Here is a 55,897-nt window from a genome sequence, read left to right as displayed (position 1 = left end):
GCGACGATCACAGCGACTGCATCGCCGCGAAGTTTCATTTCGCGCAAGGTTTCGAGAGCCTGGTCGCCGGACTCCGCACGAATGATTCGGTACTTCTCGCCGTACCGCTTGCGGAGGTCTCGAACGACGGCACGCGAAACACCAGGATCGTCGTCGACGCTGAGGATCGCTGGTTTGGCCGGGGCTTTCGGTGCGCTCACTCGGTGCCTTCCCGAAGTTGTAGTCAACCTCTCCAGTATGCGACTGCTGAGCTGAGCGTCAATCGCTGAAGATGCGCTCTGAGTGAACCGGCGAACCTGAACTGGGAATTTCAAGATTGCGGGAACGGATCGAGCCTCCGGTGCATCCAATACAGTGGGTCCACATCAACAGGGGGTGTCATGCGGGGGTCGGTGGGGGTTGGGCGACTGCTCATGGCTGGGGTGTTGGTGTGGGCTGCGGCAGGATGCAGCTCAGTCGTGGAGGGGGCGGCTGAGCCTGCATCCGGCCAAGAGAGTTTGTTCGATCCGTGCAAGGACATTCCGGACTCGGTTCTGGAGGAAGTGGGGCTTGATCCGGCTACCGAGGAAGTTGATATCGCCGGCGTCGAGCAGCCGGGTTGGAAAATCTGTTCGTGGACTGAGTCCTGGTATTACTTGTCGATTTTTTCGACCGAAAGTTCCATCGAGACCACCAAACAGAATCCGAACTACGTGGGATTCAAGCCCGTGACGATCGGCCAGCGAGACGGCGTCGAGTTCCATCTTCAGGCGGACGCCGACCTTGTCAGATGTTTCGTCGCCTTGCCTGCTGCGCAGGGGGCGATTTGGCTCAGCGTCGATACCAAACTTGCTCTTAAGCCCGAAGGGTCGACATGCGAGCTCACGCAATATTACGCGAACCTGCTCGATCAACGTCTCCCCAGTTAAACACGTGTTCTATCGGCCGAATTGAGGATCTAATGTCTGAGACCCATACCTGGCGAACTCCAAGTGCCCACAGCATTGACCTCGACCCAAATGTTGCAGCACAGCTTGCCGTCGCGTGTGAGGGGTTTCTTGCCGAGTTGCAAGACATGGCAGGCAACTTGAACAGACTTACTGCCTTGGACTGCTTTGGGACACTTCAGTCGGGAAAAGACATGGCTGGCAAGTTTGCCCAAAAGGCCACCGGTGGTGCCGATTCACTCGAAAAGTCTCTTCTCAGTCATGCGCTTGTAATCACCGAGATGCGGGACTTCTTCCAGCAATGCGTCGACCGCTACGGCGAAGTCGACGACTCGAATGTCTCCGCACTGGCAAGCGTCGAGACCCCTCGATAGACACAAAAAATCTCGCTGAGTCGATGGCATTCGACTCAGCGAGACTTGGGTAACGACTAGCTGGTGGGCAGGGCCTTCAACGACTTGACGGTGGCGTCGACCGCGCGAGCAGCCTCGGCGCCCTTCTTCACGAAATGCGTGCTGAAGTAGTCGACGTGCTCGGCGTGCTCGTGGAAGTGATGCGGCGTCAAGACCACCGAGAAAACCGGAACGTCGGTGTCGAGCTGCACGCGCATCAGACCGTCGATGACAGCCGTCGCCACGAAGTCATGCCGGTAGATACCGCCGTCGACGACCAGACCTGCGGCAACGATCGCCTGGTAGCGGCCGCTCTTGGCCAACCGCCGAGCATGCAGCGGGATCTCGAAAGCTCCCGGTACCTCGAAGAAATCAACCGTGTCCTTGGGGTAGCCGAGCTCGACGATCGCGTCGGTGAATCCGTCGCGTGCACGGTCGACGATGTTGCGATGCCACGTCGCCTGAATGAACGCGATGCGCTGTCCCTGGATCTCACTCATAACCATGAAACTAGCGCACTGGGAAGCATCGACGCGACCACCCGTCCTAGTCCTGCTGACGGGGGAAGGCGGTCGAACGACCCCAGCCGGCGTCATTGGTGAGGTGCTCGAGGAGAGGCTGAATTCGATACGGAAGGGGATTGGTCAGAGCGATGGTCGTGGTCGAATGCGTGACGCCTGGAAGCGACACGATCTGCTCGGCCAACTTCTGCAGGGCCGCGTGCGTCGAGGTGGCGACGCGAACGAGCAAATCCTCGCGACCGGTCGTGGCGTGAATTTCGATCACCTCGGGCAACTCGGTCAGACTCCGAGCGACTGCGCTGATCTTGCCCTGCTCGAGTTCCAGACCGACAAATGCCTGAATCGGGATACCGACCTCGGGGAGATTGAGATTCGGCCGAAACCCGGTGAGAAGTCCGTTGGATTCCATGCGCTTCATTCGCGACTGGACGGTGTTGCGGGCGACGCCCAACGAGTTGGCCAACTCGGCCACACTCATCCTCGAGTCCTTGCTGAGCAGTCCGAGCAACTGGACGTCGAGCTTGTCGATGCTGAGCACTTTGTGAACCTCTCCTCAGTGATATGAGTCACTGGATGATCGAATTGACTAGTTCAAGAGATTTGCATTGACCAAATCGTAACTCAGGCAGAGCATTGGTTCCACGAATTGCTCAGCGGGATTCTCTTTGGGTTATTTGTCTCTAATAGTACCCAATGGCCAATTCGTCCCAATATTTCGACTGCGCCCCGTTTATCCTTCGGAAAGGTCTATCCCACAATGACTCTCACCGCCGAGCCCGTGAACTCCGTTGTTTCCCATGACGACACTGCGGGCGTGTTCGATCGCGCCGACTACCTGCGCGATTACCCCCACGAGCAGGTGAGCTTCTTCCAGGATCCCGCGAGCGGCCTCAAGGCCATCGTCGCCATCCACTCCACGACGCTCGGTCCCGCGCTCGGCGGAACGCGCTTCTACCCGTACTCCGACGAATCCGCCGCAGTCACAGACGTTTTGCGCCTCTCGCGCGGCATGACCTACAAGGCTGCGGTTGCCGGCGTCGACCTCGGCGGCGGCAAGGCTGTCATCATCGGCGACCCCGCAACGGCCAAGACCGACGAATTGCTCGGCGCCTACGCAAAATTCGTCCAGACCCTCGGCGGCCGCTACATCACCGCTGGTGACGTCGGAACCAACTCCAACGATCTCGACATCATCGGTCGTAACACCGACTACGTCGTCGGCCGCAACGCCACGGTCGGCGGTTCCGGCGACAGCGCTCCGATGACGGCCCTCGGCGTATTCCAGTCGATGCGCGCCGCGGCACAGTCGCATTGGGGCACTCCGTCGCTCGCAGGCAAGACTGTTGGTGTCGAAGGCACAGGCAAGGTCGGCTACGAGCTGATCAAGCTCCTCCTCGCAGACGGCGCAACCGTTCTCGCGACCGACGTCAACGCCGCAGCGCTCGACCGTGTCAAGGCTGACTTCCCGCAGGTGAGCATCGTCGACAGCATCATCGACGCCGATCTCGACGTTTACGCACCCTGCGCGATGGGCGCAACCCTCACAGACACGACCGCACGCTCGATCAAGGCCGAGGTTGTCTGCGGCGCTGCCAACAACCAGCTCACCGTCCCCGAGGTCGAGAACATCCTCCGCGACCGCGGCATCACCTGGACCCCTGACTACGTGGCGAACGGCGGCGGCCTCATCCAGGTCGCCGGCGAGCTGAAGGGCAACTCGGCCGAAGAGGTCAAGCTCAAGGTCGAGAAGATCTTCGACACGGTCACCGAGATCTTCGCGAAGTCGAAGAAGGACGGAATCCTCGCCGGCGAGGCTGCTGACGCGGTCGCCGAGGCTCGGATCGCCGAGGCAGCTCGCGTCGCCAAGGGCTGACATCCCTCTCGCAGTCATGTAGCGCGGCCGGTCCCGACTAGTGTGGACACCAGACGAGCAGATTTTGCAGATCTGGACCACATCAGCCGGTAGACCGGCCGCTATGCGTCGGACGCCGGAAGGGCTTACATGACTGAACAATTCGCTGTGTGGACCGAGAACGACGCCGAGCAATCGGCCCGTTGGGGTTCGACGAGCAACGCCCCGGCGCCCAAGCGCATCGTCGTCGCCGACGACACGATGAAGGCCGACGACGCCTATCGCTTGGCATGCGAAGGCACGGCGTTGTTGTGGCGCGGAGATTTTCAGAACGCTCGCCAACTGTCGAAGGCCGTCGCGTCGCGCATCGACCGCAAGCCGCGCCGAGCGTCCGACGACCCAGCCAAAGCCTTCCATCTCCACCGGCAGACCCAAGGACGCCGCGCGCAGATCCTCGGCATGCTGCTCATTCCCTTGGATGCAGATCTGTCGATTCCACTCCGGCGAGCCCCGGACGCGCAAGTCGCGTTGACCGAAGCTTTCGGGATTACCGGTGAGCCTTCGGTTCGCTCGTTGCGTGACATCCTCGGCGCGATCGGCGCTCACGAGTGGCACCGCAAAGGTGTTTTCATCGAGGCTCTCGACGCACGAGTGCATCCCGCCTTCGGAGTGTTCTCACCCGTCCGCGGGGAGTATGTCGATCTTGTCGCGTCTGCGCCACTGCCGTCGACGGAATCGGCTTTCGACATCGGCACCGGCACCGGCGTTCTTGCTGCCGTACTGGCGCAGCGCGGTGTCAAGGCAGTGACGGCCACCGACCAGGACCCCCGGGCACTGCAATGCGCTCGTAGCAACCTCTCGCGGCTTGGCTACGGCGATCAGGTGACCGTGGTGGAAGCAGACCTCTTTCCCGAAGGCACCGCTCCGTTGGTGGTCTGCAATCCTCCCTGGATTCCGGCCAAGGCCACCTCGCCCATCGAATACGCCGTCTACGACCCCGCTGGAGCGATGCTGAAGGGCTTCCTGACTGGTGTCGCAGCGCATCTGGACGACGGGGGAGAAGCGTGGCTGATCCTCTCGGACATTGCCGAACACCTCGGTCTCCGAACGCGATCCGAACTACACGACCTGATTGCGGCCGGTGGACTCACTGTTGTCGATCGCATGGACGTCAAACCGACGCACGCAAAGGTCAGTGACCGAACCGATGCGCTTCACGCCGCCCGGGCACGAGAGACGACCTCGCTCTGGCGGCTTCGCCGTCGCTGAATTCATTCTCAGTCAGCGGTATTTCCTTGCCATGAAATGGTAATGAACGAGTAACAAATCGGGTCTAGCTTTCTTCGCAGTCGCACATCGTCACGCACTCCGGAGGAATCTCGATGGAATACACTCTTGCCCGCAACGCAGCCGAAGACCTGACGAAAGGTCTTGGCCGACGCGGATTCATGAGGGCAGTCGCTGCCCTCGGTGCGGGCGTAGGAGTTGCCGGTGTGGCTTCGGGATGCGCGCACTCGAACGCGTCACCGGCTGGATCGTCCTCCTCTGCACTACCGTTCGCCGATGGCATTCCGATTCTGCAACCGGGCAGCGGAAACGTCAGTGGCGATCACTATCTGAGTTCGGATCCGTCGGACGTCATGTGGGGTTATGTGCCCAGCATCCACACCCGCGAGGTGATGCGGATGAAGTCGGGCCAGACCGTCACGATCGACGCCCTCTCGCACGAGGGAATTCTCGAGGATCAAGGGCGCAATCCTCTCGAATACTTCGGTAGCAAAGGCGTTTCCGAGAAGGACGTGCTCGAGGATGCGATTGCCGTTGCGGCCGAATACAACCGAACCGAACGAAACTTCGACAAGGACGGACCGCACGTCGTCACCGGCCCGGTCTTCGTCGAAGGCGCCCAGCCTGGAGACGTACTCAAGATCGAGACTCTCGAAGCCATTCCCCGCGTGCCGTACGGCGTTGTGTCGAGCAGACACGGCAAGGGCGCTCTCGCCGTCACAGCAGACGGAACCGCTCCAGCGGGAATCACTCTGGACGAAGTCATGCCGCCGGTCGCCACAGACGGGCGCGCAACAAAGGACCCGTTGAAGTACGGCGGTGTTTCCACTTTCACGGCGATCGAAGACGGCAAGGGCGTGATGCCTTTCGGACAGTCGAAGGTGCGGTTTCCCCTGCGGCCCTTCATGGGAATGATGGGAGTTGCCTATTCTGCGGATGCAGACCCGACATCCCCGTCGTCGAACTCCATTCCTCCGACCCTGGGCGGCGGAAACATCGACATCAGGCATCTCGGTGTCGGATCAACCTTCTATTTGCCGGTATTCGCTGAAGGCGCCCTCTTCTACGTCGGTGACCCCCACATGGCCATGGGTGACGGTGAGGCGGCGCTGACGGCGATGGAAGGATCGCTGCGCGGCACGTTCCGACTCAGCGTGTGCAAGAAGGATTCCGGTGACGCTCCATCGGTGGCTTTCGGATACCCGTTCGCCGAGACCGAGGAGGCGTGGATTCCGATCGGCCTGTCCGACCCCAACGGTTCGGTCGATGGGCAGAACAGTGACCTCAACGGTGCCATGCGACGTGCGGTGGTCAACGCACTCGACTTCCTCGAGCATGATCGCGGTATGGATCGAGCGACGGCCTACGCGTATCTTTCTGCCGCAGCCGATTTCACGGTCTCGCAGGTAGTCGATCGAACCGTGGGCGTCCACGGACAGATCTTCAAATCCCACTTCGAATAGCGGGAAAGCCGATCCGTGTTATCAGGACGGATCGTCGAAGAGGCTCTGTTGCAAGGGATCGGCAAACAAGCCCATCTGCTCAGGTTGCGGCTTTGCCGGCGTCTCGGTTCGAGAATTGGGCAGGACCACCAGTCGCAAAGCCCCGCGCAGACGGTCGACCATGAGTTCCCACCCGCCGATCTGATCCTCGTATCCCGCAGCCTCTTCGGCGTCTCCGCGACTGTGGGCGTCCACAGCCTGACTACGCAGCTGAATCTGCCATTCGTTGCTGATGTGGAGGAGCTGAAGAATCAGATCGCGATCACGACCACAGACATCGGCTACCGCGTCGAGATCCTCGGCCACGTCCAGATCGAGGTGCAGCAGGGTCTCGAGTTCGGGAGGCAGGTCCTCGGCCGTCAGATCGGGCTGCAGTGAGGAGGAGTCACCGCTCTTGTTCGCGAAGAAGAGGTCTCCGCCGACGCGTGCGGCGAACTCGTCGTCCACGGTACGCAGGAACGACGTCAGGGCGGCGCACGTATCGGTGAGTTGCTTGGGAACGAATGGCGAACCCGCCACCTCGAGGAACACCGACAGACGGTCGTCGATCAAGACGAACTTGATGCGCGACCACTTGCGGTTGAGATCGGCGATGACCTCGGCTGCACGGGTGCGGTTGCTGATGTCCTGAACGAGCGGCGAGAACAACTGCACGTCCATGGACTCGGAAAGTGGACCGACGAACATGACAGTCGAACCGACACGAATGGGTATGTCGCCGTCGCTGTCTCGCTCGGGAAGAGTGCCGAGCATGGGAAGCAAAGCGAGAGTGACCAACTCCTTGAGATGGTCGATGTCGTTGGGCATGTAGGCCGCGGTGGGGTCGAGGGTCGGAAGTTCTGTCGACTCGACGACCGACGGATCGAAATCCGGAGTCTGCTCGTTGCCGGTGAGATCGCTGGATAGAAAAGCCGGGTGGTGCACACCGAACACATCACGGAATGCAGCGACAGTCATCGCTGCGAGCTGATCGGCCCAGTTCTGCGCCTTGTCGACGCAGAAGGCGGGGGAGTTGTTCGGATCCTCCAGATTCTCGGAAGGCGGATTCCAGCCGAGTGCGATCAACTTTTGTTCGTCGGCATCTTCGAGTCGATAGCGCGGATGAAGGAAGTCGTTGGAAGGAACCTCGCAGCGGACTGTGTTCTCGTCCCACACGAGGAACTGAACGCATGGCGCTGCGCCGTCAGCTGGATCGAAGTCGCCGGTGGACGATTCCACGGCAAGCACGTCGCCGTCGACCATGATGGAAATGTGATCGCCGAGGCGACGTTGAAATTCTGCCCACGCCCGGTCGACACTGACATCGAGATCGAAGCCCATTGCGCTCATCAGCCACCTCCTTCCGCAAAAGCTCAGACCTATACGGTATCGCGAGGCTCCGACAATGCTGCTGTCCTTTTCCGGTCGACCGGATTGCAGCGGACCACGAACCGTGACGGCGAGGAAGGTAGTCGCAGGTAGATCGGTTATTCGAGAGCGGCGACTGAAGTGTGCCTGTAACCGCCGTCACGCCAGGCGGTGTGCGGGCGAAAGAGCGAGGGTTATCCGGCGAGAACGGGCGAGACCTCGACGACGGGCGGCGTGGACCCGGTCGTGACAACGGGGGTGGTGCTGGTCTTGGTGGTTGTGGCCGTCGCGGTCGGTGACGAGGTCGCGGTAGCCGACGCAGTTGTGGTGGATGAGACGGGTGTTGTCGTACTGGTGGCCGTCGTAGTCGAGGTGGCGGAGCTCGTGCTTGTCGCGGTCACCACAAGCGGCTGATTGCGAGGAGCGGTCGTCTCGTCGGCGATTCGCCAGGTCGGCGTCGGCGGGATGACAACCGTGGGGACTGCAACCGAGCTGTAGAACGCGGCCGGTTCGATCCCGGCGACGGACTCCACGGAAACCGACGAGACCAGAGTGGGAGGCTTCACCACAGGGCCGCCGGCACCGAATGCGCCGGCTGCTCCGCCGAAAACGAGGCCTGATGTCAGAGAAAGAGCGGCCACTGCGACAGCGCCGATCATGACTGTTCTGTCTTTCATGCACACCTGTCCTTCGGGAGCAGTACGGAAGTACTGTAGGCGAAAAGATGCCGCAATGGAGTATCAGGGCCTGCTGGGCGGGACGCGAATCTGTGTGGCGTAGAACACAAAAGGCCCTGGGTGTCGACGCGGACGTCGGCACCCAGGGCCAGGTCAAGCAGTGAATCAGGCGGGGATCGTCAGTACCTGACCGGCGTTGATGAGATCCGGGTTCGGGATGCCGTTTGCATCCGCGATGCGCTGGTACTGGTTGCCGTCACCGTAGAAACGCTCTGCGATCGCCCACAGGGTGTCGCCGCTTTCGACGGTGTAGCTCTGCGCTGCCGGAGCGGCGGGGGCAGGCTCGGGCTCGGGTGCCGGAGCGGGCTCCGGGGCAGCCTCGGCGGCCGGCGCTGCGATTGCAGTGTCCGAAGACCACAGAGCATTTCCGCCGGCGGACAGAACGACGTTGCGATCGTCCTGAACCGAGAGGGAGGCACCGTCGTTGCCTGCGGTCTGCGATGCCCACACGGCGTCGGAGTCCTTGTAGATGACGAAGTTTCCGTCAGCCTGCACCTCGGCGCGGTTGGCGCCGGATCCGTTGGTGCCTGCGGCCCAAACAGCCTGTCCGCCCTCGGACAGAACCAGGTTGCCGTCGTCCTGCAAGGTGAGGGTGTATGCGCCGTTGTCGGACTTGAGTTCCTGGCCGACTCCGAGGCTCTGACCTGACTGCAGTGTGCTCACGCTGTCCCTTTCCAAATCTGTTGCGATGACTGTGCCTCCACGATTCCGCTTTACCGTCCAGTTACCTTCTGGCCGTTGGTCTCGTAGGCGACCGAGTGTACGTTACCGAAGAGTACAGAGAATTGTGCAGCGTTGACGGATTGCGTGTCGAGCGTTCGGATCTTGCTGATATTAAGGCGTTTTGGGCGAACGCGCCGCGACATCCTACGCGAAGTTGCACCGTTGCGATGCACTTTCTCTTGAACGGCAGGTGAAATCGGCGCGCTCTCAGCGCATTGTCAGTAACCGCTAGGGGTGTAGCGACTTGCGCGTCTCGTCGTGGAGAACGGCAAGCAGTTCACGCTCGACGTCGGCGAACTCGGGCGAGGTGATCATGTCCAGTTCGCGTGGCCTCGGCAAGGGAACGTCGACGACGCACCTGACCGTTGCCGGCCTCGCCGACAGAACGACCACGCGATCGGACAGATAGATCGCTTCACGAATATCGTGGGTGATCATCAGCACGGTCCACCGGTACTGCTGCCACACGTCTTGCAGCCAGGCCTGCATCTCGGTGCGGGTCAACGAGTCCAGTGCGCCGAACGGCTCGTCGAGCAGCAGGACAGGTTTGCCCTGAACAACGGTGCGCAGCATCGCCGCTCGCTGGCGCATGCCGCCGGACAGCTGTGACGGCCGGGCGTCCTCGAATCCGGACAGTCCGAACGCCGGGAACAACTCGCGAGCGCGCTCGCGTGCTTCCTTCTTGCCGACTCCCTGCACTTCCAAACCGAGGGCCGTGTTGTCCAGTACCGAGCGCCAAGGGAACAGAAGATCCTTCTGCGGCATGTACGCGGTGTGCACCTCGGCGGCTGCTTCGGATTCCGTTGCGCGCGTGCCCACACGGACCGAACCCGCGGTCGGGGATTCGAGCCCGGCCAGGACGTTGAAGATCGTGCTCTTGCCGCAGCCGCTCGGCCCGATCACCGACACGAATTCGCCCGCGTCGGCGCCAAAGGACACCGAATCGAGCACGAGACGCGATTCTCCGGCCGTGTCGAACCTCTTGGTCAGGTCCTGGATTTCGACCATTGCATCCTCGACCATCGGGTCAGTCATGTCCGCGACCTTTCGTTCATCGCCCATGGTGCAACGATGCGCTCGATGGCGAACGTCAGCAAGTACAGCGTGACACTGATCAACGCGGTCACCAGTACGGCCGCCAACACCAGGTCGGTGCGGAAGGAGTTCTTCTGGGTGCTCATGTAGATACCCAAACCGGAAGTAGCGCCGACGTATTCGGAGAACACCGCACCCACGACCGCATACGTGATGCCGATGCGCAGGGCAGTGAAGAATCGCGGAATTGCCGAAGGAAGGCGAACGTATCGGAACTCCTGCCAGCGAGTGCTGCCCATACTGCGCAGGAGAGCGCCCGCTTCCCGATCGGCCGCGGCAAATCCCTCGATGAGTCCGATGGTCATGGGGAAGAACGTCGCAAGGGCGATCACCAACACCTTCGGCAACAGCCCGAAGCCGAACCAGATGATCATCAGCGGCGCGATGGCGATGATCGGCAGCGTCTGCGAGACGACAAAAAGTGGTACCAGCGCGCGTGACAACCACGGCGAAAAGTCCACGACCACAGCAAGAATCCAGGCCAATACCAATGAAACAGTGAAGCCGACCAACGTGACCTGCAATGTCGACCAGGCGTGGCCGGAGATGATCTCGCGGTTGTCCCACCCCTGGGACAGAACGCGCCCCGGAGACGGAAGTACTTGCGGCCGAATCCCACTGATCTCGACGTAGATCTGCCACGCCGCCACGAGGAGCACCACCACGGCGAGCGCGGGAAGCGCCCGCCGCATGGTCGAGACCAACCGTCCGCTCACGTCAGGACGCGTCGAGATACTCATTGGTGAAGTACTCCGACCAGTCCGGCTTCTGGGTCAACGGCTTCCCGTCGGGTCCGGCGAGCAATCCGTTCTCGAAGAGGAATCCCGAGTAGCCCGACCAGGTTTCGAGATTCTGGGCGCCCACAACACCGTTGGCGTCTTTCATGTAGTCGGCGGCGAGCATCCGCTGACTCTCACGCACGAGGTCTTCGTCGGTGAATGCTCCGGGGTTCGCGTCGATGAGATCCTGCGCGGCCTGGTCCGGGTTGTCGGCAGCAGTCTGATATCCGCGTTGAACGGCTTTGACGAACTTGCGTGCCTCGTCGGGATGGTCCTTCAACCACTGCTGGTTGCCGTTGATCACGATCGAATATGCATCGGGGAAGCCGTAATCGGTGTACTGGAAGTACCGCATCGGAGTTCCGTTTCGCTCCGCTTCGAGGCCTTCCCAAGCAAAGTAGGAGACGGTGAAGTCTGCCTGGCCCGAGTACACGGCTTCGTACGCGGAAGTTCCGAGCGTGACCGTCGTGAAGTTCCCGGTCCCGCCGTCGTTGCGGATGATCTGCTGCAGCGTTTCGACTTCGCCGGGATCGCCGAACCCGGCGTACGTCTTCCCGTCGAGATCACGTGGGCGCGTGATGTCCGCACGATCCGCCTTCACGCCGATGCCGGTGGCGCGGTGCTGAAGTGGCGCGATGACGGACGTCGTGGCGGCGCCGGCTGCACGGGCGAACGTGGCCTGACTCTGTGTGCTGATGCCGAACTCGGCATTGCCGGCATCGACCAGGGTGTCGGGCGAGGTGTTGTTGTACGGCAGGATCGAGACGTCCAGGCCGGCGTCCTCGAAGTAGCCCTCTTGGAGTGCTACGTACAAACCGGTGTGGTTCGTGTTCGGTGTCCAGTCGAGTGCGAACCGAATGGTCCCGTCGGAAGAGCCGGTGTCAGAGGCGCATCCGGTCAGAACTGTGAACGCGGCTGCGATCGCGGCAGACGTGGCAAGCGTGCGGCGCAGCGCCGCAAACGACATCACGACGCCGGCCAAGGCTGCTGGTGGAGTGCGGAATCCCAGAACATCAGCTCATAGCGGCTGGCGATGCGGAATGCTTCACTCATCGCCTCACGCTCTGTCTCGGTGGCAGCTTCGGCCGCAGCATCGACCAGTACGCGGGCCTGCGCCACCGACTCGTGGAATTCGGGTGCGTCGTAGGTCGTGACCCACTGTGCGTACGGATGCGACGGATCGGCGTCGAGTACCTCGCGCGCTGAAGCGGCAAGATCGCGGCCGACCTCGGCGTAGATCCAGAAGCAGGGGAGTACTGCCGCTGCGGAGACCGGGTAAGGCGCAGTTGCTGCAGTCGCCGTCAGATACGAGACGTATCCCAGGCAGGCCTGCGAATGCTCGAGCCTTCCCGATCCCGCTGGAAGAATTCCACCGGTGAGAAGTCCGTCGTGAAGCGCAGATTCCACTGTCGCTGCCGTGGACGCGGAATTCGACCAGAAGCCCGCGGACTGCGGATCCGGGGCATGGGCCGCGACCAGGGACAACGCTTTCGAATACCCCTCGAGATAAAGCTTGTCTTGCTCGATGTACGTGCGGAACGCGTCGAGAGGCAATGTTCCGTCGCCGAGGCGGCGGAGGAACTCCAGTGAGTCGATCGACTCGCGGAGGGCCTTCGTCTCGGCCCAGAGTCGATCTGTGAACCGATCCGTCGACGGCGCTGTGGCCACCGAGTTTTCGGCAGAATTGTATGCAGGCTGCGTAGTAGCCATGACATCCCTTCGTCAGCATTACCTGATCAGGTTCCCGGGTGTGTTCTCAGCCCCGCCCATGCGGAGCACCCCGTGTCAGAACTAGGCGACCTTAACACCGAGGGGTTGCGTACTCGGCGCACACCCGTCCGAGATTGGTAGGTTTGGTCTTGATTGCCACACGCGCGGGTCGGGAGGGGATTCAGACATGGAGACCGACGTTCGACCAAATCTCGGCGAGGACGGAACTCTGGTGATCCGGGCGCGAGGCGGAGAAGCCCGCGGGTATCCGGATGGCGGTGTATTCGCGTGGAAGGGCATGCCCTACGCAGCGGCGCCGGTGGGTGAGCGGAGGTTCCGAGCGCCACAACCCGCACAGCCGTGGGACGGGGTGCGCGACTGTCGTGAGTTCGGGCCGATCGCGCCGCAAGGCCAGAGTCCGGCGGTTCCGATCGATCGGGCCTTCAAAATCGACGAGGACTGCCTGTCGATCAACGTCTGGGCCCCGCGACCCGACGGCACGCCGCGACCGGTGATGGTGTGGATTCACGGCGGCGCCTACTGCCTCGGATCCGCCGCCCAAACGATCTACGACGGCCGTCATCTGGCTGAAACCGGCGACGTCGTTCTCGTCTCCTTCAACTATCGCGTCGGCGCACTCGGATTCCTGGACCTGTCTGCATTCTCCACCGCGGATACTGTTTTCGAATCGAACTGTGGTCTGCGAGACCAGATTGCGGCACTCGAATGGGTTCGAGACAACATCGACGCCTTCGGTGGTGACCCGAGTGCGGTGACCGTGTTCGGGGAGTCCTCCGGCGCAGGATCCATCACGACGCTCATGACCTGTCCGAGCGCCGAAGGTCTGTTCCATCGTGCGATTGCCCAGAGTCCGCCCGCGACCTCCGTCTACGGGGCCGAGCGCGCCAAGACCGTGGCGGAGCGGTTTCTCGAACTGCTCTCGATCGACCCCGAAGACGCAGGCGATCTGCTGACCACGGATCTGGAACTGCTCGTCAAGGCAAGCGATGATTTGGTCAACGAAATTCCGACCCGGATTCCGGGAACTTTGGCGATGGCACCCGTTGTCGATCGCGATCTGGTGCCGCACTACCCGGTTGCGGCTTTCCAGAAGGGTTACGCGCACCGAATCCCACTGATCATCGGTTCCAACAAGGACGAGGCGTCGATCTTCAAGTTCATGAAGTCTCCGCTGATGCCGGTGAGTGCGCAGTCCGTCGAGGCAATGCTCCAATTACTGGCCGACGATCACCCCGACATCTCCGCGACCAAACTTGCCGAGATCATGTCGGCTTACCCTGACCATGCGAAACCGAGTGGCGCGCTGGCACTGTCACGGGACGCTGCGTTTCGCATGCCGACCCTCTGGATCGCAGACGCGCACTGCAGGCATTCCCCTACATGGGTCTACCGCTTCGATCACGCGACGCCGATGCTCAAGGCGGCGCGGATCGGCGCGGGCCACGCGACCGAATTACCTTATGTATTCGGCAATTTCGGAACCCTGAACGTCGACCCCACGTTCTGGCTCGGCGGTCGGAAGGCCGCGATGGAGGTGGCCGGCCGTATCCAACGGCGATGGTTGGCCTTCGCCAGGCATGCAGTGCCGGCGGCCCTCGACGGCTCGAAGCACTGGGCGCCGTACGAGGAAGAGAAGCGGTCGACGCTGTTGATCGACTCCGCCGACACCCTCGTCAGCGACCCCGATCACGGATTGCGCGTCGCCTGGGGCAACGACGTGATGGGGTTCAACTGACGTCGGTCGAGTGCCGCGGACGATCCAGTTCGCGAAGCACCGGCAGAGAGGCACAGACTGCGGCGATCAGGATGATCGGAATCGACAGGGCCACAAAGGTCGACGCGATTCCGAGTTGATCGAGCAGCGGGCCGACCGCGAGGTAGCCGAGCGGGCCTGCGGCGTAGGCCGTCGACGTCATGACACCGACGACGCGTCCACGCATGTGCTCCGGGCTGTGCGTCTGCATGGCGTAGTTGGCGATCGGGCCGACTGGTCCGTAGACGAGGCCCTGCAGTCCGGCAAGTACGAGGATCACCCACAGTGGAGGTAGGAGCGCCATGGCCAGCATCGCTATGCCGAGAACGGCGACGGCAAAAATCATGATCAGCCGCCGGGACATGATCGGCGCCAGTGGGGCGTAGGCGAGAGAGCCGATGATGCCGCCGATCGCCAAGGCCATCAACACCGATCCGAGTTGGGCCGGTTGATCCAACTCTGTGAAGTACACCGGGAACACGACACTCTCCACAGGCATGTAGAGCGCGACGACTGCCATGTCGATCAGCGCCAGGGTGCGCAGCAGTTTGTTGTTCCAGACGAACCGAAGACCGTCGAGTGTGCCGTGCCAGATCGATTTCGGACGGTGTTCGTGTTCGGGCACTCCGGCGCCGGGAAGCCGGATGAAGGCGACCACGACTATCGAGAACACAAAACCTGCCGCCGTGACCCAGAGCGTGTTCACCGCTCCGATCGTTGCGATGAGGACACCGCCGATGCCAGGGCCGATCAGATACGCGACGTTGAAGTTGGCCTCGTACACACTGTTGGTTCGATCGAGCTTCCACTTGGCGGTCCGAGTCGCTGCAGGCAGCATGGACTCCCTCGCCGCCATTCCGGCGGGGTCGAACACGGCGCCGAGTGCGGCCAACGCCGCGATCACCGGGATCGTCAAGCCCGCGGTGGCCGCGATGATCGGAATCGCTGCAACGGACATCGCGGAGAGAGCGTCGGAAATCATCGACGTTCGACGGCGTCCGAACTTGTCGACGAATGTCCCCGAGAACAGGCTCGACACGAGTAGCGGAATGGCTGCTGCGCCGGCAACTATCGCCGCGTCGGTAGCCTTACCGGTTCGTTCGAGAACCAGCCAGGGGAGCACGACGATGGCGATACCGTTGCCGATCGCCGAGAACAGCGTCGCGAGATTGACCAGTACGAGAGGGCGATAGCTGGGGATAGCTACGTCCGTGGACGCAGGTGGACGCCGATCTGCTGAGGCGACCACGTTCTTTCCTTCCCCGAGATGGTGCCGCCCAGGATTTCGACGACGGCACCATCGACGCTAGCAGCGGGGTCTGCAGGTTCGCGACTGGTTTTTCGCTTACCGTTCTCGTTCGGTTATGCCTGGTAGACGGGGTTCTCCGCAACAAACTTCTCGACGTACGAGCACGTCGGAAGGATCTTCAATCCCTCGTTCCGGGTCTGATCGAGCGCTTCACGCACCACGATGGCGGCAAGCCCGCGCCCACGAAACTGCGGATAGGTCACCGTGTGGTGGAAATCGCGGATGCCGGAATGGTCCGAGTACTCGGCAAAACCGGCGAGTTCGCCGTCGACTCGGATCTCGAAACGCGTTTCCGCGGGATTGTGCGCCACTGTCTCGGTCATCTTCGGGCTCCGTTTCGAAAGGGCGGCCGGTTGCGCCGCGCCGCGTCTACGTTCTCTGGAGCACGCTACCTGGCAGGCCGTCCGCAATATCGGTTGCCGACGTGGGATCCGTTACTTAGCGCAACTACAACTGGACGACCGTTCAAGGGACCTTCGTCGCCATGGAGAACGAACAAAACTGGTCTGTACGTGCCGATTTGCCCGTACTTTTGTGCCCACAACGGGTGATACATATGCATCACGATCGTAAACATCCCAATATGTGGGACCGGTCACAAAGTTTTTTGTCGTCTGTTCGGATGGATTAAGTGTAGGGCCTGAAACGGGCAAATTGCAGGTCAGCGGCGCGCTGGCTGCGTGTCGATGATGGGTGCGAGCGGGCGGAAACCCCAGGGGTATTGCGTTGGTCATCAGATCGTTTCTCGGACGTGATCCCAAAGACCCGCTCGGGGGGTTAGCGTTTGAATCGTCGGGGATAGAAGAAGCGTTACAACTTCGCCAAAAAAACTTTGGCGTCGCTGCTCAACGGTTCGATTTCGAGTCTTCGTCGGACAACTTCGAGGAAGGAACGCACATGATTTTCGGGCAGCGTGAGTCGAACAGTTACTTTGCCGCAATTTTTTCGTACGACTTCCTTGACGAAGGTCTGGGATACGAGACCATCGCACGGATTCACCGAGGCGAGATCTGCGAATGGATTCGTGATCTCGAGGCTTCCGGGTTGTTCTCGGCTGCGGAAGTCCATGCCGCTGAACTGGCATGGCGCGAAAATCCACGCCTGCTCCTCGACGCCCTTCTCGAGGACGCTGACGAGGTCTCTGTCAAGCGCTGGGAGATCGCGTGGACGAGGCTCGAGCGTCAGTCGCCGGCAGCCGGAACCGCGGTGGCAGAGCACGGCTGATCCGGTCGGGCCGAGTCGACTGCTCAGTCTGCGTCAAGATCAACCGTCTGCGTTACATCAACGGTCGACGAGTATCACCTCGTGATCTGTAAGCACGGTGAATTGCGCGCCCGCCGTGGTCAGGGTCGCAACCGTCCGCGCAGTCACCTGTGGATCTTCGAGTAGCGAATCGCCGCCGTGCGGCACTATCGCGAAGTCGATCAGCGCGAGCCCGGACCAGATCGGGTCGATACCGCACGTTGGCATGACTTCAGCGGGGTCGTCCGACGCGTCCAGCCCGATCAGAGTCGGAGTCGCCAGGCACGCTCCGGCGCTGTATCCCGCATAGGCCACGACGCCTGAACGAACCAGCATCTCGATGACCCTGTCAGCGCCACTTCGAGCTAGCTGAGCTCGCAGGACGAACGTGTTTCCGCCGCGAACCCACAGGCAGTCGAATTCGCGGAGCCGGAGTTCCAGTGCTTCCGATGCACCCAGGAAGTCTCGGACATCCACTTCCTCTGCGGTGAAGCCCGCTGCCCGTAGCGGAGTCAATTCGCTGGTGACTGCTGAACTGCGGGCATTGGCGGGCCACGAATCTGCAGCCGCGGCGATGACCGCGATGCGAGCGCCGCGGCCTACGAGATCGACAAAGGCCTCGCGGTGGTCGCCGAATCGGTAGGACGAGAGAAACAGTTTCACTTCTCAGTACCTTCGCGACCTACCCACCCAGCCCTCAAATCGTGAACGCCAGATTGTCGACGACGCGTGTGCCCACCGTGGTGTCACCGCGAAGCGAGATGTCGGTTCGGTGATCCGACGCGTGGACGCGGCCACCGGCAATTCGGGTGAAGAGTGGTGAGCTCATCGAGATGGTTGTGGTCGCCGGACCGTCCAGCTCCGGGACGAGTGTTGCTCGCGCGTCGACCGAGACGTGAAGTGAACGGGCAAGTGGCCCTTCGAGTTCGAAAGTGATCCGTGCTCCCTCTGGCGCCTTTCCTCGTTTTCCGACGACGAATCCGAGCGCGCTGGTGATTTCGCCGAATGCAGTCTCCGCGCGCAATCCGCCTTCCTCACCCGCAATGCCAACTGCATCTCTGATGTCGAGTTCGTGCATCCAACAGTCGAAGGTCCGAATACGCATGAACCGGCCATAGGGCGCAAGACCGACCGGTGTTTGTGTCTCGGCGTCCCAGTCCGCGCTGGTCATCGAGCGCAGCGCTTCGGTTCGTTCGGCGGTGATCTCGCGATATCGGGTCAGCAGGTCCGAGTGCGGTGTCCGCCGCAGGCCTTCGACCCAGCGCTCGTTGAACGCCGCAATCTCGTTGTGGACGTGGGGCAATGCGTGCACGTCCAGATTGATCGACGGCGGATTGATGCCCGAGAGCAGTGATTCCGTACCGATCAGATGGGACACGATGTCGTGAACCGTCCACCCCGGAAGGTTCGACGGTGCCAACCACTGATCGCCGTCGAGTTCGGCCAGCAGTGCGTCGATGACTCTCCATTCCTCGGTCAATGCGTCGACTACTGAGTCCTGGGGCCAACCACTCATGTGGACATCTCCTGTTTCGGACGGTGCGGTTCTCCTCACTGTATGTCCCGGCGGATAAGTGAGCGGGCATTCCCATGCTTCGAGTCGGTGTCGTCAAACCTCCGAGGGAGGCAGAGTTCCTGTGGTAGACCAGGATTGTCGACGCCGAAGCAGGCTCACGCGGCGTTGTCGTCACCGACAGAGGAGTCTTCGTGTTTCCAGGAAATTTTGTCCAGTCCACGCCGGACAAGCCCGCCGTCATTCGCCCTGCGACGGGTGAGTCCATCACCTATCGGGAACTCGACGAACGGTCGACGCAGTTGGCGCGATACTTCCGAAGTGTCGGTGCCAAGCCTGGGGACCACGTCGCTCTCATCTCGAACAACGATCTCCGGGCGTTCGAGGTGTACTGGGCAGCGTTGAGATCCGGCCTCTACATCACCGCGGTGAACTGGCATCTCACGGCTTCGGAGGCTGCCTACATCGTCGACGACTGCGAGGCGACAATTCTGGTGGCGTCGGGGCAGGCGTCCGCAGCAGTTCCGTTGGACGAGAAGCTGATTCCACGCGTGCGGCACCGATTGGTGTACGGCGGCGCCCTCGAGGGCTTCGACGACTACGAAGAAGCGGTCGATGCGCAGTCCACTGCTCCACTCGACTCGCAGCCGCGTGGGGCTGACATGCTGTATTCGTCGGGAACCACCGGCAGGCCGAAGGGGATCAAAGGAGATCTCCCGGAGGGTGAGGTGAACACCACCATGGATCCGTACACCGCGGTGTTCGCACCGATGTACGGGTTCGATTCCGACACAGTCTATTTGTGCCCGGCTCCGGTCTATCACGCGGCGCCCCTGCGTTTTTGCGGCGTGATCAATTCGGTCGGCGGAACCGTGATCTTGATGGATGCATTCGAAGCCGAAACCGCGCTGGAGTTGATCGGTAAATACGCTGTGACGCACAGTCAGTGGGTACCGACGATGTTCGTTCGAATGTTGAAACTTCCGAAGGAGACCCGTGATCGTTACGACGTCTCGACGGTGAAGGTCGCCATTCACGCTGCTGCTCCCTGCCCGCCCGAAGTGAAGACGGCAATGATCGACTGGTGGGGGCCGGTGATCTACGAGTACTACGCCTCGACCGAGGGTTCGGGCGCTACCTTCATCAACAGTGAGCAGGCCTTGTCGCATCCGGGTTCCGTCGGGCGTGACGGAGTGATGGGGATCGTGCACATCTGTGACGACGCCGGGCGCGATCTTCCGGTCGGCGAGATCGGTACCGTGTTCTGGGAGCGGGAGACTTTGCCGTTCCGGTATCACAATGATCCCGAGAAAACGGCTGCCGCGCAGCATCCGGATCATCCGACGTGGACGACGAGTGGAGATATCGGCTATATCGACTCCGAGCGTTTCCTTTATCTGACCGACCGCGCCGCGTTCACGATTATCTCCGGTGGTGTGAATATCTACCCACAGGAGTCCGAGAACATCCTTACTTTGCACCCGAAGGTGTTCGACGTGGCGGTCATCGGTGTTCCCGACGAGGAAATGGGTGAGCAGGTCAAGGCGGTTGTCCAACTAGCGGAGGGAATCGAGCCTGGTGCCCATGTCGCCGAGGAATTGCTGGAATACGTTCGCAGTCAGGTCGCACATTTCAAAGCTCCGAGAAGCATTGACTTTGCCGACGAATTGCCTAGGACCGCTACAGGAAAGCTCGTCAAGCACAAGTTGCGGTCTCAATATGTGAGCAATTGATGCTCTAGTGAAATACTAGGACATCAGAGTAATTCTGCGAGATAGTCGGCAAGGACCTGCGCGTGACCGTACGGCAGGTCCTTGCTTGCTGTCAGTAGAACAACGGGTCGAGCATCCGAGGACGGTGCGAGGCGTACTGCAGGTTTTCGCGTTTGAGGCCGCGTGGCCGGAGTCGGTCTACGCGGAGTCGGACGGCGTTACATTCGGAAGCCGGTTCGTAAACTCGCTCGACGGTGATTATTCGGCGCGTCATTCTGATGCCTTTACGTCTTTCGGCCGTTTCAAATAGTGGAATAGTCCGCCATTCCGGTGTGATCGGCCTCACAGTAGGCTTCTTCAGGTATGTCCAAACATACTGTTCGGACTCGATTCAGATGGAGAAAGTGCGTCGTCGGTTTCCCTACGCCGCGTTAACTCTGGCTACTATCAGTCACCATTCACCCAAAAGCGGGTCATCTTCCGCTCATCACATGCTGGTTGCCGCTCGTCGCAGCAGGCGAACCACCAACCGCAGAAGGTAATGGAAAATGGAAACATCGAAGAGCGCACAAGTGCGTCCGTCGGTCGGCGTCCCTCGAGAATCGAGTGATGGTGAGCGTCGGGTCGCATTGGTGCCGAAAATTGTGTCCGCTTTGATCGGCAAGGGTGTCGACGTGGTCGTCGAGTCCGGGGCCGGTCTCGGGGCGTTGATTCCCGACGAGTTGTACACCGCTGCCGGCGCGAAGATCGGCGATCCGTGGACTGCTGACGTGGTCGTCAAGGTTGCGCCTCCGTCGACAGAAGAGATCGCCCGGATCAGTACCGGCGCGAAGCTCATCGGTTTCCTGAATCCGCGTAATGCGGACAACCGCATCGCCGAGTTGAAGGCCGCCGGCATCGAGGGATACGCCGTGGAGGCGATTCCTCGTATCTCCCGCGCGCAGGTGATGGACGCGTTGTCCTCGCAGGCGAACGTGTCCGGGTACAAGGCTGTTCTGTTGGCAGCATCGGAGTCGACGCGGTTCTTCCCGATGCTCACCACCGCTGCGGGCACGGTGAAGCCTGCGACGGTTCTGGTCCTCGGAGTGGGTGTGGCAGGTCTGCAGGCGCTGGCGACAGCCAAGCGTCTCGGTGGCCGCGCTACCGGGTACGACGTGCGTCCTGAGGTCGCCGACCAGGTGCGTTCGGTGGGTGCACAGTGGCTCGACCTCGGAATCGATGCGGCGGGCGAGGGTGGATACGCCCGCGAGTTGACCGACGACGAGCGAGCGAAGCAGCAGCAGGCACTCGAAGATGCGATCAAGGGCTTCGACGTTGTGATCACCACAGCTCTGGTTCCGGGTCGTCCCGCGCCGCGCCTGGTGACCGCTGCCGCGGTCGAAGGCATGAAGCCGGGCAGTGTCGTGGTCGACCTCGCGGGTGAAACCGGTGGTAACTGCGAGCTGACCGAGCCGGGTCAAACCGTCGTCAAGCACGGCGTGACCATTTGCTCTCCGCTGAATTTGCCGGCGTCCATGCCGGAGCATGCGTCCGAGTTGTACTCGAAGAACATTTCCGCGCTGATCGAACTCATGTTGGTGGAAGGTGCCTTGGCGCCTGATTTCTCCGACGAGGTTCTGGCCGGTGCGTGCGTCACCCGTGAAGAGAAGGGCGCCTGATGTACACATCACTACTGGCGAACATCGCGATCCTGGTGTTGTCCGGGTTCGTCGGTTTCGCTGTGATCTCCAAAGTTCCGAACACCCTGCACACCCCGTTGATGTCCGGTACGAACGCCATCCACGGCATCGTCGTCCTGGGCGCGTTGGTCGTCCTGGGCAAGGTGCACGATCCCTCGATCGGGCTGCAGATCATCTTGTTCGTCGCGCTCGTCTTCGGAACCGTGAACGTTGTCGGTGGTTTTGTCGTCACGGACCGCATGTTGGCGATGTTCAAGGCCAAGCCGGCCGCCAAGTCTGTGTCGAAGGATGGTGACCAGTAATGGAATACCTGGTCAATGCGCTCTACATTGTCGCGTTCTCGATGTTCATCTACGGCCTCATGGGTCTTACCGGCCCGAAGACCGCAGTCCGCGGCAACCAGATCGCCGCGGTCGGCATGCTCATCGCCGTCGTTGCAACTCTGATCTCCATTCGTGATGCGGAGATGGGGAACTGGATCCTCATCGCTGCCGGCCTTGTCATCGGTGTCGTGCTCGGCGTTCCGCCGGCGCTCCGGACGAAGATGACGGCCATGCCGCAGTTGGTGGCACTGTTCAACGGTGTCGGCGGCGGCACGGTCGCGTTGATCGCGTACGCGGAGTTCCTGGACTCGGACGGTTTCACCGCATTCCAGCACGGCGAGTCGCCGACGGTACACATCGTCATCGCGTCGCTCTTTGCCGCGGTGATCGGATCGATCTCCTTCTGGGGCAGCGTGATCGCGTTTCTGAAGCTGCAGGAAACTCTGCCTGGTCGTCCGATCGGAATCGGCAAGCTCCAGCAGCCGCTCAATGCTCTGCTGCTCATTGCCGCCGTCGCGTTCTCGGTGATCATCGGTATCAAGGCGATCTCACCGGACGGCCCGACCAGCTCACTGTGGATCGTCGGCGTGCTCGTGCTCTCGGGCATCCTCGGACTGATGGTCGTGCTGCCCATCGGCGGCGCGGACATGCCCGTCGTCATCTCGCTGCTCAACGCTCTGACCGGTTTGTCAGCTGCTGCTGCAGGTTTGGCGCTCAACAACCAGGCGATGATCGTCGCCGGCATGATCGTCGGTGCTTCGGGCACCATCTTGACCAACCTCATGGCCAAGGCCATGAACCGGTCCATCCCGGCCATCGTTGCCGGCGGCTTCGGTGGTGGTGGCGGTGAAGCCGCATCCTCCGACGGTGTCGTGCGCACGGCAAAGGCGACCTCGGCCGCCGACGCGGCCATCCAGATGGCCTACGCCAACCAGGTCATCGTCGTACCCGGATACGGACTTGCCGTCGCGCAGGCTCAGCATGCCGTCAAGGACATGGCGAAACTGCTCGAGTCGAAGGGCGTCGAAGTCAAGTACGCCATTCACCCGGTCGCCGGCCGTATGCCCGGTCACATGAACGTTCTTCTCGCAGAGGCGGATGTCTCGTACGACGCGATGAAGGAAATGGACGACATCAACGACGAGTTCTCTCGTACCGATGTCACCTTGGTGATCGGTGCGAACGACGTCACCAACCCGGCGGCGCGCAACGATCCGAGCTCACCGATTCACGGAATGCCGATCCTCAACGTCGACCAGTCGAAGTCCGTCATCGTGCTCAAGCGCTCGATGAACTCCGGTTTCGCCGGTATCGAGAACCCGCTCTTCTTCGCCGAGGGCACCTCGATGCTCTTCGGTGACGCCAAGAAGTCGGTCTCCGAAGTAACCGAGGAACTCAAGGCGCTCTAGCGCTGGTACTCGGAAGGGGCGTCCACTCGCAGCTGCGAGTGGACGCCTTTTTTCGTGGCCGTGTGTTGCAAAGATGTCGTGTGTTGCAACGACTTCTTGTGCTGAAACGACTTCTTGAAACGACAAAGGCGCCTGGTCCGAGACGAAACTCGGAACAGGCGCCTCTGGCGACGTTTTACGGAACCTCGGGGGTTTCGGGGTCGGAAGAGAAGCCGGAAAGTAGTTCGATCAACTTCTGGATCAGTTCGAGCGGGTTCAGATCTTCGAGGCTCACGGTAAAGACTCCTTCGCTGTGGAACTACTTGATTCGGACATTTCAGAACATACGTCATGCCCAACCGTGGCGGGAGGGCTATCGGCGAAAATCTCTGAATCCCAAAGATTTAGGACTAAAGTCGGATGCTCCGGTGCCTGGAGAACGCGATGGCTGCCGTATCCGGGCGTAGCTCTTCACGTTTCGCGGCGATGGGCGATCGTGCCATCAAAATGGCTGCGGCACAGGCCCATACCAGGGTGATCAGAATGCCAGCTATCACTCCGAAAAGGCCGCTCAGCTCGGCGGCGAGCGCGCTGGCACCGATCGCAGCAACTCCGACGAATCCGAGTCCGGCGACCACCGGACGCCACTGCGGGGCGGAGATCAAGATCGCCGAGCAGTACAGCGCGGTCGCCGCTGCGACGTGACCGCTGGGCAGTAGGTCCTGGGGCACATCGGGGAGCCAGGAACCGAATGCCGCGTTGGTGAGATTGGCGCCCATTCCGAGGAGCAGGATCGCGCCGATGCCGTATGGCAGTCCGCGGACCATCGAGACGACCGCCAGAGCGGTAGTGGCTGCGAGTACGGCGGTGACGTCGAATCGGCCTACCGTCCACTCGGCAAGTGCGCGCACCTGTTCCGGGACGCTCAAACCGGGCGAGGTGGGTCGCACGAAATACAAGACGCCCAGCGCTACGACGGCAATCGCGGCAAGGACGAGGAAGCGAGTGGTTGTGGAGGGCGCGGGGTGCTGGGTGGAGGTCGAGACGGTCACGAGTACCAGCATCCCTGTTGAGTCTGTGCCGATCGTGAGGATCAGCTGTGAGGTCTGTAGGCGGTCGGAGAATCGCGCCGAACGACACCCGCACAACCCGCTGCGACCAGGACGCATGCAAACGGGATCAACATTGCTGTGGTGAGAGGCACAAGCTTGGTGACCCACCCGATGGTTGCCGGCCCGGCGAGGAATCCGATGTATCCCATGCCGACGACGCGAGACATGTTGGTGCCGGCCGAACCTGAGCCCAGATTTCCGGCCGTGGTGAAGATCTGCGGAATGCATCCCGACAGGCCGGCGCCGAACAGGGCCCAACCGAGCAACGTCAGTGGTAGCCAGCCGGATACCACGACGGTCAGCATTCCGATGGACGACAGCAACGCACCGTAGCGAACCACTGCCACCGGGCCTACCGCCGCGCTGATCCGATCCGCGGTGAACCGGCCGACGGTCATCATGGCGGAGAATGCGCCGAACGACAGTGCGGCAACGGCATTCGAAACACCGAGATCCTCCTTGACCTGCAGCGCGCTCCAGTCGTTTGCCACTCCCTCGGCCAGCATCAGAACAAAGGCGAGGGTTCCGAGGGCAAGTACGCGAGCCGAGAATCTGCCGTGTGTCTTTCCGGTAGTCGACGCGGTTTCGGCATGCACGTCGACGTGAGGGAGAAGGGGTCGCGAGCACAACCAGACTGCCAGCAAGCCGATTGCCGACGCGATGCTGAGCGTGACATACGGCGGAAGATCCAGTGCGAGAGTGCCGAATCCGATGACAGAGCCCAATACGCCACCGACCGAGAACATGCCGTGAAAGGCCGCCATGATCGGGCGCCGGTACAACTGTTCGGCCTCGACGGCCTGCGAGTTCATCGACACGTCCAACGCGCCGTTCGCAAAGCCGAACACGACAAGTGCAGCGCCCAGTTGCCAGGTGTTCGTGGCAAACCCCGGGCCGAGAGTGGCGAATGCCAGCCCGCTACCCGCCAGGACGACCATGCGTCTGCTGCCGTATCGATCTGCGAGCGGGCCGCTCAACTGCATGCCGGCAATGGCTCCGACTGCAAGAAGGAGAAGAAGTGAGCCGAGCGTCGAGTGACTGATCCCCACTCGGTGTTCGATGGACGGGATGTGGACGACCACATCGCGAGGAGAAATCCGTTGATGCCGAAAATGCCGAAGATGCCGGCGCGGGCGCGCACCAGGGCGGAGGTGGGGACTGCGCGGTCGGTGGGGTTGACGCTCACTCGTTCCTTTCTACAGGTGAGTCAGCAACAGGTCCGGGTTCGCGAGCATCTCTGCGACAAATGAGAGGAATCTCGCGGCCCGCTCACCGGTCAGCACGCGGTGGTCGAACGTCAACGTCAGTGTCACGACGCTCCGCACTTCGATCTTGCGCTCGATCACCCACGGACGCTCGCTCACCGAGCCCAGACAGAGAATGACGGCTTCTCCCGGATTGAGAAGCGGAATGCCGCCGTCGACGCCGAAGACTCCGACATTGGTGATCGTGACGGTGCCACCCGTCAGGTGACGGACGTCCGTCTTTCCCTCACGGGCAGCAACGGTCAGTTCGGTCACCGCGCGTGCGAGTTGGACCAGGCTCAGTGTCTCGGCGCTCTTGATGTTGGGCACGGACAGTCCACGTTCGGAGGCGACGGCGATGCCGAGATTCACGTCATCGTCGACGGCGGCGTCGCCGCGGGCCTCGTCCCAATGCGCGTTCACCATCGGGTGCGAGGCGATGGCGGCCACCATTGCCTTGGCAGCGAGTGTCAGCGGAGTGAGAGACAGTCCGGTGAACGCCTCCGAGGAACGGAGCCTGCCGAGCAGTTCCATCGAAGGCGTGACATCGGCGGTGAGGAAGACGCTGGCCTGCGGAGCGCGGGTGCTGGCAACCATCGCCGACGCCATCTGTTTTCGTATGCCGGACGAGGCCAGGCGTGTCGCGTTATCCGAAGGCGACTGCACGGTAAGCGCGTCTGCGACGTCAGCCGCGGTGACGGCACCGTCGAATCCGCTGCCGGTGATTTCGCTCAAATCGATGCCGGCTTCGCGGGCCGCGCGCCGCGCCGCGGGGGTTGCGGGCCGACGCTCGGTACTCGCCGCGGATTGCGAGTACGGCGTGATCTTGCTCCGTCGGCGGCTCGGTCTCTCGGTCGCGGGTCCGTATCCGACCAGCACGCTCGGAGACTGAGAATTACTTGGAGACGGTGAATTTGAAGACTCCTCGATACGGATGATCGGGGTACCCACCGGAACGGTAGTGCCAGGTTCGACGAGGAGTTCTCTGACAACACCGACGTAGGGCGACGGCAGTTCGACAAGAGCTTTGGCTGTCTCTACCTGGGCGAGAACTTGATTGAGTGCCACAGTGTCGCCGACGCCGACCGCCCACTCGACCAGATCGGCGGAAGTCAGGCCCTCGCCGAGATCCGGTAACCGGAATTCGTGCGCCGTGCTCATGCTGCCAGCGTTCGGTCGAGCGCCGCGAGGATCCGGTCGGCGTCCGGAAGGTGAAAACGCTCGAGCTTGGCGGGCGGGTAGGGGATGTCGAATCCGGTGACCCGCAGGATCGGTGACTCCAACTGATAGAAGCAGTGTTCCGCGACGTGTGCTGCGATTTCGGCGCCGACGCCGAGAAACTTCTGCGCCTCATGGACGACGACAAGCCGGCCTGTCTTGTTCACCGACGCCTCGACCGTGTCGAAGTCGATGGGGGAGAGTGAACGCAGATCCACGACCTCCAGATCGTGGCCTTCTTCTTCGGCAATCCGCGCGGCCTCGAGTGCGGTGGCGACCATGGATCCGTACGCAACCACCGTCGCGTCGTCTCCAGGGCGAGCGACGCGGGCACGGTGGAGCGGAAGCTCGGGCGCGGCATCGGTATCCACGTCGGCGGTGTCCCAGTAGCGCCGTTTGGGTTCGAGGAATATCACCGGGTCGTCGCCGGCAATGGATTGGCGGATCATGTGAAAACCGTCGATCGGATTGCTCGGGTACACCACCCGCAGTCCCGCGGTGTGAGCGAAGTACGCTTCCGGCGACTCCGAATGATGTTCCACCGCACCGATTCCGCCGCCACTGGGAATCCGAATCGTCAGTGGCGCAGAGGCAGCGCCTCGGGTGCGGTACTGGATCTTGGCCACCTGCGAGACGATCTGATCGAAAGCCGGGTAGACAAACCCGTCGAATTGAATTTCGCAGACAGGCCGATATCCGCGCAAGGCAAGACCGAAAGCTGTTCCCACGATCCCTGATTCGGCGAGGGGCATGTCGATCACCCGGGTGTCGCCGAAGTCCTTCTGCAGGGCGTCGGTAACCCGGAATACGCCGCCGAGACGGCCGACGTCCTCGCCCATGATGACAACGCGACGATCGTCTTCGAGTGCGCGTCGAAGGCCGGTGTTGAGCGCGGTCACCAGATTCATGACGGTCATGACGAAGCCCCTTCCAGGCTACGGAGATGCGCGCGATGCTCTTCGCGTTCAGCGTCGATCAGTGGGTGTGCCTCGGCGTAGACGTGATCGAAGAGCGCTGACGGGGGCGGATCGGCGAGCGCGATGGTTGCGCGTCGCAGTCCAGCGGCGACGTCGTCGGCGGCTGCCGCGATGGTGCTGAGTTCGTTTTCTCCGAGAAGATCGCGACGACCGAGGAGCAGACGCATTCGCTCGAGCGGATCGCGGCTTCTCCACTCCGACATATCCGTATCGGTGCGGTACCTGCTCGGATCGTCGGAGGTCGTGTGCGGGCCCATTCTGCAGGTGATCGCCTCGATGAACGTCGGGCCGCTGCCTTCGCGTGCGCGATTGAGCGCCGAGCGCGTCACGGCGAGCACGGCAAGGACGTCGTTACCGTCGACGCGGATCGCCGGAATACCGTAACCGATCGCCCGATGCGAGATGGGTGTACGGGACTGCAGGGATACCGGTTCACTGATGGCCCACTGGTTGTTCTGGCAGAAGAAGACAACGCCGACACGGAAACTGGCGGCAAATCCCATCGCCTCGGCGATGTCACCCTGACTTGTTGCGCCGTCACCGAAGTAGGCGATCGTTGCGATCTCGGCGCCGTCCAGGTGGGCGCCGAGCGCATATCCGGTGGCGTGCAGACCTTGGGAGCCGACGACGATCGCCGGGTTGGTGACGCTGAATTGTTCTGGATCCCAACCGGAATGGGAGATTCCGCGCCACATGGTGGTCAGCAATTCGGGGGGAACTCCGCGGCAGTACGCGACGGCATGTTCGCGATAGCTGGTGAAGGCGAAGTCGCCCGGGGCGAGCGCTCTCGCGGAACCGACCTGCGCGGCTTCCTGACCGAGCATCGGAGCCCACAACCCGATTTCACCTTGACGCTGCAGGGCAACAGCTTCGGTGTCGATGCGGCGACTCACGACGAGATCGCGATACAACGACAGCAGTTCGTCAGGCCCGATGTCCGTTATCAGGCGGTCGAATTCGGGACGGCACACCCGTGCGCCGTTCGGTTGGATGAGTTGGACCGGATAATCGAGGTTGTCGACCATCTTCGCTCACCTCGGTTTCTGCTCATGCCCGGCGCGCCTCGTGAGTACGCCGCACAATCCCGATGTGTCGTATGCAGTTGTCGCTCTACCATCAGGATCCCCCTGATTGGGAAATCCGCAAGTATTTTCACTGCCGTATCAAGACCTGAGCTGCGAACTGACGAGTAACAAACGTGTCGGTACGGCCAACCGATCGGACTTCAACCGCTAGCATCGGTGCGGTGACTGCAGTCGGTTTGAACGAAGAAGCTGTTTCCGCGTGGATCGCCGAACTGGGGGTCGGCGCCACGACACCACTGACTTTCGAGAGGATCGGTAACGGGCAATCGAACCTGACCTACTCCGTGACGGATGCGGGCGGAGGACGGTGGGTACTGCGCAGACCTCCACTCGGCACGTTGTTGGCGTCCGCGCACGACGTCGTTCGCGAGCACCGCATCCTGTCCTCGCTCCAGGGAACCAAAGTGCCGGTTCCGAAGATCCTCGGCATCACGGAAGATCCGGAGATCACGGACGCTCCGCTGGTCCTCATGAGCTACATCGACGGCGTTGTGATCGACGGCGTCCCGGTGGCTCAGAAGTTGACCGAGGACGAGCGTCGCGCGGTCGGCTTGGCGATGCCCAAAACCCTCGCCAGCATCCACGGAGTTGACCTGGAAGAGACCGGGCTGGACGACCTGGCCAGCCGCAAGCCCTTTGCCGAGCGTCAGCTCAAGCGGTGGTCGGCGCAGTGGGAGAAGTCGAAGACCCGCGATGTTCCGGATGTCGACCGATTGGCCGAGATTCTGCACCGAAACATTCCGGAACAGAACGAAGTGACGTTGGTTCACGGCGACTTCCACCTCAACAACGTCATCACCGATCCGGCCGAGGGGCGCATCGTTGCCGTCGTCGACTGGGAGCTGTGCACGTTGGGGGAGCCGCTCGCGGACCTCGGTGCGCTACTCGCGTACTGGCCGGAAGCCGGTGACAAGGTTGCCGGTCCGTTCATGGCGTCCACGCTGGAAGGCTTCCCGAACCGTGACGAGCTGGTCGCTGCCTACGTCGAGGCGACTGGCCGCGACGTGTCAGCGGTCGGATACTGGCACGTACTCGCTCTGTGGAAGCTCTCGATCATCGCGGAGGGCGTGCTGCGACGCATCCTCGACGATCCGCGCAACAAGGCCGAGCACGGCGGCCCGACCGTCGCGCTGATCGACGGAATCGTTGCACGCGCCGTCTTGACGGCAGATCAGCTCGGCCTGAGCTAGTTTTCGGTCAAGGTCCCGGCTGCCGATCTGATGGCCGCCGGGATCTCCACCGGCTTACGGGTGTCGGCGTCGACGTAGACGTGCACGAAGCGCCCGGTCGCGGCAGGTTCCCAATGGCCGCTTTCGACCTCGTGGAATATCGCCAGCGCGTAGACGATGCTCTTGGTGCCGAGCTTCTCGACGGAGATACCCACCTGCAACTGCTCGGGGAACGACAGCTCGCTCAGGTACCGGCACGACGTCTCGGCGACGACGCCGATGGCAGGCAGGGTGCGGATGTCGGTTCCAGTGGAAGACATCAGCCAGGCGTTGACCGCGGTGTCGAAGTACGAGTAGTAGGTCACGTTGTTGACGTGGCCGTAGTGATCGTTGTCGTCCCACCGCGTCGGGACGGGCCAGAGAACGGGAAACTCGCTGATCGACGGGGGCGTCTGCGCTGTGCTCACGGCTTCGACTGTAGTGAGGACTTTCGCGAGAGTGAGGGCAGGGTGGTGCCCTGTAGGACTGCACGCACGATCAGCCCCACCAACAGTGCCCAGAATGCCGAACCGATTCCCAGGATACTGACCCCGGATGCGGCGATCAGAAACGTGACCACGGCGCCTTCACGTTCACTCGCCTCGCTCAGCGCCGACGTGAGGGCGCCGGCAAGCGTTGCCAGGAGCGCCAGTCCGGCAACAGTTTCCACGACTCCGGCCGGTGCGGCGGCTACCAGAGCGGCCACCGCGGCCGCGCCGGCAGCGAGAACGAGATACGCCCAGCCTGCGGTGAAGGCAGCGATCCATCGACGTTTGGGATCCGGATGTGCGGTGGGGGCGGCGGCCAGGGCTGCGCTGATCGCCGCGAGGTTGATCGCATGGCCACCGGCCGGTGCGCCGACGATGGTGCCGATACCCGTCACGATCATCGACGGTCGCCAGGGAACGGTGTATCCGAACGAATTCATCACGGCCACACCGGGAATGTTCTGCGAAGCCATCGTGACGATGTAGAGGGGAATCGCAATGCCGATCATTGCCTGCCAGGTCCACGACGGCGCGGTGAGATCGATGCGGGGAATCATGGCGCCGGCGTCGAGCACTCGATCCGACGTGACGAGGCTGATCCCGATCACGACCGCTGCTGTGAGAAACGCGAGCGGAACCGCCCATCGCTTGGAGAAGCGCTGCGCGGCAAGCCAAACCAGGATGACGGGCGCGACCGCTGCCGGTGCGTCCCGGACGGCGATGATCGGCGCCAGGCACAACGGCATCAGAACCCCGGCGAGCATCGCTTGCGCGAGGGGCGTCGGGATTGCCGAGATGATCCTTCCGAGCGTCGGCCACAGTCCGGTCAGCACGATCGCGATTCCGACGACGATGAATGCTCCGACCGCGGCCGGCCACCCACCCTCGACCGCTCCGGCGCCGGCGAGCAGAGCGGCACCGGGCGTCGACCAGGCCAGGGTGATCGGCATCCGATACCGGCGTGAGAGCCAGAGCATTCCCAACGCTTGGGTCACACACAGAACCAGCAGTCCGGACGCCGCCTCGGTCGCATCCGCACCGACAGCGGCGAGGCCGGTGAGCACCACCGCGAACGAACTGGTGAAGCCGACGAGGGCCGTGACGATGCCTGCGCTCATCGGTTGCGAGTTGCTGCGAACGGCTTCCGGTTCGGTGGTATCTGTGGAGTCCGACATGGTCAGTGATTCTGCCCGACCCGCCCCAGACCCGATTTACCTGTCCGGTCGGATGGGTGAGGTGACCGCTTTGCCGTAGATGAGGTGCGTTTGGGCGTGCCAGACCTCGGGATGTGCGGCGAGGTGGTCGATCAATACCCGTTGTAGATGAGCGCTGTCACGGACCGCGACGTGTAGGAAGAAGTCCTCGGGCCCCGAGACGTTGAAGAGCGCAAGCGTTTCCGGCAGCGCTAGCGCGTCGGCGGTGAACCGGTCGACGAGGTCGCGGCGGTGTGGTCGCAATTGAACGGCGATGATCGCCTGCATCGACCGGCCAACGGCTGCCGGATCGACAACCGCATGGATGCCGCTGATCGTGCCGTTGGCGCGTAGGCGTCGTACGCGCTCGTGGCACGAGGACGTCGCCAAACCGACTCGATCGGCCAACACCTTGTTGGTGATCGACGCGTCGTTCTGCAATTCGGCCAAAATCTTCCAGTCCACCGGATCCAGAGGCTCATTCTTCGTCATCTGCCGAACTATATCCGGAGTCGTTTTGAACTTCCCGGATCCAGTTGCACACTCCTGGCATGAACATGTGTCTCGAATCAGCTCGGGTGTGAGGTATTTCGGATGAGTGTCGGTCAATGGCTCGCTTTCGGCTCCCTGCTATCCATCGTCCTGTTCACGCCGGGACCGGATTTTGTCCTGATCCTGCGTCATTCTCTAGCAGATCGTCGGACCGGCGCGGTGGTGGCCGCCGGTGTGATTTCCGGGCTCTTCGTTCACACCGCTGCCGCGTCACTGGGTCTCTCCGCACTTGTGGCGACACGGCCACAGTTGCTCTCCGCGCTCACCTACGCCGGGGCGGCATATCTGACCTGGCTCGGCATCTCCGCGATTCGAAGTGCTTTCAAAGCCCGCGCCTCGGACGAGGGAATTCCGGCAGCGAAAGAACCGATCGCGGTCACCACGGCATTTCGCTACGGCTTCCTCTCGAACCTGCTGAACCCGAAGGCGTTGTTGTTCTTTCTCGGGCTACTCCCGCAATTCATCGAGCCGGGTGAAGGCGCAGGGCTGCGGACGTTGATGTTGGCGGGCGCGACGGTGGTCGCCGCGGCACTGTGGTGGGCGATCGTGGTGGTGTTGGCGGCCGGAGCCGGCAAGAAGCTGCGTCGCCCTGGCGTCGGGAAGCGAATCGACGTGGTGACGGGAGTGTTGTTGGTGGGCCTCGGTGCCTTCTTCGGGGTTGCATGAGTGGTCGTGTCAGGATGGGCTCATGACACTTCCCGTGCTGATCGACGTCGAAGAACTGTCCGCTCTCATCGAGGCCGGCGCTGCGCCGCGATTGCTCGATGTCCGATGGGCGCTGGGTGATTCGAACGGCGAGCAGCATTTTCGCGACGGCCATATTCCCGGTGCGGTATTCGTGAACCTCGACGAGGAACTTGCCTCGCCGCCGTCGCCGGACGAGGGGAGGCATCCGCTGCCGAGTCTCGAAGACCTGCAGGCCGCTGCGCGTCGTTGGGGAATCGACGACGGTGATTCGGTGGTGCTCTACGACGCCACCGGCAACACGGCCGCGGCCCGTGGTTGGTGGCTGCTGCGGTGGGCCGGGCTCTCGGACGTCCGACTGCTCGACGGCGGGCTGCAGGCCTGGGAGTCCGCAGGACTGCCGTTGGCGGCCGGTATCGGCGAGTCCGTCAGCCCGGGCAACGTGACTTTCACCGGCGGCAACATGCCGACTGTCGACATCGACGGTGTCGGCAACTGGACGAGCGAGGGCGGTGTCCTTCTCGACGCCCGAGCCGGGGAGCGGTACCGCGGCGAGGTCGAGCCGATGGATCCCGTCGCAGGGCACATCCCCGGTGCGGTGAACGCGCCGACCGCCGAGAACATCACCGGCGACGGGCGATTCCTGGATACGACCCACCTGCGTGAGCGATTCGCCGGACTGGGCGTCGGAGACAAGGTGGCGGTGTACTGCGGATCCGGAGTGACTGCAGCGCACGAGATCGCGGCGCTCGCGATCGCCGGCTACGACGCGACGCTGTTCCCGGGCTCGTGGTCACAGTGGTCCAACGACAGCACTCGCGCCGTCGACACCGGAGCCTGAGTCAGCTCTTGGTGCGATCGATGAATGACGGCACGAGAAACCACAGCGCCGTGAACATGATCGCGGCGCACGCTGCCAAAACCTTTGCGGCAACTCCGCCGACGGCGACCTCGGCGATCAACAGGACCGTGCCGGCCATGGAGGCGGCCAGAAAGGCTATGCCGCACAGGGCGAATCGGTTGGCCACGGGCAATATGTTCTCGCGGTGCCCACGGCGGAAAAGCATGCGATGCCAGACCGCGGGTGCCATCAGGAACCCGAACGAGATGGCAACAAGGATCACTGTCACCAAGTGGATGCCGCGGATGTACGCCGACGCTTCCTCGTAGCGTTCGGTGAATGCCACGGCCAGCAGGAAGGCAAACAGGATCTGCACACCAGAGAGCGCGACGCGCAGCTCTTGCAACAACTCGTTGAAGTTCCGCGCGAGTTGTTGAGGTGGAGTCTCCCCGGTCTCGTTCACGGCGACGTGGTTCCTACGCCCGTGAGTATTCCGACGCTCGCTGGATCTGCTCCGCGCTCGGGCGCACACCGGTGTAGAGAACGAACTGCTCGGCGGCCTGAAGGGCAATGACCGACGCTCCTGTGATCGCCGTTTTGCCGAGTTCGGTCGCCAACGCGATCAGTGGCGTCTTCGAAGGCATCGCGACGACGTCGAAGACGACATCGGCTGCGCGCACTGCGTGCTCGGGGAACGACAGTGCATCTGCTTCTGCGCCGCCGGACATACCGATCGGGGTGGCGTTGATCAGCACACCGGGACGAAGCTCACCGAGTTCGGCCTGCCAGTCGAAGCCGTACTGCTTCGCAAGCGATGACCCCACTTGCTGGTTGCGGGCGATCACGGTGACGTCGGTGAATCCGGTGTCGCGCACCGCGGCGACGACTGCTTTTGCCATGCCACCGCTGCCGGCGACAGCGACGGACAGGCTCGTGTCGACGTTGTTGTCACGCAGTAGATCGGCCACCGCCTGATAGTCGGTGTTGTAGGCGTGCAGCACTCCGGACTCGTTGACGATCGTGTTGACGGAGTCGATGGCGCTGGCCGAATCATGCATGACGTCGATGTGCTCGATGACCTGTTCCTTGAACGGCATCGACACCCCGCAGCCTCGAATCCCGAGTGCTCGGATGCCGCCGATCGCGGCTGGCACGTCTTCGGTGGTGAAGGCTTTGTAGACGAAGTTCAGGCCCAATTCCTCGTAGAGGTAATTGTGAAATCTGGTGCCGATGTTGCTCGGTCGCCCGGAGAGCGACATGCACAGGAGCGTGTCCTTGTTGAGGTCGACGGTCATCGTTCCCACTCTAATCGCGAGTTCGGAGTAGTTCTTGATGGAGGAGTGCACCCATCCGGATGGCCCGCAGCGCCGAATGTCGGGTATCCGATCGAAGCACCACTCGCACCGACAGAGCCGAGACGACATGGTCACACAGAACATCGACGAGCACCCGAGCACCGAATCTCGTCCACCGCGTCGTAGATGGGCTGCTCACGCGATCTCCGGGGTCTTGGCCGCGGCTGTCGTCCTGGGCGTCGGTGAACTGGTGGCGCTGCCGATCAACCCGGACGCGTCGCCCTTCTACGCGGTAGGTGCGACTACCGTCGACCGAACGCCGGCGTGGGCTCGCGAGTTCGCGATCGACACTTTCGGTACCAATGACAAGCCGGCGCTGTTCATCGGAATGTCGATCTTGATCGTTCTGCTCGGTGCGGTGGCCGGGCTCCTGGAACGGCGACGCCGCCCGATCGGCAGTGTCATCCTTGTTCTTCTGGGCGCGGTTGGTGTGTATGCGGCGATGCAGCGCCCGACTGCCGACGCGATGTACGTGTTCCCGACACTGGTCGGTGTGGTGGCGGGCGTCGCAACCTTGCGGTTGCTGATCACACAACTCGAAGTGCCGCTCTCGCCGGGCGTCGCCGACTCGTGGTTGCCTCGTCGTCAGTTCCTCCTGCTTGCGGGTGCGGCGTTGGCAGTGGCTGCGGCAGCGGGTGCGGCCGGGAAGTTCGTGGGGCAGAGAATCGCCGGAGCAGTAGCGAATCGTGAAGATTTTGTCGTGCCCACCGCCGCTGACCCGGCGCCGCCGATTCCGGCGGGTGCGGACATCGCGATTGCGGGTGCGTCGACGTACATCACGCCCAACGACGACTTCTACCGAATCGACACTGCACTCCTCGTTCCGCAATTGACAACGGATTCGTGGGAACTGCGGATTCACGGAATGGTGGACCGCGAGATGACGTTGTCGTTCGACGATCTGGTGGCGCGAACGCCCATCGAGCGAGTCATCACGCTGACGTGTGTCTCGAACGAGGTGGGCGGCGTTCTGGCCGGGAACGCGAAGTGGATCGGTTATCCCATGAAGGACCTGCTCGACGAAGTCGGTGTCCATCCCGACGCCGACATGCTCCTCTCGACCAGCGTCGACGGCTTCACAGTCGGCACCCCGGTCGAGATAGTCACCGACGGCCGTGACGCGATTCTCGCCGTGGCGATGAACGGTGAGCCGTTGCCGTTCGAGCACGGCTATCCCGTTCGGCAGGTCGTTCCCGGTCTGTACGGTTTCGTCTCCGCCACCAAGTGGGTGACGGAGTGGGAACTCACGCGTTTCGACAAGGTCGAGGCCTATTGGACCCAGCGCGGTTGGGGTGCGCAGGCACCGATCAAGACGTCCTCGCGTATCGAGGTGCCGGCAGCTCTGGCTCCCATCGAGCCGGGCCAGGTGCTGGTGGCGGGAACGGCCTGGGCGCAGCATCGCGGGATCGAGAAGGTCGAGGTTCGCGTCGACAACGGTGAATGGCAACCGGCGACACTGGCGCAGGAGTACTCGATCGACACCTGGCGTCAATGGTCGTGGATGTGGGATGCAGGCTCGGGTTTGCACACGGTGCAGGTCAGAGCGACGGATCTGGACGGGAACGTTCAGGTGGAAGAGCGCACTCCGCCGATTCCCGGTGGCGCCACGGGATGGCACACCAGGTCGTTCACCGTGAAGTGACGTCGGAATCCGAATGAGGTTCGGTATACAGACGAACAACGCGCTGAGCCATCCATCCGGCGATCAGGGTTCGCAGGCCGAAGTCGAACGTGTCGTCGGTTCGCAGTGGGGTCGTAGCCTCGCGCGTGATCTCGCTCGGGTTGGAGGATTGGGTCCATGCGACATCCGGCGTCGAGAGTTTCACGACTGATCCGAGAACCAGACTGTCCAGCGTGGAGATTGCGTGACGAGTGTCGGCCGAATCGAAACCTCCGTCCGAAAATGCCTGAACCAGTGCAGTATCGATATCAAAAGTTACCTCGGTGCGGACGCTGCGGGTCATGAGTAGCGGGATGAGGCGCCAGTGCTCGACCGCAGCTCGGCGATAGGCCCACCCCCACGCGCTGATCCGTTCGCTCCACCCTGCCGGTGGGTGGGGGACAGAGATCGACGACATCACGCGGATGCGCATGAGTTCGACGATCTCGGATCGACCCGAAATATGTGTGTAGAGCGAAGACGGAGTCACGTTCAATTGCTTGGCGATCCCGGGCATGGTGAAGTCGCCGGTCGCGTCGACAGCATCCAGAGCCGCGTCGGTGATGTTTCGCGTGGACAGTATCGGCTGGGTGGGACGCGGCATCGATTCTCCTGGTGAGGGATTCGTCAGCAATCTCGGACTTCATCGAGTGATGACAACTCCTTGATTTCGGGAGCCGGTATGCATCATACTAACCGAACCCTATTCGGTATGTCGGCGGAATCTTCCGGCGATCGGTACACGTCGGAGGAACATTCAATATGTCTGTCGTATGGCTGACCGGTGCAACGATCATCGATGGGACGGGCGCCGACCCGATCGAGAACTGCGCTGTTGCTGTGGAAAACGGGCGCATCAGTGCACTCGGTGGCACGCCACCCACGGGGGCGGAGGTGCTGGACTGCGCTGGGCTGACAATCACGCCCGGCCTCATCGACGCACACGTTCATCTCGGTGGATCGAGCGATCTCGCACCGAGCCTGCGGCGTCAGATCTCGGTAGCCGAGCTCGCTGCAGACATGTTCGCGACCTGCGCATCGACCCTCGACGGGGGATTCACCACTGTTCGTGACTGCGGCGGAATCGACGGTGGACTCGCCGGAGTTGTCGCCTCGGGCAAGATTCCGGGTCCGCGGATCATTCAGTGCGGCCCGATCCAGTGCCAGACCGGTGGACACGGACACCTGGCGGCCGAATGGGAGCCGACTTCGGACTGGTCCGATCATGACATCCCCGGATTACGGTGTATGTCTCTGCTTTCCGACGGTCCGCACGAAATGCGAAAGAACGTTCGCGAGACGTTCCGCAGGGGTGCGGACTTCCTCAAACTGTGTGTCACAGGGGGAGTGGTATCCACTCATGACAAGCTCACCGATACCCAGTTCACGGTCGACGAGATCGAAGTTGCCGTCGAGGAAGCCAATGCGCGCGGTACCTATGTCACGGTGCATGCCCACAACAACGAGGGAATCCGAAACGCTGTCACTGCCGGCGCGAAATGCGTCGAGCACGGCTCAGGTATCGACGACGAGACTGCCAAGTTGATGGCCGAGCACGACGTCGCGTTGGTGCCGACGTTGGCTGTGGTGCAGGCACTCTCGGACAGCGCGGCGTCAGCAGGTCTACCCGAATCGATTTCGGCTCGGATCGGCCAGATGATGCAGGGTCAGATCGACGGGCTTCTTGCTGCTCGAAATGCCGGCGTCAGAGTGGGATTGGGATCGGACCTCATCGGTACCGATCAAACGGGCCGGGGAATGGAGCTAGTCCTGCGCGCCAAGGTCGAAACCCCGATGGACGCATTGGTTTCCGCTACCCGGATCAACGCCGACATTCTCGGTATCGCCGACGAGGTCGGCACCATCGAAGTCGGCAAGTTCGCCGACCTCGTTGCCTTCCGCGGCAATCCGTTGACGGATCCCTCGATCTTTGCCGATCGTGAGCGGATCGCACTCGTCATCCAGAGTGGGCGAGTGGTGAAGGACGGCCGGTAGCTCAACAGCGAGTGGCGAGGTCCGTCAGGGCCGAATGATCAGCTCGGCTGACTGGTAAGCCATAGGAAATCGCGACGGTCAAGTACTTGCCGGCGTAAAAGCATCGGTACGCAGGATCGGGCGGCAACCACTCACTGGGCGTGCTGTCGCCTTTCGACTGGTTGTCGGGGCCGTTGACGGCCAACAGGTTCAGAGACATGTCGTTCGCGAACCTCATCCGAAGCGCGGGCGTCCAGGAGTTCGCGCCGAAGTCCCAGGCGGCGGCGAGTGGGAAGACGTGGTCGATCTGGACGGACTTGGCCTGGCTGCGTTCGAATTCGATGCGATCACCGGAGTACGGGTCGGTCATCGCGCCCGACAGTACGACGCAGTCACGTGTTCCCGGTTTGAACACCACGTCCGAGAGATCTTGGGCCAGAACGTTGTTGCGGGTATCGCACCCGTCGTGGCCACCTGGAGCGTCCTGGTCGTCGGACCAAGCGGGGCCGAAGACGCAAGCCTCGCCGTTACCGCAGCCGCGCTCGTATCCACCCGGATGTGGGCGGTTGTCGACAATCGCGGTCCGGGACAGCAGCGATTCGAGCTCCGATCGTGTCGGGCTGCCCGGGGCCGACTCGAGACGCTCGTCCCCGAACCGTCCGCAGGACGCGACGAGACATACGAGCACGAGCGTCGACAGGATCGCAGATAACCGTGCAACCACCTGTGCCCCCGCCCGTCGTAGACGGTGATTCAACGCCGTCCGTCGTAGACGGTGATTGAACCATCGGGGGCCGACAGGAATCAGCCGAACTCGATCACTACTTTGCCGGCGGCATGGCCGTCTTCGACTGCAGCGAGCGCTTCCCCAGCGCGGGAGAATGGGTACCGCCCGGACACGGACGGGTCGAGGATCCCGTCGGCCACGAGCGCCGCGACCTCCGTGAATACTGCTGTAGTTCTTCGGCGTTCGACACCACCGCCGCCGAGTCGGCTCGCAGCCAGAGGATCGGCGATGCTCAGGATCGGTGCGTCCGGTCGGGCGAGCTCAGCGCCGCGAGTGAGAGTGTCCCCGCCGACCAGGTCGAAAACCGCGTCCACTCCGACTGGGGACAACGCGGACACGTCGTCTGCGTAGCCGTCCCCCGACGCAACCCAACGTGCTCCCGCTTCCTCGATCGCGGTTCTCTTGGACTCGCTCGCGACACCGATCACGTTGATACTCCGCGCCAGTGCAAGCGCGATCGTGCTGCGACCAACGCCGCCGCCGGCGCCGAGCAGCAGGAGTGTCGCCCCGGGTTTCAGACCGAGATCGTGGAGTGCGTCGTAGGCCGTTCCTGCCGCAACCGTCAGCACTGCGGCATCGGCCCAGGACACGGTAGGCGGCTTGTGTGCTGTCGAGGAGACGTTGAGCAATGTCGACGCGGCGTAGCCGCCGAAGCCGGTCGCGGTAGCGCCGAACACTTCGTCGCCGACCTCGAACTCGGTGACCCGCGGACCTACTCCGATGACAACACCGGACACTTCGCGGCCCAGAACCGCAGGCAGCGTCACCGGGACAGTATCTTTTCGAGTACCCGCGCGAACTTTCCAGTCAGCGGGGTTGACGCCCGCCGCTCGGACCGACACCAGCAGTTGGCCGGCACCCGGTGGGGGCAAGGTTACGTCGAAGTAGGACTGTGTGTCGGGTCCGCCGTACTCGGTGAAGCCGTATGCCGTCGTCATGCCTGCCAGCCTATTGCCCGGTAGGCGGGAAGTGGTGTCGGTGGCACCTGATTGGATGGTCGGATGCTGCATGGACTCTGGTCACCGGGATCGGGGCTCAAACTGTGGGTCGACGGGCACGACGGTGCCGGGACCGACGATCCCCGTGATCCGGTCAGTGCTGTCCTGCATCGCAAGTTCCGTCATCGTGTGAATGTCGCTATGCCGCCCGTACCTGGCGGGCCTTTGCAGAGTGAGTACGCAGCTGTTGCGTTAGCGCCGCCGGACGCAGTCGATCTCCTGCTGCGGTTCAAGGCCGACGATCAGCGAATTGCGGGAGACCTGCACTTTCTCGTACATGTGGCGCGAGGAATAGACCGGTGGGTGCGCGCCGGACGGGTGGTCCCCGCACTGACGCGGGCTGAAGGAAGTTGGTGGCCACGCTGGCAGTTGTCGGTGGGGGAACGCCAGCGCGCCTGGATCGGCGAACTGGTAGTGGCGATGCCGCCGGTGCAGCGGGCGGTCGGTTCGCCGAGGGCGACGATCGAAGACATCACGAACGAACTCACGGACCCGATCGTCCGTCGTGCTCTCGGGGACTCGCATCCGGTGGTGCAGACCCCGCTGTGGCAGGCCGTGTTGTCCGGGGATGCTTTCGACGACGTGTCGGTACGAGCGGCCGAGGGACTCGCCGAATGGGGGTCGACGTTCACCGCCGGAGAGCCGGACCTGGTTCTGCGGCTGATCGAGCCTGAACTCGACGACAATTCCGATCCCGACGACGATGCGCTGTGGCGTCTGCAAGTGTGTTTGCGTCCTGAAGGTGAAGCGCCCGAACGTGTTCGACTGCACCGGGCCGATCCCAAACGTATCCAGCTCGGCAGCCGCAAACTCGAAGAGGCAATCAAGGCTTACCCACGTTTTCGCGACGTGCCGCGCGACGAGGACAGTCTCGACCTGTTGCTGCCCACTCCTGTAGTGATGGACCTGGTCGGACACGGCGCGATAGTCCTGCGAGAGCGAGGGATCACGCTGCTGCTTCCGCGTGCCTGGAACGTGGTGTCTCCATCCCTGCGTGTGCGGGTGACCTCGGCGGCGTCTCCGATCGTTGCGGAGAATCGTACGGTCGGTATGGACCAATTGCTGGAATACGATTGGGAATTGGCGCTCGGAGACAAGGTACTCACCGCCGAGGAAATGACCCGACTGGTCGATGCGAAGTCCGATCTGGTCCAGTTGCGCGGCGAGTGGGTTCAGGCGGACAAAGACGTCCTGGCCCGCGCGGCTCGTTTTGTCAGTCAGCGGCATTCGAGCGGGGACCGAGCGATCGTCGATCTGATCAAGGACTTGATCGCCGACGACCTCAAAGACCTGCCGGTCGAGGAAGTGAAGGCAACCGGATGGGCCTCTGCACTGCTCGACCAGTCGGTGGCTCCGCGGGAGGTCGCGGTACCGTCGACGGTCAACGCGACTTTGCGTCCGTATCAACGACGCGGTCTCGACTGGTTGGCGTACATGAGTGCTCTCGGGCTCGGCGCTGTTCTGGCCGACGACATGGGTCTGGGTAAGACGCTGCAACTGTTGGCGTTACTTGCGCACGAGAAGTCCAAGACAGCAACCCTTTTGGTGTGCCCGATGTCGGTTGTGGGTAACTGGCAGCGTGAATCGGCGCGATTCGTGCCGAGCTTGCGCGTCTACGTTCATCACGGTTCGGATCGCGCTACCGGGGCGGAGTTGGAACAGGCAGTTCGTGAGAGTGACCTCGTGATCACCACCTACGCGCTCATGACCCGCGACGTCGCGGCCCTCAAGGATCTCGACTGGCGGCGCGTGGTGCTCGACGAGGCTCAACACATCAAGAACGCCAAGACATCTCAGGCCCGCGCTGCTCGCAGCATCCCCGCGGATCATCGCGTTGCTCTGACCGGAACGCCGGTGGAGAACCGACTGGACGAGCTGCGGTCAATCCTCGATTTTGCCAATCGCGGTGTACTCGGCTCGGAGCAGATGTTCCGCAAAAGGTTTGTCGTACCGATCGAGCGGGAAAAAGATCAGCTTGCCGTCTCGCGACTGCGAGCCGTCACGTCCCCCTTTGTGCTGCGGCGCGTGAAGACCGATCCCGCCGTGATCGCGGATCTCCCGGAGAAGTTGGAGATGACGGTTCGAGCGAATCTCAGCGAAGAGCAGGCCGCGTTGTACCGCGCCGTGGTGGACGAGATGATGGCGCAGATCAAGGGGACGGAAGGGATGAAGCGCAAGGGCGCCGTCCTGTCTGCGCTGACCAAACTCAAACAGGTGTGCAATCATCCCGCGCACTTCCTGCGCGACGGTTCGCCGGTGATGCGCCGCGGGCAACACCGTTCGGGAAAGCTCGGACTGGTCGAGGACATCGTCGAGTCGGTCATCGGCGACGACGAGAAGGTTCTGTTGTTCACACAGTTTCGTGAGTTCGGCGAATTGGTGGTGCCGTACCTGGCCGACCGGTTCACCACCGAAGTTCCGTTTCTCCACGGCGGAGTGTCGAAAGCCGGGCGCGACGCCATGGTCGAGGCATTCCAAGGTGAAGGCGGCCCGCCCATCATGGTGCTCTCGCTCAAGGCCGGCGGCACGGGTCTGAATCTCACGGCGGCCAACCATGTGGTTCACCTCGACAGATGGTGGAACCCGGCGGTAGAGAACCAGGCGACGGACCGTGTCTTCCGCATCGGTCAGAGAAAGAACGTTCAGGTACGCAAGATGGTGTGCGTCGGAACCTTGGAAGAGCGAATCGACTCGATGATCGCGAGTAAAAGTGAACTCGCCGAACTTGCAGTCGGGACCGGTGAGAACTGGGTGACGGAGATGAGCGTCGAGCAATTGGACGAGTTGTTGCGACTCGGCGACGACGCGGTGGGCGAATGAGTCCGCGCGGCAAGGGCCCCGATTTCAGCGAGTACACCGGGTCCCGACGGCGAGCACCCGCGCCGGTCAAACCTCGTCCAGCGTTCGGGAGAACATTCTGGGGCAAGGCTTTTGTCCGCGTCGTCGAAGAGATCGGCGACAAACCTCGTGTCACGCGTGGGCGAACGTATGCGCGTTCGGGTCAGGTTTTGGCGCTCGACATCGAACCGGGAGTGGTGACGGCCGAGGTTCAGGGCAGCCAACTTCAACCTTTCGTTTCCACGCTGTCGATCGACACTCTTGATCAATCGGATATCGACGACATCATCACCAAGATCCGCCGAGTGCCGGGAAGCCTTGCCGCGCTGGTGTCCGGCACTGTCCCGGACATGCTTGCTGCCCAACTGATACCGGACGGCCCGTCGGCTTTCCTATTCGACTGCACCTGCCCCGATGTCGGCTGGCCGTGCAAACACGCTGCGGCCGTGGCGTTCTTGACCGCGGAGCGAATCGACACCGATCCGCTCAGGTTGCTGAGACTTCGCGGGGTCGACCTGGAGCAGTTGATCGGGGGAGTAGAAGACGAGTTGACTGTTTCGGTGGACGTCGAGAATTGGTTCGGAATCGCGGCTGCCCTCCCTGCGCTACCGAAGGTGCCTTTTCGCGCGGCGATCGACGATCTGGATATCAGGCGGTTGCGCGAGGCGGTTGCGGCATTGGGATTGGACATGGCTCAGCAGAACGTCGCCTTGGACGAAATACGGTCCATCTACCGACGGTTGGACGGTTGAAATCGGACAACTCCGGACTGGTGCTAGTTTCCTGTCGTAAATTCCAGTATCGTTAATTGGACCGGTCCGGTCGGGACCTGCCTGCGATTTCAGGTCGTTGTCGTCGGCGAATAGACGACTATTCATTTCTCGGAGGGACAGTCGCTGTGATGCCCGTTCATTTGCGCGACAGCGCAATACCCAAACACGAACAGTTGCGCACCATTCTCCTGCGCAAGTGCACCCAAGAGCTCCAGCCTGGCGACTTGATGACCAGCGAGCGAAACCTGATGCAGGACTACGGCGTCAGTCGGATCACCGTTCGCGAGGCAATCGGGCAACTGGTCAATGACGGACACCTCGTTCGCGTGCGTGGCAAGGGAACCTTCGTTGCGCACCGTGCTGTCCAATCCAAGCTGCACCTTGCATCCTTCACCGAGGAAATGCGCGCCCAGGGGCATCACCCCACGACGGTGGTCCTGGTCAGCGAACAGGGGCCGGTCCCCGAAAACACTGCTGCCGCACTGAATATGCGACCGGGTTCCGACGGTTACCACGTCAAGCGCTTGCGCCTTGCCGACGGCGAGCCGGTGAGCGTGGACGACGGCTGGTTCAATCCCGAACTGTTGCCGGGTTTACTCGACATGGACTTGACGGGTTCGATCTATCGGGCAACCGCCGACAAGTACGACAAGCCGATCGATCGGGCAGAGCAGACAGTCAGTGCAGATGGTGCCAGTACGGAGATCGCGACTCTCCTGGGCACTCGTAAAGGCGCTCCGGTTCTGTACTTCGATCGAGTGTCGTTCAGCGAGATCGCACCGGTCGAGCACACTCGCAGTTGGTACCGATCCGACCGCTACCAGTTGCAGATGGAAGTCCAGGGCCAAGCGCGGCCCAAAACGCGCGGCGACCAATAGTCATCGTTCGAAGCGAAAGGGCGAGCACACCTTCCGGTGTGCTCGCCCTTTGCGCTACGCCGACCAGTCGAACAGAGTGTCGCCAGTGGTGACGTCCCCACCGACGGAAGGGGATTCGACGGTGTCCGGTTTGGAATCCATTACGACAACCGGGCAGATCGCCGAGTAGCCGGTCGTGTCGATGTGCGCTGGATCGAAGCTGACAATGGGATCACCCGCATCGACGGTGTCACCCTCGGCGGCGATGAGCGTGAATCCGTCGCCTTCCAGCTTGACCGTGTCGATGCCGATATGGACCAGCACGCCGGTGGCCTTCTCGCCGAAGATCACGAACGCGTGGGGGTGCAGTTTCAGGATCTTTCCGCTGATCGGCGCCACGACCGTGAGCGGGCCTTGACCGCGGGCGGGTTCGATCGCGACGCCCGAGCCGACCATCTGCTGAGCGAACACCGGGTCCGGGACGTCCGCGAGTGCGACGACCCGGCCGGGCAGCGGGGCGAGGACGACCGTCACAGGATGTCCTCGATGTCCTCGGCAAGGGTGTCGGCCTCGGGCCCGACGATGACCTGGACAACCGTTCCGGCTTTGAGCACGCCGTGTGCGCCGGCAGCCTTGAGAGCGGACTCGTTCACCTTCGCTCCGTCCTTGACCTCGGTACGCAGGCGGGTGATGCAAGCCTCGATCTCGACGATGTTCTCTGCGCCGCCGAGGCCCTTGATGATTGCTTCCGCTTTCGACATTTGCTGCTCCTGATTGTCGGGTTGGTCGTGATCGTTGAACGGTCGTACAGGTGGGCTGACTAGTTGCTGGTCAAGGCTATCCCGGTTACGTATGTCACATTTGGGTGTTGACAACTCGCCTCCACCAGGTAAAACTACAACTGGTTATGACCGGACAGTACCCGTTGGAAGTCCGGCTCCACAACAGTTTCGACAAAACGGTTTCGGCCTCACTTCCGAGCAAGAACCGTGACCTGCATTTTCACGAAACCTGCACGTGTACGACACCCGAATTTCCAGAACCAGCGGCCGATCGCGACGCGGCCCGGCGAACGAAGAAGGTCCTTGATGACTCTCGAAGACACCCCGAAGAAGGAATCGAAAGTGTTCGCCGGGGTTCAACGCCTCGGCCGAAGCTTGATGCTTCCGATCGCCGTTCTGCCGGCTGCGGGAATCTTGCTCCGCCTCGGCCAGGACGACCTGCTCGGGCGATTCAGTTCGATGCACAGTGCTGCTGCAGTGATCTCTGCGGCAGGACAAGCAGTCTTCACGTGGCTGCCGCTGATCTTCGCCGTCGGTATCGCGATCGGCTGGGCCAAGAAGGCCGACGGATCGACTGCCTTGGCAGCCGTCGTCGGCTACATGGTGATCGACGGCGTGTTCAAGGCGATGTCGCCGATCGTCCTCGAAGGGAAGACGGACCCGAACGGGGATCAATCCCTGATCAACTACGGTGTGCTCGCCGGTATCGTGATGGGCTTGCTGTCGGCGATCTTGTGGCAGCGGTTCTATCGAACGAAGCTTCCCGATTATCTCGGGTTCTTCAACGGGCGCAGGCTCGTTCCCATCCTGACAGCGATCACCGGTCTTGTGGTCGGTGTCCTGATGGCATTCGTGTACCCCTTGTTCAACTCCGGCCTCAACTGGGTCGGTGAAGCAGTTGCTTCCAATACCGTTGTGGGCGGCGGCATTTACGGCGCAGCGAACCGCCTCCTGATCCCCACGGGCCTGCACCACATCTTGAACTCCGCCGTGTGGTTCCTGATCGGCGACTACCAGGACGCGAGCGGTCAGATCGTTCGCGGTGACCTCAACCGGTTCTTCGCCGGCGACCCCTCCGCCGGTACGTTCATGACCGGCTTCTTCCCGATCATGATGTTCGCCCTCCCCGCTGCAGCCTTCGCAATCTGGCGCAACGCCAAGCCTTCTCAGAAGAAGCTCGTCGGCGGCATCATGCTCTCCACCGGCCTGACCGCATTCCTCACCGGTATCACCGAGCCGCTCGAATTCTCCTTCATGTTCGTCGCGTGGCCCCTGTACGTCATCCACTCGCTCCTGACCGGAACGTCGATGGCCTTGGTCAATGCGCTCGGGATTCACGACGGATTCACGTTCTCCGCAGGCTTCTTCGACTACGTGTTGAACTTCGGCAAGGCAACCAACGCATGGATGTTGATCCCGATCGGACTCGGCTACGCCGTGATCTACTACTTCCTTTTCAGCTTCGTCATCAAGAAGTGGAATCTGCGCACGCCAGGACGAGAAGAAGAGGTCGAGGTGGCCGCAGGTGAGCCCGACCCAGCGCTGCTCGAGGCCGAACTGGCACTGGCTGCCGAAGGTGACAGCCGCACCGACGCCCCGCTCGTCGCCGAACTGGAAAACAAGCTCGACAAGGAACTGGAAGGACGCTGAACATGGCGATCGCAACCACGACAATCGGATCCCGCGTCGGACTCCACGCACGACCCGCAGCGCTCTTCGCGCGCGCCGCAGCCGATCTACCGGTAGACGTCACCATCGCGCTCGGCGACGGCGAACCCGTCGATGCCTCCAGCATGTTGTCTGTCATGACTCTCGGTGCAGCATTCGGGGATTCGGTGACCTTGCGTGCTGACGGTGACGGCGCCGACGCTGCGGTCGGTTCGCTCGCAGAGCTTCTCGCATCCGAACTGGACGAAGCCTGATGACGGCGAGTGTGGACAACCGCATCGCGGGTATTGGAGTGAGCGCGGGTTCGGTCTGCGCGCCGTGGTTGCGATTCTCCACGCCTGAGCCGACCTCGGCGGCGGACCCGATCACGGGCAGTCCCGAGGCGGAGCTGATCAGGATCCGTGAGGCACTGGACGCCGTCGCGGAGGAACTGCTCTCGCGTGAAAAGACAGTCGAGGGCGTCTCCGCGGAGATCCTGACGACGTCGGCTGCGATGGCGCGCGACGCGGGCATCGTGAAGGCGGCCAAGGCGAACCTGGAATCGGGGCTGCCGACCGCACACGCCGTCGCAGTTGCCTTCGACGCATTCTGTGAAAAGCTCACGGCGCTCGGTGGGTACATGGCCGAGCGGGCAACGGATTTGCGCGATCTCGGGCAGCGAGCCGTGGCCGTTCTTCGCGGGGAACCGATGCCCGGAATCCCCGCTCCCGGTTACCCGTACATACTGGTGGCGCGCGACCTCGCTCCGGCGGATACAGCGACGTTGGGCACCAGTGACGTGGTCGGATTGTTGACTGCCGAAGGAGGTCCGACCAGCCACACCGCAATCTTGGCGAAGTCGCTCGGAATCCCGGCCGTGGTCAACTGCTCGGGAACCGATCTGCTGGCGGAGGGAAAACTTCTCATCCTCGACGGCACCACCGGGACGGTCACCATCGATCCCTCGGCAGAAATGCGCGAGCGCGCTGTCCTCGAAGCATCGTTCGTGGCAGAGCAGTCGGCTTCGGCACAGGGTCCAGGACGCACGCGTGACGGGTTCGCGGTGAGGTTGTCGGCCAACATCGGAACCCTCGAGGACGCCGCGCGGGCCGGAGCGGCGGATTGCGAGGGCGTCGGACTGTTCCGTACCGAATTCTCGTATCTCGGGCGTCACGACGCGCCGTCGGTGGAGGAGCAAGCACAGACGTACGCGTCGGTGCTCGGGCACTTCGCCGGACAGAAGGTGGTGGTCCGCACTCTCGATTCGGGTTCGGACAAGCCGTTGCCGTTTCTCGATCTCGGGGTCGAGGAGAATCCGGCCCTTGGTATCCGCGGGCTCCGTGTCGGCACGGTTTATCCCGACACGCTCATCAGCCAGCTCGACGCCCTCGCGGCGGCAGGCAATGCGACGGGTGCCGATCTGTGGGTCATGGCGCCGATGGTAGCTACGGCCGACGAGGCGAAAGACTTTGCAGAACTTGCGCGTTCGCGGGGGATCGGCAAGGTCGGAGCGATGATCGAGGTTCCAGCTGCAGCGTTGCGGGCGAAGGATATCCTCGAGCACCTCGATTTTGTCAGTATCGGTACCAATGATCTGAGCCAGTACACCTGCGCCGTGGATCGTATGGCCGGAGGCCTGGCGCAACTGCTCGATCCGTGGCAGCCGGCGGTCCTCGATCTGATCGCGATGGTCGGTCAGGCTGGCGCCGATGCCGGGAAACCTGTTGGTGTGTGCGGAGAATCCGCGTCTGACCCGCTGTTGGCTCCGGTTCTGGTCGGTTTGGGCGTGACGAGTCTGTCGATGTCGGTCCCGGCATTGGGCGCAGTTCGCGCGCAACTGGCCTCTCTCGATCTGGCGGTGTGCAAGGACATGGCCGCGGCGGCGCGGGGCGCGCGAAACCCGATCGAGGGTAGAGCGGCCGTCGCGCGGATTCGCGAGTCGGCATGAGTACATCAGGCTCGGCTGCTGTCGGCGATCCGATCGTATTGCGGGGAACTGTGATCGGATCTCCGGCCGGGAAGATTCACGACGGAGTCGTCGTCGTGGACGGCGAAAAGATCAGTTGGGTCGGCTCGGCTGCGGACTATGTGGCGTCCACACCCGTCGTCGTCATTCCGGAACGCACCGACGCGGTGATCATGCCCGGCTTGATCGATGTCCACAGCCACGGCGCCGCGGGTGCTGGTTTCCCGAACACCGACGCCGATGGAGCGAGCCGCGCGGTGGCGCACCATTGTGAGCACGGCACGACCGGAATGCTGGCCAGCCTGGTCTCCGCACCGCGCGCAGATCTGGTGCGACAAGCAACGATGCTCGCCGATCTGGTCGAACGCGGAGAACTTCTGGGTATCCACCTCGAGGGGCCGTTCATCAACGGCGTCCGCTGCGGTGCCCAGGATCCGGCGGCGATCATTCCCGGTGATCCGGATCTGCTCGAAGCCGTGTGTGACGCCGCGCGTGGGACCGTGCGGTCCATGACCTTGGCGCCCGAGACCGAGAATTTCGAAGAGTTGCTCGCGATCATGCGTCATCGCAACATCGTGCCGAGTTTCGGTCACACCGATGCCGACGCGGCAACGACGTCGGCGCGGATCGATGCTGCGGTGCACGGGGATTGGGCCGGACAGATCAGCGCGACCCACCTCTTCAACGGGATGCCACCCCTGCACCATCGATCTCCGGGTCCCGTCGCGGCGTGCCTGGCGGCTGCCGCGAGAGGCGAGATGGTGGTGGAACTGATCGCAGACGGTGTGCATCTTGCACCCGAGACCGTGTCGATGGTCTTCGATGCTGTCGGACCGGACCAGATCGCCTTGGTCAGCGATTCGATGGCCGCTGCGGGAATGGACGACGGCGACTACCAACTCGGTGCGCTCGACGTCACCGTACAGGCGGGCGTCGCACGGCTCGCGACGACCGACGGCTCGGCCGGCGCGATCGCCGGAGGGACCGCGAGGTTGCTCGACGTCCTGCGCAGCACTGTCTTTGACGGCGGCGTCGCGCTGGAAGATGCTGTCGCAGCGGCAACTCGGAGCCCAGCGCATCTGCTGGGGCTCGGCGACCTGATCGGATCGCTGGCCGTGGGCTGCCGAGCCGACATCCTGGTCACCGATCGTCAATTGCGTCTGGGGCGTGTACTACTCGGCGGAAAAGCCGTCGGAAAGGAAAAATCATGGAAATCGTAATTCAGCCGACACCCGCGGAGGTCGACTCGACCGTCGCGGACATCGTCGAAGGCTACGTCAGAGCCGGGGCGACGACGCTCGGTCTCGCAACGGGGTCGTCGCCGATCGGAACCTATCGTGAACTGGCAGCGAGGCATCGCGACGCCGAACTCGACTTCTCGCTGGCTCGGGCATTCCTGCTCGACGAGTACCTGGGATTGCCGAAACGCCATCCGCAGTCGTACTACTCGGTGATTCGGTCGGAGTTCGTCGATCACGTCAACCTGGATCCCGCGATGGTGTCCAGTCCCAACGGTGAAGCGCCGTGCCCGGAGCAGGAGATCGCCCGGTACGACCAGAGCATCGCGGCGGCCGGGGGAGTGGACGTGCAGTTGCTCGGCATCGGTACCGACGGCCACATCGGCTTCAACGAGCCCGGATCGTCGTTGACCTCGAGAACCCGCGTGAAGACGCTGACCGAGCAGACCCGGATCGACAACGCACGCTTCTTCGACGGTGTGGACGACGTCCCACATCACGTGCTCACCCAGGGTCTCGGAACCATCAGCGATGCAAGGCATCTGGTGATGATCGCGACCGGAGAAGGCAAGGCTGACGCGATCGCCGCTGCCGTCGAAGGTCCGTTGTCTGCTTTCTGCCCGGCTTCGGTGATGCAATTGCATCGCCATGTCACCGTCGTCATCGACGAAGCTGCGGCCAGTTCACTCAAACTTGCCGACTACTACCGGTATGCGCTCGAACACAAGCCGTCGTGGCAGTCCTTCTGACATGACGGTTCTGGAGCTGGCTGTGCAGGACGTGCGGGGGGCGAGGATCGCGCGTTCGGTGGGAGCGACTCGAGTCGAGTTGTGTGCGGCACTCGGCCCGACGGGGGGATTGACGCCCAGCATCGGAGTGATCGAGGCTGTGTCGGAAGTGGGGATCGCGGTTCACCCGCTGATCCGTCCGCGCGCCGGAGGTTTTGTGTTCTCACCCGACGAAGTGTGGGTGATGGAGCACGACGTACATGCTGCTGTGGCCGGTGGAGCTTCCGGCATCGTGATCGGCGCGCTGACAGAAGACAATTCGATCGACACCGTCGTGCTGCGCCGCATCATCGGATGCGTGGACCGGGCGAGAGTCGAGGTGACAGTACATCGTGCGATGGACGTGGTGACCGACCGTCTGACCGCGCTGGACGAACTGATCGACCTGGGCGTGACCCGCGTGCTGACGTCCGGGGGTGCGGACACTTGCAATGAGGGACTCGACGAGATCGGTCGAATGGTCGAACATGCCGCGGGCCGGATCCAGATCATGGCCGGTGGCGGAATAACCGTCGACGACATCCCGGCAATCGCTGCCGTCGGCGTCGATGCGGTGCATCTCTCGGCGCGCAAGGTTGTCGCAGTTTCCGGCGGACCTGGTGGGGGATCGGACGGATACGACGTCACCGATGCAGTAGTCGCGCAGGAAGCGGCAGCCGCGCTCCGCGCTGTGCGCCTTTATTAACCCCCCGCGGTTAATAAAGGCGCACAGCCCTTGGGCTCTAGACATACATGGACATCCAACTATAGGATGGTAGACATATTCACTGCTGCCTCCTGGGCGGTCCATACGAGCAAGGAACGGGATAGCACAATGGTTGAAAATGCGACGGTTCACGAGTTGACGCACTTCGTCGGTGGCAAGCGTGTTCCCGGGACATCTGATCGATTTGCGGACGTGTTCGATCCCAACACCGGCAAGGTGCAGGCCCGCGTTCCCCTTGCGAGCAAGGCCGAGACCGAAGCCATCATCGCCAATGCCGAAGAGGCGCAGCAGGTGTGGGCAGCGTTCAACCCGCAGAAGCGTGCCCGCGTGCTGATGAAGTTCCTGCAGCTCGCCCAGGCCGAGATGGATTCTCTGGCCCGCCTCCTCTCGTCCGAGCACGGCAAGACCGTCGCCGACGCCAAGGGCGACATCCAGCGTGGCCTCGAGGTCATCGAGTTCGCCGTCGGCGCTCCGCACCTGCTCAAGGGCGAATTCACCGAGAGTGCCGGCACCGGCATCGACGTGTACTCCATGCGCCAGCCGCTCGGCGTCGTTGCCGGCATCACGCCCTTCAACTTCCCCGCGATGATCCCGCTGTGGAAGGCCGGCCCCGCCCTCGCCGCCGGTAACGCCTTCATCCTCAAGCCCTCCGAGCGCGACCCCTCCGTCCCGCTGCGCCTGGCTGAACTGTTCCTCGAGGCGGGACTGCCCGCGGGTGTGTTCAACGTGGTCAACGGTGACAAGGAAGTTGTCGACGTTCTGCTCACCGACGACCGAATCAAGGCTGTCGGCTTCGTCGGCTCCACGCCGATCGCTCAGTACATCTACGAGACGGCCGCAGCTCACGGCAAGCGCGCACAGTGCTTCGGTGGCGCCAAGAACCATGCGATCGTCATGCCGGACGCGGACCTCGACGAGGTTGCCGACGCCCTGATCGGTGCAGGCTACGGCAGCGCCGGCGAGCGTTGCATGGCCATCTCGGTTGCCGTTCCCGTCGGCGAGGAGACCGCGGACGCTCTTGTTGCGAAGCTGAAGGAGCGCGTCGCGAAGCTCAAGATCGGTCGCAGTGACGACGAAGGCGTCGATTTCGGACCGCTCGTTTGCCAGGATGCCCTCGACCGCGTCAACAACTACGTGCAGATCGGCATCGACGAGGGCGCAACGGCAGTCGTCGACGGCCGCGGCTTCACCCTCGAAGGCCACGAAGGTGGATTCTTCGCCGGCGCAACCCTGTTCGACAACGTCACCTCGGACATGCGCATCTACAAGGAAGAGATCTTCGGACCCGTCCTTCAGGTGGTCCGCGCTGCCGATTACGAAGAGGCACTGCGTCTTCCGACCGAACACGAGTACGGCAACGGCGTCTCCATCTTCACCCGCGACGGCGACACCGCGCGTGACTTCACCGCTCGCGTCAACGTCGGCATGGTCGGCGTGAACGTGCCGATCCCGGTCCCGATCGCGTACCACACCTTCGGTGGCTGGAAGCGCTCCGGATTCGGTGACCTGAACCAGCACGGTCCCGACTCCTTCCGCTTTTACACCAAGACCAAGACCGTGACGCAGCGCTGGCCTTCCGGCAAGAAGGAAGAGACCAACCACTTCGTCATCCCCACGATGAACTGATCGGAACACTTTCCATGTTTACTCTGACCGATGACGAGCGGGCGATTCGTGACACTGCCCGCGACTTTGCGGCCGAGCATCTGGCGCCCAACGCAGTGGAGTGGGATCAGACCAAGCATTTCCCGGTGGACGTCCTCCGTAAGGCGGCGTCCCTGGGAATGGGCGGTATCTACATTCGTGAAGACGTGGGCGGCAGTGAGCTGAGCCGCGTCGACGCTGCCCGGATCTTCGAAGAGCTGGCCAAGGGCGATCCGTCGATCGCCGCGTACATCTCCATCCACAACATGGTCACGTGGATGATCGACCAGTTCGGCAACGACGAACAGCGCCACAAGTGGGTCCCCGGACTCTGCTCGATGGATCAACTGGGCAGCTACTGCCTCACCGAACCCGGCGCTGGCTCCGATGCTGCGGGCTTGAGCACCAAGGCCGTTCGTGACGGCGACGACTACATCCTCAACGGCGTCAAGCAGTTCATCTCCGGCGCAGGCACTTCCGACGTGTACGTCGTGATGGCGCGCACCGGATCTGCCGGTGCCAAGGGGATCTCGGCGTTCATCGTGCCCAAGGATTCGCCCGGACTGTCGTTCGGTGCCAACGAGGTCAAGATGGGCTGGAACGCGCAGCCCACCCGTCAGGTGATTTTCGAAGACGTGCGAGTTCCTGCCGCCAACATGCTCGGTGAAGAGGGCAGCGGCTTCCGCATCGCCATGAAGGGTCTCAACGGCGGCCGGCTGAACATCGCCGCCTGCTCGGTCGGTGGGGCCCAGGCGGCGCTGGAGAAGGCAGTCGCATATCTGGTGGACCGCAAAGCTTTCGGTTCGGCACTGATCGAGTCGCAGGCCCTGCAGTTCCAGCTCGCCGACATGCGTACCGAACTCGAAGCGGCCAGGACGTTGCTGTGGCGCGCCGCTGCCGCACTCGAAGACGGAGCGTCCGACGTCGTGGAGTTGTGTGCGATGGCCAAGCGCTTTGCCACCGACACCGGGTTCGACGTAGCCAACAAGGCTCTCCAGCTTCACGGCGGGTACGGCTATCTTGCTGAGTACGGGATCGAGAAGATCGTCCGCGATCTTCGGGTTCATCAGATCCTCGAAGGCAGCAACGAGATCATGAGGGTGGTCATCGCGCGCAGCGTGGTCGCATCAGGTCAGGGAAAGCAAGGAGCAGCATGAGCGACGAGCTCGAGGTATTGATCGAAAAGCGTGACGGACTGGGGCTCATCACCCTCAACCGGCCCAAGGCGATCAACGCCCTCAACCACTCGATGGTCAAGGCGATGGCCAAGGCACTCGCGGAATGGAAGTACGACGACGACGTCAAGGCGGTCGTACTCACGGGCGCCGGCGAGCGTGGTCTGTGCGCCGGCGGCGACATCGTCTCGATCTACCACGACGCCAAGGACGGCAAGACCGGTTCGCTCGATTTCTGGCGTGAGGAGTACATCCTCAATTCCGAGATCGCGAACTACCCGAAGCCGTACGTCGCA

At 62.5% G+C, this 55,897-nt stretch carries 57 protein-coding genes and 1 riboswitch (2 of these 58 only partly in view); of the genes, 28 read left to right on the top strand and 29 right to left on the bottom strand.

Annotated elements, in window-relative coordinates; all coding sequences use genetic code 11:
- Positions 1 to 200, bottom strand: partial view of an NAD(P)/FAD-dependent oxidoreductase gene (locus QM609_RS16580; protein ID WP_019749255.1) — the 5' end (the start) only. 1,477 nt of this gene lie to the left of the window's left edge; only the first 200 of its 1,677 coding nucleotides appear in the window; it begins with the start codon at positions 198 to 200; its stop codon lies off the left edge, out of view.
- Positions 201 to 413: 213 nt separating this feature from the next.
- Here QM609_RS16580 and QM609_RS16575 point away from each other — a divergent pair, with 213 nt between their 5' ends.
- Together QM609_RS16575 and QM609_RS16570 are read left to right on the top strand one after the other, a co-directional pair.
- The gene (locus QM609_RS16575) at positions 414 to 908 is read left to right on the top strand and encodes a DUF3558 domain-containing protein (protein WP_076949071.1); all 495 of its coding nucleotides are present in this window, start codon (positions 414 to 416) and stop codon (positions 906 to 908) included.
- A 212-nt stretch (positions 909 to 1,120) separates the two neighbouring features.
- Positions 1,121 to 1,300 (top strand): hypothetical protein, encoded by a 180-nt coding sequence (locus QM609_RS16570; RefSeq protein WP_228232736.1) that lies wholly within the window; start codon positions 1,121 to 1,123, stop codon positions 1,298 to 1,300.
- Positions 1,301 to 1,356: 56 nt separating this feature from the next.
- Here the strand turns inward: QM609_RS16570 and QM609_RS16565 are convergent, their stop codons facing one another.
- Entirely contained in the window at positions 1,357 to 1,818 is a 462-nt protein-coding gene (locus QM609_RS16565) for a 6,7-dimethyl-8-ribityllumazine synthase (RefSeq protein ID WP_050655365.1), read from the bottom strand.
- 46 nt (positions 1,819 to 1,864) lie between these two features.
- Positions 1,865 to 2,377, bottom strand: coding sequence for an Lrp/AsnC family transcriptional regulator (locus QM609_RS16560; RefSeq protein ID WP_003941343.1), 513 nt, complete (start codon positions 2,375 to 2,377; stop codon positions 1,865 to 1,867).
- 219 nt (positions 2,378 to 2,596) lie between these two features.
- Between QM609_RS16560 and QM609_RS16555 the strand changes: the two genes are divergently transcribed.
- The 3 genes from QM609_RS16555 (at position 2,597) to QM609_RS16545 (ending at position 6,441) form a co-directional block, all read left to right on the top strand.
- On the top strand, positions 2,597 to 3,712 hold the full coding sequence (locus tag QM609_RS16555) for a Glu/Leu/Phe/Val family dehydrogenase (RefSeq protein ID WP_030536821.1): 1,116 nt from the start codon (positions 2,597 to 2,599) through the stop codon (positions 3,710 to 3,712).
- A gap of 129 nt (positions 3,713 to 3,841) precedes the next feature.
- Entirely contained in the window at positions 3,842 to 4,960 is a 1,119-nt protein-coding gene (locus QM609_RS16550) for a methyltransferase (protein ID WP_003941398.1), read from the top strand.
- Positions 4,961 to 5,073: 113 nt separating this feature from the next.
- Complete coding sequence (locus tag QM609_RS16545) at positions 5,074 to 6,441, top strand: acetamidase/formamidase family protein (RefSeq protein ID WP_050655364.1); 1,368 nt, start codon at positions 5,074 to 5,076, stop codon at positions 6,439 to 6,441.
- Between the two features lie 21 nt (positions 6,442 to 6,462).
- Here QM609_RS16545 and QM609_RS16540 read toward each other — a convergent pair whose 3' ends face one another.
- From QM609_RS16540 to QM609_RS16510, 7 genes are all read right to left on the bottom strand, one after another.
- Positions 6,463 to 7,809, bottom strand: a complete 1,347-nt coding sequence (locus QM609_RS16540) for a T3SS (YopN, CesT) and YbjN peptide-binding chaperone 1 (RefSeq protein ID WP_050655363.1) — start codon at positions 7,807 to 7,809, stop codon at positions 6,463 to 6,465.
- Between the two features lie 212 nt (positions 7,810 to 8,021).
- Positions 8,022 to 8,504, bottom strand: coding sequence for a hypothetical protein (locus tag QM609_RS16535; protein ID WP_003941346.1), 483 nt, complete (start codon positions 8,502 to 8,504; stop codon positions 8,022 to 8,024).
- A gap of 165 nt (positions 8,505 to 8,669) precedes the next feature.
- Positions 8,670 to 9,227, bottom strand: a complete 558-nt coding sequence (locus tag QM609_RS16530; protein WP_003941373.1) for a LysM peptidoglycan-binding domain-containing protein — start codon at positions 9,225 to 9,227, stop codon at positions 8,670 to 8,672.
- Positions 9,228 to 9,515: 288 nt separating this feature from the next.
- Entirely contained in the window at positions 9,516 to 10,310 is a 795-nt protein-coding gene (locus QM609_RS16525; protein WP_039972652.1) for an ABC transporter ATP-binding protein, read from the bottom strand.
- A gap of 8 nt (positions 10,311 to 10,318) precedes the next feature.
- Positions 10,319 to 11,122 carry an ABC transporter permease gene (locus tag QM609_RS16520; protein WP_003941393.1) on the bottom strand — a complete coding sequence of 268 codons (804 nt, stop codon included), beginning with the start codon at positions 11,120 to 11,122 and terminating at the stop codon, positions 10,319 to 10,321.
- Entirely contained in the window at positions 11,100 to 12,128 is a 1,029-nt protein-coding gene (locus tag QM609_RS16515) for an ABC transporter substrate-binding protein (RefSeq protein WP_030536827.1), read from the bottom strand. Before QM609_RS16515 ends, QM609_RS16520 begins: the two co-directional genes overlap by 23 nt.
- A complete protein-coding gene (locus tag QM609_RS16510) occupies positions 12,128 to 12,871 on the bottom strand; it encodes a TenA family protein (RefSeq protein WP_007726090.1) in 744 nt (247 codons plus the stop codon). The genes QM609_RS16515 and QM609_RS16510 overlap by 1 nt, the downstream gene beginning before the upstream one ends.
- Positions 12,859 to 12,954: riboswitch (TPP riboswitch) on the bottom strand. Its footprint overlaps the gene before it by 13 nt.
- A 104-nt stretch (positions 12,955 to 13,058) precedes the next feature.
- Between QM609_RS16510 and QM609_RS16505 the strand changes: the two genes are divergently transcribed.
- Entirely contained in the window at positions 13,059 to 14,627 is a 1,569-nt protein-coding gene (locus tag QM609_RS16505) for a carboxylesterase/lipase family protein (protein ID WP_007726092.1), read from the top strand.
- Here QM609_RS16505 and QM609_RS16500 read toward each other — a convergent pair.
- Together QM609_RS16500 and QM609_RS16495 are read right to left on the bottom strand one after the other, a co-directional pair.
- A complete protein-coding gene (locus QM609_RS16500) occupies positions 14,620 to 15,846 on the bottom strand; it encodes an MFS transporter (RefSeq protein ID WP_050657073.1) in 1,227 nt (408 codons plus the stop codon). The genes QM609_RS16505 and QM609_RS16500 overlap by 8 nt on opposite strands.
- A 161-nt stretch (positions 15,847 to 16,007) precedes the next feature.
- Complete coding sequence (locus QM609_RS16495; RefSeq protein WP_050657070.1) at positions 16,008 to 16,277, bottom strand: GNAT family N-acetyltransferase; 270 nt, start codon at positions 16,275 to 16,277, stop codon at positions 16,008 to 16,010.
- Between the two features lie 574 nt (positions 16,278 to 16,851).
- Here QM609_RS16495 and QM609_RS16490 point away from each other — a divergent pair.
- Entirely contained in the window at positions 16,852 to 17,178 is a 327-nt protein-coding gene (locus tag QM609_RS16490) for a hypothetical protein (RefSeq protein WP_003941297.1), read from the top strand.
- Positions 17,179 to 17,235: 57 nt separating this feature from the next.
- Here the strand turns inward: QM609_RS16490 and QM609_RS16485 are convergent, their stop codons facing one another.
- The gene (locus QM609_RS16485; RefSeq protein WP_050657071.1) at positions 17,236 to 17,859 is read right to left on the bottom strand and encodes a Type 1 glutamine amidotransferase-like domain-containing protein; all 624 of its coding nucleotides are present in this window, start codon (positions 17,857 to 17,859) and stop codon (positions 17,236 to 17,238) included.
- A 34-nt stretch (positions 17,860 to 17,893) separates the two neighbouring features.
- The gene (locus QM609_RS16480) at positions 17,894 to 18,712 is read right to left on the bottom strand and encodes a maleylpyruvate isomerase family mycothiol-dependent enzyme (RefSeq protein WP_050657072.1); all 819 of its coding nucleotides are present in this window, start codon (positions 18,710 to 18,712) and stop codon (positions 17,894 to 17,896) included.
- A 191-nt stretch (positions 18,713 to 18,903) separates the two neighbouring features.
- On the opposite strand from QM609_RS16480, the gene QM609_RS16475 reads away from it, so the two are divergent.
- From QM609_RS16475 to QM609_RS16460, 4 genes are all read left to right on the top strand, one after another.
- Entirely contained in the window at positions 18,904 to 20,442 is a 1,539-nt protein-coding gene (locus QM609_RS16475; RefSeq protein ID WP_003941397.1) for an AMP-binding protein, read from the top strand.
- Positions 20,443 to 20,969: 527 nt separating this feature from the next.
- Positions 20,970 to 22,079, top strand: a complete 1,110-nt coding sequence (locus QM609_RS16470; protein WP_003941381.1) for a Re/Si-specific NAD(P)(+) transhydrogenase subunit alpha — start codon at positions 20,970 to 20,972, stop codon at positions 22,077 to 22,079.
- Complete coding sequence (locus tag QM609_RS16465; RefSeq protein ID WP_003941319.1) at positions 22,079 to 22,402, top strand: NAD(P) transhydrogenase subunit alpha part 2; 324 nt, start codon at positions 22,079 to 22,081, stop codon at positions 22,400 to 22,402. The genes QM609_RS16470 and QM609_RS16465 overlap by 1 nt, the downstream gene beginning before the upstream one ends.
- Positions 22,402 to 23,832, top strand: a complete 1,431-nt coding sequence (locus QM609_RS16460) for an NAD(P)(+) transhydrogenase (Re/Si-specific) subunit beta (protein ID WP_050655235.1) — start codon at positions 22,402 to 22,404, stop codon at positions 23,830 to 23,832. Before QM609_RS16465 ends, QM609_RS16460 begins: the two co-directional genes overlap by 1 nt.
- A 389-nt stretch (positions 23,833 to 24,221) precedes the next feature.
- Here the strand turns inward: QM609_RS16460 and QM609_RS16455 are convergent, their stop codons facing one another.
- The 5 genes from QM609_RS16455 to pdhA all read right to left on the bottom strand — a co-directional run bounded on the left by QM609_RS16455 (position 24,222) and on the right by pdhA (position 29,387).
- A complete protein-coding gene (locus QM609_RS16455) occupies positions 24,222 to 24,875 on the bottom strand; it encodes a hypothetical protein (protein WP_007726101.1) in 654 nt (217 codons plus the stop codon).
- A 29-nt stretch (positions 24,876 to 24,904) separates the two neighbouring features.
- Positions 24,905 to 26,005 carry an MFS transporter gene (locus QM609_RS16450; protein ID WP_502942719.1) on the bottom strand — a complete coding sequence of 367 codons (1,101 nt, stop codon included), beginning with the start codon at positions 26,003 to 26,005 and terminating at the stop codon, positions 24,905 to 24,907.
- A gap of 114 nt (positions 26,006 to 26,119) precedes the next feature.
- Positions 26,120 to 27,328 (bottom strand): dihydrolipoamide acetyltransferase family protein, encoded by a 1,209-nt coding sequence (locus QM609_RS16445; protein ID WP_050655236.1) that lies wholly within the window; start codon positions 27,326 to 27,328, stop codon positions 26,120 to 26,122.
- Entirely contained in the window at positions 27,325 to 28,302 is a 978-nt protein-coding gene (locus QM609_RS16440; RefSeq protein WP_050655237.1) for an alpha-ketoacid dehydrogenase subunit beta, read from the bottom strand. The genes QM609_RS16445 and QM609_RS16440 overlap by 4 nt, the downstream gene beginning before the upstream one ends.
- A complete protein-coding gene (pdhA, locus tag QM609_RS16435) occupies positions 28,299 to 29,387 on the bottom strand; it encodes a pyruvate dehydrogenase (acetyl-transferring) E1 component subunit alpha (protein ID WP_050655238.1) in 1,089 nt (362 codons plus the stop codon). The genes QM609_RS16440 and pdhA overlap by 4 nt, the downstream gene beginning before the upstream one ends.
- A 221-nt stretch (positions 29,388 to 29,608) precedes the next feature.
- Between pdhA and QM609_RS16430 the strand changes: the two genes are divergently transcribed.
- Positions 29,609 to 30,637: a phosphotransferase family protein gene (locus QM609_RS16430; RefSeq protein ID WP_003941376.1), complete on the top strand. Its 1,029-nt coding sequence runs from the start codon at positions 29,609 to 29,611 to the stop codon at positions 30,635 to 30,637.
- Here QM609_RS16430 and QM609_RS16425 read toward each other — a convergent pair.
- The 3 genes from QM609_RS16425 to QM609_RS16415 are packed head-to-tail and all read right to left on the bottom strand — an operon-like array spanning position 30,634 to position 32,828.
- The gene (locus QM609_RS16425) at positions 30,634 to 31,083 is read right to left on the bottom strand and encodes an acyl-CoA thioesterase (RefSeq protein ID WP_007726113.1); all 450 of its coding nucleotides are present in this window, start codon (positions 31,081 to 31,083) and stop codon (positions 30,634 to 30,636) included. The two genes, QM609_RS16430 and QM609_RS16425, sit on opposite strands and share 4 nt — an antisense overlap.
- A complete protein-coding gene (locus tag QM609_RS16420) occupies positions 31,080 to 32,318 on the bottom strand; it encodes a benzoate/H(+) symporter BenE family transporter (RefSeq protein WP_003941402.1) in 1,239 nt (412 codons plus the stop codon). Before QM609_RS16420 ends, QM609_RS16425 begins: the two co-directional genes overlap by 4 nt.
- A 36-nt stretch (positions 32,319 to 32,354) precedes the next feature.
- Positions 32,355 to 32,828, bottom strand: coding sequence for an Lrp/AsnC family transcriptional regulator (locus QM609_RS16415; RefSeq protein WP_003941284.1), 474 nt, complete (start codon positions 32,826 to 32,828; stop codon positions 32,355 to 32,357).
- A 102-nt stretch (positions 32,829 to 32,930) separates the two neighbouring features.
- Here QM609_RS16415 and QM609_RS16410 point away from each other — a divergent pair, with 102 nt between their 5' ends.
- Positions 32,931 to 33,554: a LysE family translocator gene (locus tag QM609_RS16410; protein ID WP_003941342.1), complete on the top strand. Its 624-nt coding sequence runs from the start codon at positions 32,931 to 32,933 to the stop codon at positions 33,552 to 33,554.
- Positions 33,555 to 33,576: 22 nt separating this feature from the next.
- A complete protein-coding gene (locus QM609_RS16405; protein WP_050655239.1) occupies positions 33,577 to 34,413 on the top strand; it encodes a sulfurtransferase in 837 nt (278 codons plus the stop codon).
- A 1-nt stretch (position 34,414) separates the two neighbouring features.
- On the opposite strand, the gene QM609_RS16400 is transcribed toward QM609_RS16405, so the two are convergent.
- Together QM609_RS16400 and QM609_RS16395 are read right to left on the bottom strand one after the other, a co-directional pair.
- Positions 34,415 to 34,876 carry a DUF6328 family protein gene (locus tag QM609_RS16400; RefSeq protein ID WP_050655240.1) on the bottom strand — a complete coding sequence of 154 codons (462 nt, stop codon included), beginning with the start codon at positions 34,874 to 34,876 and terminating at the stop codon, positions 34,415 to 34,417.
- Positions 34,877 to 34,889: 13 nt separating this feature from the next.
- Entirely contained in the window at positions 34,890 to 35,708 is an 819-nt protein-coding gene (locus QM609_RS16395) for a shikimate 5-dehydrogenase (protein WP_007726117.1), read from the bottom strand.
- A 127-nt stretch (positions 35,709 to 35,835) separates the two neighbouring features.
- Here QM609_RS16395 and QM609_RS16390 point away from each other — a divergent pair, with 127 nt between their 5' ends.
- Complete coding sequence (locus QM609_RS16390) at positions 35,836 to 37,410, top strand: molybdopterin-dependent oxidoreductase (RefSeq protein WP_020908339.1); 1,575 nt, start codon at positions 35,836 to 35,838, stop codon at positions 37,408 to 37,410.
- Here QM609_RS16390 and QM609_RS16385 read toward each other — a convergent pair.
- A complete protein-coding gene (locus QM609_RS16385; RefSeq protein ID WP_007726121.1) occupies positions 37,397 to 38,032 on the bottom strand; it encodes a TetR/AcrR family transcriptional regulator C-terminal domain-containing protein in 636 nt (211 codons plus the stop codon). The two genes, QM609_RS16390 and QM609_RS16385, sit on opposite strands and share 14 nt — an antisense overlap.
- Before the next feature lie 158 nt (positions 38,033 to 38,190).
- Between QM609_RS16385 and QM609_RS16380 the strand changes: the two genes are divergently transcribed.
- Positions 38,191 to 39,423 (top strand): metal-dependent hydrolase family protein, encoded by a 1,233-nt coding sequence (locus QM609_RS16380; RefSeq protein ID WP_007726122.1) that lies wholly within the window; start codon positions 38,191 to 38,193, stop codon positions 39,421 to 39,423.
- A 1-nt stretch (position 39,424) separates the two neighbouring features.
- On the opposite strand, the gene QM609_RS16375 is transcribed toward QM609_RS16380, so the two are convergent.
- Positions 39,425 to 40,126: an HNH endonuclease family protein gene (locus tag QM609_RS16375; protein WP_007726123.1), complete on the bottom strand. Its 702-nt coding sequence runs from the start codon at positions 40,124 to 40,126 to the stop codon at positions 39,425 to 39,427.
- 80 nt (positions 40,127 to 40,206) lie between these two features.
- Positions 40,207 to 41,127 (bottom strand): NADP-dependent oxidoreductase, encoded by a 921-nt coding sequence (locus tag QM609_RS16370; RefSeq protein WP_050655243.1) that lies wholly within the window; start codon positions 41,125 to 41,127, stop codon positions 40,207 to 40,209.
- Positions 41,128 to 41,190: 63 nt separating this feature from the next.
- On the opposite strand from QM609_RS16370, the gene QM609_RS16365 reads away from it, so the two are divergent.
- The 3 genes from QM609_RS16365 (at position 41,191) to QM609_RS16355 (ending at position 45,676) form a co-directional block, all read left to right on the top strand.
- Entirely contained in the window at positions 41,191 to 44,007 is a 2,817-nt protein-coding gene (locus QM609_RS16365; RefSeq protein ID WP_050655244.1) for a DEAD/DEAH box helicase, read from the top strand.
- Entirely contained in the window at positions 44,004 to 44,777 is a 774-nt protein-coding gene (locus tag QM609_RS16360) for an SWIM zinc finger family protein (RefSeq protein WP_050655245.1), read from the top strand. Before QM609_RS16365 ends, QM609_RS16360 begins: the two co-directional genes overlap by 4 nt.
- 149 nt (positions 44,778 to 44,926) lie before the next feature.
- A complete protein-coding gene (locus QM609_RS16355) occupies positions 44,927 to 45,676 on the top strand; it encodes a GntR family transcriptional regulator (protein ID WP_007726130.1) in 750 nt (249 codons plus the stop codon).
- Between the two features lie 54 nt (positions 45,677 to 45,730).
- On the opposite strand, the gene QM609_RS16350 is transcribed toward QM609_RS16355, so the two are convergent.
- Together QM609_RS16350 and QM609_RS16345 are read right to left on the bottom strand one after the other, a co-directional pair.
- The gene (locus QM609_RS16350; RefSeq protein ID WP_050655246.1) at positions 45,731 to 46,189 is read right to left on the bottom strand and encodes a PTS sugar transporter subunit IIA; all 459 of its coding nucleotides are present in this window, start codon (positions 46,187 to 46,189) and stop codon (positions 45,731 to 45,733) included.
- Positions 46,186 to 46,416 (bottom strand): PTS sugar transporter subunit IIB, encoded by a 231-nt coding sequence (locus QM609_RS16345; RefSeq protein WP_003941324.1) that lies wholly within the window; start codon positions 46,414 to 46,416, stop codon positions 46,186 to 46,188. Before QM609_RS16345 ends, QM609_RS16350 begins: the two co-directional genes overlap by 4 nt.
- Before the next feature lie 327 nt (positions 46,417 to 46,743).
- Here QM609_RS16345 and QM609_RS16340 point away from each other — a divergent pair, with 327 nt between their 5' ends.
- The 9 genes from QM609_RS16340 to QM609_RS16300 form a co-directional block, all read left to right on the top strand.
- Positions 46,744 to 48,087, top strand: coding sequence for a PTS transporter subunit EIIC (locus tag QM609_RS16340; protein ID WP_003941307.1), 1,344 nt, complete (start codon positions 46,744 to 46,746; stop codon positions 48,085 to 48,087).
- A gap of 2 nt (positions 48,088 to 48,089) precedes the next feature.
- The gene (locus QM609_RS16335) at positions 48,090 to 48,359 is read left to right on the top strand and encodes an HPr family phosphocarrier protein (protein WP_003941322.1); all 270 of its coding nucleotides are present in this window, start codon (positions 48,090 to 48,092) and stop codon (positions 48,357 to 48,359) included.
- Positions 48,359 to 50,032: a phosphoenolpyruvate--protein phosphotransferase gene (gene ptsP / locus QM609_RS16330; protein ID WP_283337313.1), complete on the top strand. Its 1,674-nt coding sequence runs from the start codon at positions 48,359 to 48,361 to the stop codon at positions 50,030 to 50,032. The genes QM609_RS16335 and ptsP overlap by 1 nt, the downstream gene beginning before the upstream one ends.
- A complete protein-coding gene (locus tag QM609_RS16325) occupies positions 50,029 to 51,270 on the top strand; it encodes an N-acetylglucosamine-6-phosphate deacetylase (protein WP_082238996.1) in 1,242 nt (413 codons plus the stop codon). The genes ptsP and QM609_RS16325 overlap by 4 nt, the downstream gene beginning before the upstream one ends.
- Complete coding sequence (nagB, locus tag QM609_RS16320; protein WP_007726140.1) at positions 51,258 to 52,037, top strand: glucosamine-6-phosphate deaminase; 780 nt, start codon at positions 51,258 to 51,260, stop codon at positions 52,035 to 52,037. Before QM609_RS16325 ends, nagB begins: the two co-directional genes overlap by 13 nt.
- A 1-nt stretch (position 52,038) precedes the next feature.
- Complete coding sequence (locus tag QM609_RS16315) at positions 52,039 to 52,761, top strand: copper homeostasis protein CutC (RefSeq protein WP_050655248.1); 723 nt, start codon at positions 52,039 to 52,041, stop codon at positions 52,759 to 52,761.
- Between the two features lie 129 nt (positions 52,762 to 52,890).
- Positions 52,891 to 54,408, top strand: coding sequence for a CoA-acylating methylmalonate-semialdehyde dehydrogenase (locus QM609_RS16310; RefSeq protein ID WP_003941275.1), 1,518 nt, complete (start codon positions 52,891 to 52,893; stop codon positions 54,406 to 54,408).
- 14 nt (positions 54,409 to 54,422) lie between these two features.
- Positions 54,423 to 55,583, top strand: a complete 1,161-nt coding sequence (locus QM609_RS16305; protein ID WP_007726145.1) for an isobutyryl-CoA dehydrogenase — start codon at positions 54,423 to 54,425, stop codon at positions 55,581 to 55,583.
- Positions 55,580 to 55,897, top strand: the 5' end (the start) of a protein-coding gene (locus tag QM609_RS16300; RefSeq protein WP_050655249.1) for an enoyl-CoA hydratase/isomerase family protein. 741 nt of this gene lie beyond the right edge of the window; only the first 318 of its 1,059 coding nucleotides appear in the window; the start codon lies at positions 55,580 to 55,582; its stop codon lies off the right edge, out of view. Before QM609_RS16305 ends, QM609_RS16300 begins: the two co-directional genes overlap by 4 nt.

The sequence above is a fragment of the Rhodococcus sp. IEGM 1302 genome (assembly GCF_030056935.1).
Lineage (GTDB): Bacteria > Actinomycetota > Actinomycetes > Mycobacteriales > Mycobacteriaceae > Rhodococcus_F > Rhodococcus_F qingshengii.
The sequence above is the reverse complement of the archived record's forward strand: the minus strand, read 5'-3'. Positions and strand labels throughout refer to the sequence as shown.

Bases quoted from the DNA above. Each gene is read 5' to 3' on its own strand.
- QM609_RS16575 (WP_076949071.1), top strand. From the start codon at position 414: ATGGCTGGGGTGTTGGTGTGGGCTGCGGCAGGATGCAGCTCAGTCGTG.
- QM609_RS16570 (WP_228232736.1), top strand. From the start codon at position 1,121: ATGGCTGGCAAGTTTGCCCAAAAGGCCACCGGTGGTGCCGATTCACTC.
- QM609_RS16565 (WP_050655365.1), bottom strand. From the start codon at position 1,818: ATGAGTGAGATCCAGGGACAGCGCATCGCGTTCATTCAGGCGACGTGG.
- QM609_RS16555 (WP_030536821.1), top strand. From the start codon at position 2,597: ATGACTCTCACCGCCGAGCCCGTGAACTCCGTTGTTTCCCATGACGAC.
- QM609_RS16550 (WP_003941398.1), top strand. From the start codon at position 3,842: ATGACTGAACAATTCGCTGTGTGGACCGAGAACGACGCCGAGCAATCG.
- QM609_RS16545 (WP_050655364.1), top strand. From the start codon at position 5,074: ATGGAATACACTCTTGCCCGCAACGCAGCCGAAGACCTGACGAAAGGT.
- QM609_RS16540 (WP_050655363.1), bottom strand. From the start codon at position 7,809: ATGAGCGCAATGGGCTTCGATCTCGATGTCAGTGTCGACCGGGCGTGG.
- QM609_RS16535 (WP_003941346.1), bottom strand. From the start codon at position 8,504: ATGAAAGACAGAACAGTCATGATCGGCGCTGTCGCAGTGGCCGCTCTT.
- QM609_RS16525 (WP_039972652.1), bottom strand. From the start codon at position 10,310: ATGGTCGAGGATGCAATGGTCGAAATCCAGGACCTGACCAAGAGGTTC.
- QM609_RS16520 (WP_003941393.1), bottom strand. From the start codon at position 11,122: ATGAGTATCTCGACGCGTCCTGACGTGAGCGGACGGTTGGTCTCGACC.
- QM609_RS16515 (WP_030536827.1), bottom strand. From the start codon at position 12,128: ATGTCGTTTGCGGCGCTGCGCCGCACGCTTGCCACGTCTGCCGCGATC.
- QM609_RS16510 (WP_007726090.1), bottom strand. From the start codon at position 12,871: ATGGCTACTACGCAGCCTGCATACAATTCTGCCGAAAACTCGGTGGCC.
- QM609_RS16505 (WP_007726092.1), top strand. From the start codon at position 13,059: ATGGAGACCGACGTTCGACCAAATCTCGGCGAGGACGGAACTCTGGTG.
- QM609_RS16495 (WP_050657070.1), bottom strand. From the start codon at position 16,277: ATGACCGAGACAGTGGCGCACAATCCCGCGGAAACGCGTTTCGAGATC.
- QM609_RS16490 (WP_003941297.1), top strand. From the start codon at position 16,852: ATGATTTTCGGGCAGCGTGAGTCGAACAGTTACTTTGCCGCAATTTTT.
- QM609_RS16480 (WP_050657072.1), bottom strand. From the start codon at position 18,712: ATGAGTGGTTGGCCCCAGGACTCAGTAGTCGACGCATTGACCGAGGAA.
- QM609_RS16470 (WP_003941381.1), top strand. From the start codon at position 20,970: ATGGAAACATCGAAGAGCGCACAAGTGCGTCCGTCGGTCGGCGTCCCT.
- QM609_RS16465 (WP_003941319.1), top strand. From the start codon at position 22,079: ATGTACACATCACTACTGGCGAACATCGCGATCCTGGTGTTGTCCGGG.
- QM609_RS16460 (WP_050655235.1), top strand. From the start codon at position 22,402: ATGGAATACCTGGTCAATGCGCTCTACATTGTCGCGTTCTCGATGTTC.
- QM609_RS16455 (WP_007726101.1), bottom strand. From the start codon at position 24,875: ATGCTGGTACTCGTGACCGTCTCGACCTCCACCCAGCACCCCGCGCCC.
- QM609_RS16445 (WP_050655236.1), bottom strand. From the start codon at position 27,328: ATGAGCACGGCGCACGAATTCCGGTTACCGGATCTCGGCGAGGGCCTG.
- QM609_RS16440 (WP_050655237.1), bottom strand. From the start codon at position 28,302: ATGACCGTCATGAATCTGGTGACCGCGCTCAACACCGGCCTTCGACGC.
- pdhA (WP_050655238.1), bottom strand. From the start codon at position 29,387: ATGGTCGACAACCTCGATTATCCGGTCCAACTCATCCAACCGAACGGC.
- QM609_RS16420 (WP_003941402.1), bottom strand. From the start codon at position 32,318: ATGTCGGACTCCACAGATACCACCGAACCGGAAGCCGTTCGCAGCAAC.
- QM609_RS16415 (WP_003941284.1), bottom strand. From the start codon at position 32,828: ATGACGAAGAATGAGCCTCTGGATCCGGTGGACTGGAAGATTTTGGCC.
- QM609_RS16410 (WP_003941342.1), top strand. From the start codon at position 32,931: ATGAGTGTCGGTCAATGGCTCGCTTTCGGCTCCCTGCTATCCATCGTC.
- QM609_RS16405 (WP_050655239.1), top strand. From the start codon at position 33,577: ATGACACTTCCCGTGCTGATCGACGTCGAAGAACTGTCCGCTCTCATC.
- QM609_RS16395 (WP_007726117.1), bottom strand. From the start codon at position 35,708: ATGACCGTCGACCTCAACAAGGACACGCTCCTGTGCATGTCGCTCTCC.
- QM609_RS16390 (WP_020908339.1), top strand. From the start codon at position 35,836: ATGGTCACACAGAACATCGACGAGCACCCGAGCACCGAATCTCGTCCA.
- QM609_RS16385 (WP_007726121.1), bottom strand. From the start codon at position 38,032: ATGCCGCGTCCCACCCAGCCGATACTGTCCACGCGAAACATCACCGAC.
- QM609_RS16380 (WP_007726122.1), top strand. From the start codon at position 38,191: ATGTCTGTCGTATGGCTGACCGGTGCAACGATCATCGATGGGACGGGC.
- QM609_RS16370 (WP_050655243.1), bottom strand. From the start codon at position 41,127: ATGACGACGGCATACGGCTTCACCGAGTACGGCGGACCCGACACACAG.
- QM609_RS16365 (WP_050655244.1), top strand. From the start codon at position 41,191: ATGCTGCATGGACTCTGGTCACCGGGATCGGGGCTCAAACTGTGGGTC.
- QM609_RS16360 (WP_050655245.1), top strand. From the start codon at position 44,004: ATGAGTCCGCGCGGCAAGGGCCCCGATTTCAGCGAGTACACCGGGTCC.
- QM609_RS16355 (WP_007726130.1), top strand. From the start codon at position 44,927: ATGCCCGTTCATTTGCGCGACAGCGCAATACCCAAACACGAACAGTTG.
- QM609_RS16345 (WP_003941324.1), bottom strand. From the start codon at position 46,416: ATGTCGAAAGCGGAAGCAATCATCAAGGGCCTCGGCGGCGCAGAGAAC.
- QM609_RS16340 (WP_003941307.1), top strand. From the start codon at position 46,744: ATGACTCTCGAAGACACCCCGAAGAAGGAATCGAAAGTGTTCGCCGGG.
- QM609_RS16335 (WP_003941322.1), top strand. From the start codon at position 48,090: ATGGCGATCGCAACCACGACAATCGGATCCCGCGTCGGACTCCACGCA.
- ptsP (WP_283337313.1), top strand. From the start codon at position 48,359: ATGACGGCGAGTGTGGACAACCGCATCGCGGGTATTGGAGTGAGCGCG.
- QM609_RS16325 (WP_082238996.1), top strand. From the start codon at position 50,029: ATGAGTACATCAGGCTCGGCTGCTGTCGGCGATCCGATCGTATTGCGG.
- nagB (WP_007726140.1), top strand. From the start codon at position 51,258: ATGGAAATCGTAATTCAGCCGACACCCGCGGAGGTCGACTCGACCGTC.
- QM609_RS16315 (WP_050655248.1), top strand. From the start codon at position 52,039: ATGACGGTTCTGGAGCTGGCTGTGCAGGACGTGCGGGGGGCGAGGATC.
- QM609_RS16310 (WP_003941275.1), top strand. From the start codon at position 52,891: ATGGTTGAAAATGCGACGGTTCACGAGTTGACGCACTTCGTCGGTGGC.
- QM609_RS16305 (WP_007726145.1), top strand. From the start codon at position 54,423: ATGTTTACTCTGACCGATGACGAGCGGGCGATTCGTGACACTGCCCGC.